This is a genomic window from Pseudomonas sp. URMO17WK12:I11, from assembly GCF_007677725.1.
Taxonomy (GTDB): domain Bacteria; phylum Pseudomonadota; class Gammaproteobacteria; order Pseudomonadales; family Pseudomonadaceae; genus Aquipseudomonas.
Map to the genome: position 1 here is coordinate 568825 of NZ_VEDF01000002.1, position 55775 is coordinate 624599.

Here is a 55775-nt window from a genome sequence, read left to right on the forward strand (position 1 = left end):
ACCTCCATGGTCTACGCCACCGGCGCAATCGCCTTTCTTTCATTCATCGTCTGGGCCCACCACATGTTCGTGGTCGGCATACCCGTGGTCGGTGAGCTGTTCTTCATGTACGCCACCATGCTGATCGCTGTGCCTACCGGGGTGAAGGTGTTCAACTGGGTCAGCACCATGTGGGAAGGCTCGCTGACCTTCGAGACACCGATGTTGTTCGCCATCGCCTTCGTCATTCTGTTCACCATCGGTGGTTTCTCCGGGCTGATGCTGGCGATCGCGCCGGCAGACTTCCAGTACCACGACACCTACTTCGTGGTGGCGCACTTTCACTACGTGCTGGTGCCTGGGGCAATCTTCGGCATCTTCGCATCGGCCTATTACTGGCTGCCGAAATGGACCGGGCACATGTACGACGAAACCCTTGGCAAGCTGCACTTCTGGCTGTCGTTCGTGGGCATGAACCTGGCCTTCTTCCCGATGCATTTCGTCGGCCTGGCCGGGATGCCACGGCGCATCCCTGACTACAACCTGCAGTTTGCCGACTTCAACATGGTGTCCTCGATCGGCGCGTTTCTGTTCGGCGCAACGCAGATCTTCTTCCTGTTCATCGTCATCAAGTGCATCCGCGGTGGCGATCCTGCGCCCGCCAAACCCTGGGACGGTGCCGAGGGGCTGGAGTGGTCGGTGCCATCGCCCGCGCCTTATCACACCTTCCAGACGCCACCGGATGTGAAATAGGAGGCTGGCCCATGAACGGCTCGTCGCTGCATCGCCTGGTCACCCGCCTGCTGCTGTTGACGGTGGTGATGTTCGCCTTCGGCTTCGCCCTGGTGCCGCTGTATGACGTGATGTGCAAAGCCTTCGGCATCAACGGCAAGACCGGCGGGCCGTACCTGGGCAGTCAGGTCAGTGACCCTGCCCGTTCGGTGCGGGTGCAGTTCATGTCGACCAATGCCAGCGACATGGTCTGGGAGTTCCATTCCGTCGCCGACCAGCTTGAGGTCAATCCAGGGGCCGTGAACCAGATGCTGTTCATTGCCCACAACCCCACCGACCGGGCGATGAGCGCCCAGGCGGTTCCCAGTATCACCCCGGCCGAGGCGGCGGCGTACTTCCACAAGACCGAGTGCTTCTGTTTCACCCAGCAGGTGCTGCAGCCGGGCGAACGCATCGAAATGCCGGTGCGCTTCATCGTCGACCGCGACCTGCCAGCCAGTGTGAAGCACCTGACGCTGGCCTACACCTTGTTCGACATCACTGCGCGTCACCCGCCGATCGCCCACGCCGCGCTACAGGACGTTCAAGGCGCCCGTTGAGGGAAGGAGAACAGCAATGGCACGTCATGAGCATTACTACGTACCGGCACAGAGCAAATGGCCGATCATCGCCACCCTCGGCATGTTCATCACGGTCTACGGCCTGGGCACCTGGTTCAATGACATGAAGGCCGGCCATCCGGGGTCTCATGGGCCGTTGATCTTCTTCATCGGCGCCCTGCTGCTGGCCTACATGCTGTTTGGCTGGTTCGGCGCGGTGATCAAGGAGAGCCATGCCGGTTTGTACAGCTCACAGATGGACCGCTCGTTCCGTTGGGGCATGGGCTGGTTCATCTTTTCCGAGGTGATGTTCTTTTTGGCCTTCTTCGGTGCGCTGTTCTATGTACGCGTGCTCGCCGGACCCTGGCTGGCCGGTGACGGCGCCAAGGGGGTGGCGCACATGCTGTGGCCCAGCTTCGAATTCGCCTGGCCGCTGCTGCACACGCCTGATCCCAAGCTGTTCCCGCCGCCTAGGGAAGTCATCGACCCTTGGCACCTGCCGTTGATCAACACGGTTCTGCTGGTGAGCTCGAGCGTGACCATCACCCTCGCCCACCACGCCTTGCGCCGTGATCACCGCCAATCCTTGAAGCTGTGGATGGCGCTGACGATCGCCCTGGGCATCAGTTTCATCGCATTGCAGGCGTATGAGTACTTCGAGGCCTACACCAAGCTGGGGCTGACCTTGGGCTCAGGCATCTATGGCGCGACGTTCTTCATGCTCACCGGTTTTCACGGCGCCCATGTCACCTTGGGCACGATCATTCTGATGGTGATGTTCGCGCGCATCCTGCGCGGGCACTTCAGCCCGGACAAGCATTTCGGTTTCGAGGCGGCGAGCTGGTATTGGCACTTCGTCGACGTGGTGTGGGTGGGGTTGTTCATCTTTGTCTATGTGCTGTGAAGGCCGCCGGACAACCCCGTGCGGACTTCAGAAAGGCGCGTGCGACACCAGCTGACCGCTGATCAAGCCCCAGGCAACCAGGCCGACGGTCAGCGCGGCCAGGGTCACGCGCACGGTCAGGGCCTTGAGCAGGCGGGTGGAGTGTTCATCGTCCTTGATCAGAAACACCAGCCCACTGAACAGGCTGGCAATCGTGGCCAACAGCATCAGGACAATCGCGGCCTTGAGCATGGCGATACTCCAAGGGGGTAGTGATGCAAACCAGTATAGCGATCCACGTGGCGAGGCCTCGATGAGGACGTTCCGCCCAGGCTGGCTACCGACCCTGCTGGTCCTGGCGATGCTGCCAGGGTTGATCGCCCTGGGCTGCTGGCAACTTGGCCGCGCCGAACAAAAGCGCCTGTTGCTGGCGACCTATGCCGAGCGACGGATCGCGGCGCCCCTGGACGCCACGCAATTGTCGAGCGAGCAAGACCAGGCCTACCGGCGGGTACGCCTCTACGGGCGTTTCGATGCCGAGCACAGTGTGCTGCTGGACAACCGCATGCGCGATGGCCAGGCCGGGGTCGAGCTGCTGCAGGCCTTCCATGACCAGGCCAGTGACGTGTGGTTGCTGATCAATCGAGGCTGGTTGGCGTGGCCCGATCGGCGCATACCGGTGCAATTCGAAACGCCCGTCGAGGCCCTGGAGCTGGACGCCTCGGTGTACGTAACGCCTGGTCGCGCATTCGTGCTGCGCCCAGACGCGGCGGGGGCGCAATGGCCGCATGTGCTCAATGCCCTTGAGCCCGGGGCGCTATGGCAACAGCTCGAGCGTCACGGTTTTGCCCATGAACTGCGTCTGGAACCAGGCCCTGCCGCCTACCGAGTGGACTGGCCCTTGGTTGCCATGGGTCCGGAAAAGCACCTTGGCTACGCCGTGCAGTGGTTCGCCCTGGCCATCACCTTGCTGTTGCTCTACCTCTACTTCGGCTGGCATCACAAGAAGGAGAAAGCGCATGGCCACCGCCACTCGACTGGACCTGCCTGAACGTAGCAACCCCAGGGCCCGCGGGCGTTTGCAGCTGATTCTGATACTCCTGGTGGTGCTCGGCCCGATGATCCTGGCCACCTGCATGTACAAGCTCAAGTTCTGGGTGCCGGAGGGTCGCAGCTACCACGGCACGATGATCGGCAATGGTCAAAGCCGCGCCGACCTGGGCGTGGCCGGCGACGACCGGCGCTGGCAGTTGCTGGTTAGCGCCCCGCGAGCCTGCGCTGCCGATTGCCAACGGCTGGTGTACCTGGTGCGGCAGATCCAGGTCGGCCTGGGCCGGGATGCCAGCCGCGCCAGCCATGCGCTGGCGGCGGCGCAACCGCTGCCGCAGGCCTTCCAAGCGCTGCTGGGGCGTGAATACCCGCAATTGCAGCGCTATGCGCTGGATGTCCAGCGCTACCAGGAGCAGGTCGGTGAAGCCGGTCCGCAACTGTGGATCGTCGATCCGCACGGCAACCTGGTGCTGCGCTACGACGCCAAGGTCAACGGCAAGCACGTGCTCGACGACCTGCGCCACCTGCTCAAGCTCTCCAACATCGGCTAGGAGCCTGCCATGGCCAGACCCGGTTTTCGCCTTGCCGTGTTCGCCACCCTGCTCGCGCTGCTGGTGGTCATGCTCGGCGCCTACACCCGTCTGACCCATGCCGGGCTGGGCTGCCCGGACTGGCCTGGTTGCTATGGCTTCATCGGCGTACCCAAGAGCGAAGCGCAACTGGCCCATGCCGAGCAGCATTTTCCAGAGCACCCGGTGGAAGCGGCCAAGGGCTGGGCCGAGATGGTGCATCGCTATTTTGCCGGCACCCTGGCGCTGGTCATTGCCGCGCTGGCAGTGCAGGCGGTACGCCGCCACGGCCGCGACGGGCAACCCTATCGCTTGCCGCTTCTGTTGCTGGGCGTAGTACTGGCGCAGGCAGCATTCGGCATGTGGACAGTGACGCTCAAACTATGGCCGCAGGTGGTCACTGCGCACCTGCTTGGCGGTTTCACCACCCTCAGCCTGCTTCTGCTGCTGGCGCTGCGCCTGTCCCGGGCCTTCGCGCCGCTGCCGAAGCTACCGTTGAGCCTGCGCCGCCTGGCGGCGCTGGGGTTTTTGCTGGTGATCGGTCAGATCGCCCTGGGCGGCTGGGTCAGTGCCAACTACGCAGCGGTGGCTTGCATCGACCTGCCTACCTGCCATGGCCAGTGGTGGCCGGCAGCCGACTTCAGTAACGGCTTTCACCTGACTCAGCACGTCGGCCCCAACTACCTGGGCGGACAGCTCGACAGCGACGCCCGCACGGCGATCCACATGAGTCACCGCTTGGGTGCGCTGCTGGTGACAGCGGTGCTGCTGCTACTTTCGTGGAAACTGTACCGCTGCGGCCTGGCCGGGCTCTCGCGCCTGGTGCTGCTGGCATTGCTGGTACAGGTCGGCCTGGGCATCAGCAATATCCTGTTCCACTTGCCGCTGCCGGTGGCGGTCGCACACAACGCCGGTGGCGCGCTGCTGCTGCTGTGCATGGTGCTGGTGAACTACCGGATTCGGGTGATCGACAAAGTGCGGGTCGGCGTGGGCCGAGGCTGGCGTCTGCGCCCAGTCGCCGCTGTGGGCATCACCCATCACATGAGGAAGGATTCGTGGCGACGATTCTGAAGGCACAGCAGGCAAGCTGGCGCGACTACCTGGAGCTGACCAAGCCAAAGGTGGTCGTGCTGATGCTGATCACCTCGCTGGTGGGGATGTTCCTGGCGACGCGCGCGGGAGTCGGCTGGGGCGTGCTGCTCTTCGGCAATCTGGGTATCGGGCTGTGCGCGGGCAGCGCGGCGGTGGTCAATCATGTGCTCGACCGGCGCATCGATGCGCTGATGGCGCGCACCTACAAGCGGCCGCTGGCCCAAGGGCGGGTCGAGCCGTTACCCGCGTTGCTGTTCGCCCTGGCCTTGGGCGTGCTGGGCATGACCCTGTTGCTGCGCTTCACCAACGCCTTGACTGCCTGGCTGACCCTCGCCTCGCTATTGGGTTATGCGCTGCTTTACACCGGCTTGCTCAAGCGTGCCACGCCGCAGAACATCGTCATAGGCGGTGTGGCTGGCGCCGCGCCGCCGTTGCTGGGCTGGGTCGCGGTCAGCGGGCAGGTCAGTGCCGAGCCGCTGCTGTTGATGCTGATCATCTTCGCCTGGACCCCGCCGCACTTCTGGGCCTTGGCCATCCATCGCAAGCAGGAGTACGCCAAGGCCGACATCCCCATGCTGCCGGTCACCCATGGCGAGCACTACACCAAGCTGCATATCCTGCTCTACAGCCTGATCCTGCTGGCAGTGAGCCTGTTGCCGTTCGTCATTCACATGAGCGGCCCGCTTTACCTGGCCTGCGCCCTCGCCCTCGGCCTGCGCTTCCTGCAGTGGGCCTGGGTGTTGTACCGTGGCAGCCGGCCGCACGCGGCAATCGGTACGTTCAAGTACTCCATCGTCTACCTGTTCGCACTGTTCATCGCGTTGCTCGTTGACCATTACCTGTTGCTGAATCTATGACCCGAACCCAGAAAACCGTCTTCATCCTCGTTGCCCTGGTCGCGCTGATCCTGGGCCTGACCGTGAACAAGGTGCTCAATGGCAAGGACCAGCCCAACCCCACCGAGCTGATCGATGCAGGCATCATTCTGTTGCCGCAAAGCCGTGCGGTAGCGGATGTCACCATGACCGACCAGAACGGCCAGCCGCTGCACCTGGCCGACCTCAAGGGCAAATGGTCGCTGCTGTTCTTCGGCTACACCTATTGCCCGGACATCTGCCCTACCACCCTGGCCCAGCTGCGCCAGGTCAAGAGCGAGCTGCCCAAGGTTGCGCTGGAACGGCTGCAGGTGGTGCTGGTGAGTGTCGACCCCAACCGCGATACGCCGAACCAGCTCAAGCAGTACCTGGGTTACTTCGACAAGGATTTCGTGGGGGTCACAGGCTCGATCGAGGACACCCAGAAACTGGCCAACGCCTTGAGCATTCCGTTCATTCCGGCCGATACCAGCAAGCCGGGGTACACCGTCGATCACAGCGGCAACCTGGCCATCGTCGGGCCAGACGGACGTCAGCGTGGGTTCATCCGCGCGCCGTTCAACAATCAGAAGCTGGTGGCGCAATTGCCCGGCCTGGTGAAGCGGGACTGAGCCGACGCGCAAAAAAGCAGCGCGGGCAAACCGCCGATCCGGTCTGCCCGCGCTGCTTTTTGAGCGAGCGTGGTGCGGCTTAGAAGGCCGGTACCACGGCGCCTTTGTATTTCTCGGTGATGAACTGCTTCACTTCAGGCGAATGCAGCGCCGCCGCGAGTTTTTTCATCGCGTCCGCGTCCTTGTTGTCCGGACGGGCCACCAGGATATTCACGTACGGCGAATCGCTGCCCTCGATGGCCAAGGCGTCCTTCTCAGGGTTCAGCTTGGCTTCCAAGGCGTAGTTGGTGTTGATCAAGGCGGCATCGACCTGGGTCAGCACGCGCGGGATGGTCGCCGCTTCCAGCTCACGGAACTTGACGTTCTTGGGGTTCTCGGCAATGTCCTTGACGGTGGACAGGATGTTGCTGCTGTCCTTGAGCTTGATGACCCCGGCCTTGTCCAGCAGCAGCAGGGCACGGCCGCCGTTGGTGGCATCGTTGGGGATGACCACGGTGGCACCCGATGGCAGCTCATCGAGCTTCTTGAGCTTGGTCGAATACACGCCCAGCGGTTCGATGTGCACACCGGTGACGCTGACCAGGTCGGTGCCCTTGGCCTTGTTGAACTCATCCAGGTAAGGCTGGTGCTGGAAGAAGTTGGCATCCAGGCGCTTCTCCGCCACCTGCACGTTCGGCTGCACGTAGTCGGTGAATTCCTTGACCTTGAGCTCCACGCCCTGTTTCGCCAGCTGCGGTTTGACGAAATTGAGAATCTCGGCGTGTGGCACCGGCGTGGCGGCGACCGTCAGGGACTCGGCATTGGCCGAGAAGGCCGCGACAGCGGCGACAACAGCAAGCAGCTTCTTCATGAATCACTCCTTGTGAGGGCCGCGACGGCCCCCGAACGGGTCGGCCAGGCCGACCCCATTGGGGTTACTTACGGGAAAAATGCACGACCAGTTTGTCGCCCACGCTCTGCAGAATCTGCACCAGCACCAGCAACAGCACCACGGTCACTACCATCACGTCGGTCTGGAAGCGCTGGTAGCCGAAGCGGATCGCCAGATCGCCAAGACCGCCTGCACCGACCACACCGGCCATTGCGGTGTAGGACACCAGGGTAATGGCGGTGACGGTGATGGCCGCGAAGATACCCGGACGGGCCTCGGGCAACAGCGCGCTGGTGATGATCTGCCGGGTGGTGGCGCCCATCGACTGGGTAGCCTCGATGATGCCGCGGTCCACTTCCCGCAATGCGGTTTCCACCAGGCGTGCGAAGAACGGCGTGGCGCCGACGACCAGCGGCGGGATGGCCCCGGCGACGCCCAGCGAAGTGCCGGTGATCAGTACGGTGATCGGGATCATCACGATCAGCAGGATGATGAACGGCAGCGACCGCAGGATATTGACCACCAGCGACAGCAAGGCGTACACGCCCTTCTGCTCGAACATCTGCTTCGGCCCGCAGAGAAACAGCAGCACGCCCAGCGGCAAGCCCAGCAGCACGGTGAAGAACAGCGAGCCGAACAACATGATCATGGTATCGACGCTGGCCAGCCAGATTTCGGACCAGTCGACGTTGGCGAAGAAATTCAGAGCGTCCATCAACGCAGTACCTCCATATGTACATCAGCTGCCGTGAAGCGGGCGAAGGCCGCTTCCATGTCCCCGCCGATCAAGGCAAGGGTGAGCTGGCCATAGGGAACATCCTTGATGCGGTCGATACGCCCGGCCAGGATGCTGTAGTCGACGCCGGTCTCGCGCGCCACGGTGCCCAGCAGCGGTGCATAGGTAGCATCGCCCTGGAACGTCAGGCGCACGATGCGCCCTGGCACGTGGGCGAAGTCGTCGCGCTGCTCGCCTTCATCGACCTGTTCGTCTTCCTGGACGAAGCGTTTGGTGGTCGGATGCTGCGGGTGCAGGAACACATCGGCCACCGAGCCTTGCTCGACGATCTGGCCGGCGTCCATCACCGCCACGCGGTCACAGACACGGCGGATCACGTCCATTTCATGGGTGATCAGCACGATGGTCAGTTTCAGTTCGCGGTTGATCTCGGCCAGCAGCTGCAGCACCGAAGCCGTGGTCTGCGGGTCGAGGGCGCTGGTGGCCTCGTCGCACAGCAGGATCTTCGGGTTGGTCGACAGCGCGCGGGCAATGCCGACCCGCTGCTTCTGCCCGCCGGACAGCTGCGCCGGGTACTTGCGCGCGTGGTCCTGCAGGCCGACCCGGGCCAGCAGTTCGGTGACGCGCTGGTCGATCTCGCTGCGCGACAATTCACCGGCCAGGGTCAATGGCAGGGCGACGTTGTCGGCCACGGTTTTCGACGCCAGCAGGTTGAAGTGCTGGAAGATCATCCCGACTTGCTGGCGCAAGCCGCGCAGTTGGCTGGCGTTGAACGCGGTGACGTCTTCGCCGTCGACGATGATCGTGCCGCCGGAAGGTTCTTCAAGGCGGTTGATCAGGCGCAGCAAGGTGCTCTTGCCGGCACCGGAATGGCCGATCAGGCCGAACACCTGGCCGTTATCGATGGTCAGGCTGGTCGGGTGCAGTGCGGGGATTTCCCTACCGGCGACGCGGTAGGTCTTGTGTACTCGTTGGAACTCGATCACGTAGCGAACCTTGTGGGGCGCATGGAATTGGGGTCAGCGGTTGGCTGGGTCGCGCATTTTAGCCTTTTCCACTGGCTGTTCTTAGCATTTATTTCGTCATCCACCAATCCTTAGGGCATATCACGACAACCGGTAATCCCGATTGAACGCTCAGCGGGGCGCCCCAGTCATTAGTAGAACGAGCCCGACGAGGGCACGCCTGATGACTGATAAGGAGAGCCGAGATGCCCAGCAAGAACCCGGATTCGCCGAAACAGAGCCAGCTCGCCGGCACCGACACCCCAGACCGCGCCAATACCAACGCCAAGCTGCAGGCGCTGGAGAAAGCCCGTAGCGATGCCACCGGCCAAGCGCTGCGCACCAACCAGGGCGTGCGCATCGCCGACAACCAGAACACGCTCAAGGTCGGCCCCCGCGGCCCCTCGCTGCTTGAAGACTTCATCATGCGCGAGAAGATCACGCACTTCGACCACGAGCGCATCCCTGAGCGTATCGTGCATGCCCGTGGTACGGGTGCTCACGGTTACTTCCAGAGCTATGGCAAGCATGCCGAGCTGACCAAGGCTGGCTTCCTCCAGGACCCGGAAAAACAGACTCCGGTGTTCGTGCGCTTCTCCACCGTGCAAGGCCCGCGCGGCTCGGGCGATACGGTGCGTGACGTCCGCGGCTTCGCGGTGAAGTTCTTTACCGACGAAGGTAACTTCGACCTGGTCGGCAACAACATGCCGGTGTTCTTCATTCAGGACGCGATCAAATTCCCCGATTTCGTGCACGCGGTAAAACCTGAGCCGCACAATGAGATCCCCACTGGCGGTTCGGCCCATGACACCTTCTGGGACTTCGTCTCACTGGTGCCCGAGTCGGCGCACATGGTGGTCTGGGCCATGTCCGACCGGGCGATTCCGCGCAGCCTGCGGATGATGGAAGGCTTTGGCGTGCACACCTTCCGCCTGATCAACGCCGAAGGCGTGGCCAGCTTCGTCAAATTCCATTGGAAACCCCGTCAGGGCGTGCATTCACTGCTGTGGGACGAGGCGCAGAAACTGGCGGGCAAGGACACCGACTTCCAGCGCCGTGACCTCTGGGAAGCCATCGAAACCGGCGACTATCCCGAATGGGAGCTGGGCGTGCAGATCGTTGCCGAAGCCGACGAGCACAAGTTCGACTTCGACCTGCTGGACCCGACCAAGATCATCCCGGAAGAGCTGGTGCCGGTGACGCCGCTGGGCAAGATGGTGCTCAACCGCAACCCGGACAACTTCTTCGCTGAAGTCGAGCAGGTCGCCTTCTGCCCTGGCCACATCGTGCCAGGCATCGACTTCACCAACGACCCGTTGCTGCAGGGTCGCCTGTTCTCCTACACCGACACGCAGATCAGCCGTCTGGGCGGGCCTAATTTCCACCAGATCCCGATCAACCAGCCGGTGGCGCCGAACCACAACAACCAGCGCGATGCGATGCATCAGCACATCGTGCACAAGGGGCGTGCTTCCTACGAGCCCAACTCGATCGATGGCGGCTGGCCCAAGGAGACGCCGCCAGCGGCGCAGGATGGTGGTTTCGAGAGCTACCAGGAACGCATCGACGCGCACAAGATCCGCCAGCGCAGCGATTCGTTCAGCGATCACTTCTCCCAGGCGCGCCTGTTCTTCCAGAGCATGAGCCCGACCGAGCAGCAGCACATCATCAAGGCCTACAGCTTCGAGCTGGGCAAGGTCGAGCGCGAGCACATCCGCGCGCGTCAGGTTAATGAGATTCTGGCCAACATCGACCTCAAGCTGGCCGCTGCGGTGGCGGAGAACCTCGGCCTGCCAGCACCCACGGCCGGTACTGTGCAGGTCAAGGGCAGCCAACTGGCGAAATCACCAGCCTTGAGCCAGATGAATCATCTCGGTGTGGTCGGCATCAAGGGGCGCAAGATCGCGGTATTGGTCGCCAACGGCGTGGATGGCACGGCGGTCGATCGCCTGGTCAAGGCGCTGGAGGCGCACAGCGCGCGTATCCTGCTGCTCGGCCCGACCTCGGCACCAGTGAAAACAGCCGATGGCAAGCAACTGCCGGTCGACGCCTCGATGGAAGGCATGCCTTCGATCATGTTCGACGGTGTCGTGGTGCCGGGAGGCAAGGCGTCGCTAGATGCCATGGCCGCCAGTGGCCTGGCCAAGCACTTCCTGCTCGAAGCCTACAAGCACCTCAAGGCGATCGGCTTTGCCAAGGAGGCCAAGTCCCTGGTCGATGCTCTGGGCCTGAAGGAAGACAAGGGGCTGTTGCTCGGCGACGACCAGAAGACCGTCGACGCCTTCGTCAAGGCCGTCGAGGGTCACCGTGTGTGGGAGCGTGAGGCAGCGGCTGAAGCCATTCCTGCCTGATGCCAGCCAAGCGCGGGGCAAGCCAGCTTGCCCCGCCTCGGCCTTATTGCTGGTGCGGCACCAGCACCACCTGCGCCGGCAGCGAACGCTGGATCTGGTGCTTCTGTTTCAGCGCGAACTCACTGTCGAGCTTGTGCACGCGTTTTTCCAACAGGGTCTTGAGCCACGGCGCGTCTTGCGTACGCGGGACCTGGAACACCACCTCACATTGATAATTGACGACATCCTTGGCGATTTCGTCGAGCTGTCGGCGCATGGCTGGCAGGTCGGTGGTTTTCAAGGCGATGACGGTGCTCGGCGCGGTGGGGTCGATGACACGGGCCTGGGGCTTGGATTCGGCCGCCTTGAGCGCTGCCTCGGCTTTCTCGAGCTCTGCCTTGCGCGCCTCGTGCATGGCGTTGCCGCCGGTAACCGCTGGCGCCTGGGGCATCAGTGCGCGGGCCCGGGCCAGGGCGGTGGCTGCGGCATTGACGTCGCCTTTCTGCAGCACGATCTGGCTGCGCTTCAGATAGGCCTCGGCCAGCTGTCGTTGATACTGCTCAAGTCGCGCATCGGCGGGCGCTTGCGCTTGCAGGCCGGCGAGCTGGTCTTCAGCGGTGGCCAATTCATTGCTGGCGATGCTTTGCTGCAACTGCTGCCAGGGGTCCGCTTGCGCGGGCGCAGCGGCCTGCTCGACCGGGGCGTGCGAACACGCGGCCAGGAACAGTGAAAACGCGGCAACAAGCAGATAACGGGATGCGAACAGCTTCATTCCTGCGGCTCTCTATTTGCGCAAAAAGCGAGCAAGTCTACACCCAGGTGCGCACGCTCGAAAACAAGTCTTACAGACCCTTTACCCGGTAAAAGGTTGCAGGGTGCAGCACAGGGCACCCGCCTTGTCAGCGTTTGGGCAGGGCCAGGCTCAGCAAGAATAGCACTGCTGCACAGACCACGATCGACGGCCCGGCCGGGGTGTCCTTGAACCAGGACAGCGCCAGGCCGCCGCAGACCGCCGTCACCCCGAGCAGGCTGGCGCCCAGGGCCATCTGTTCCGGTGAGCGGGCGTGACGCTGCGCCGCAGCGGCGGGAATGATCAACAGCGAGGTGATCAACAGCACGCCGACGATTTTCATGGCCACGGCGATCACCACGGCAATCAACAGCATCAGGGCCATGCGCAAACCGGCGACCGGCAGCCCCTCGACCGTGGCCAGTTCCTCATGCACGGTGACCGCAAGCAATGGCCGCCACAGTGCCGCCAACAGCAGCAGCACCAAGGCACTACCCCCGAGGATCCAGGCCAGGTCGGTGGGGCTGATCGCCAGCAGGTCGCCGAACAGGTACGCCATCAGGTCGATGCGTACGTCGTGCATGAAGCTCAGCACAACCAGCCCCAGCGACAGGGTACTGGGGGCGAGAATGCCCAGCAGCGTGTCGGAGGCCAGGGGCTGGCGTTGCTGCAAGGTCACCAGCAGGATCGCCAGGAGCAGGCAGCCCACGGTCACCGCGAGGGCCGGGCTGACGTCCAGCACGAAGCCCATGGCCACCCCAAGCAGCGCCGCGTGGGACAGGGTGTCGCCAAAATACGCCATGCGCCGCCAGACCACGAACGAGCCGAGCGGACCTGCTACAACGGCCAAGGACAAACCAGCGAGCAGGGCGTAAAGAAGAAAATCAGCCATGCTTGCAATGTTCTCCGTGGACATGGGGGGCGGGGGTGACCACCGAGCCGTGCAGGTCATGGCTGTGGTCATGATGGTGGTGATAAACGGCCAGGCTTGGCGCATTCTGGCCAAACAGTTCGACGAAGGCTGGGTCGTTGCTGACCTGCTCGGGGTGACCGGAGCAGCAGATATGACGGTTCAGGCATACCACCTGGTCGGTCGCGCTCATCACCAGATGCAGGTCGTGGGAGACCATCAGCACGCCGCAGCCGTGGCGATCACGCAGACGGGTGATAAGGTTGTAGAGCTCGGTCTGGCCAACCACGTCGACGCCTTGCACCGGCTCGTCCAGCACCAGGAGCTGCGGCGCGCGCAGCAGCGCTCGGGCCAGCAGCACCCGCTGCATCTCGCCGCCGGAGACAGTCTGGATCGGGCTGTCGATGACCTGCTCGGCGCCCACCTCTTGCAGTGCCGCCACCGCCGCTGCGCGGTCAACCCCGGGCACCAGGCGCAGGAAGCGCAACACCGATAACGGCAAGGTGGCATCGACCTGGATCTTCTGCGGCATGTAGCCCACACGCAGCTTGGGCTTGCGCCAGACCTTGCCGCGATGGGGTTTGAGCAGGCCGAGCACGGCACGCACCAAGGTGGTTTTGCCGGCACCGTTGGGGCCGATCAGGGTGACGATCTGGCCGGGCGACACCGCCAGGTCGATGCTGTCGAGCACGGCCTCGCCTGCAAAGCTGACGCCGACCTGCTCAAGGCGGATCAGGGCATCACTCATGCTGCGCTCCGGCAGTTGGCACACAGGCCGACGATTTCAACCGTCTGCGTCTCGACGCTGAAGCCGACATCCTTGGCACTGGCGATGATCGCGCCGCTGATGCTGTCCTGTTCCAGCTCGATGGCCACGTGGCATTCCCGGCAGATCAGGAATTGGCCTTGGTGCACATGCTCCGGGTGGCTGCAGCCGATGAAGGCGTTGAGCGAGGCGATGCGGTGAACCAGGCCGTTTTCCAGCAGGAAGTCCAGCGCGCGGTACACCGTGGGCGGGGCTGCCCGGCGGCCGTCCTGCTCGCTGAGCACGGCAAGGATGTCGTAGGCGCCCAGCGGCTTGTGGCTCTGCCACACCAGCTCCAGCACCCGCCGGCGCAACGCGGTCAGGCGCAAGCCTTGGCGGGTGCACAGCGCATCGGCTTCAGCCAGCGCGCTGTGGACGCAGTGGGAATGGTCATGGGGACGGTGGGCCAGCGGCGTGATGGACATGGGCAGCGACGGTTCTGGATAGAGACGTTATTATGTTACCTGTTTCTGACGAGTCGAGTATTCCACGTGTCCCGATTCCTTGTACTTTTTGTCGCTTTTATCGCCTGCTCTGCCCATGCAGAGGTCAAGGTATTGACCAGCATCAAACCGCTGCAGCAGATCGCCGCCGCTGTGCAGGACGGCCTTGGCAGCCCGGACGTGCTATTGCCACCCGGCGCCTCGCCGCACCATTACGCGCTGCGTCCCTCGGACGTGCGGCGCGTTGGCAGCGCCGATCTGCTGTACTGGATCGGGCCGGATATGGAGGGCTTCCTGCCACGTGTGCTGGGCAGCCGCAGCAAGCCGACGGTCGCGGTGCAGTCGCTTGAGGGCATGCATTTGCGCCATTTCGGCGAAGACAGCCATTCTCATGACGAAGCTGGCGGCGATGACCACGACCATGACCATCGCCCGGGCAGCCTCGATGCCCACCTTTGGCTGTCGTCGCTCAACGCCCGCGTGATCGCAGGCAAGATGGCTGCCGACCTGGCGGCAATCGATCCGGCCAACGCTGCGCGTTATCAAGGCAACCTGAAGGCGTTCAATGACCGACTGGACGCTTTGGACGCGCGGATCAAGACGCGCGTGGCTGGCATTGCCGGCAAGCCGTATTTCGTCTTCCATGAAGCCTTCGATTATTTCGAGTCCGCTTATGGCCTGCAGCACACGGGTGTCTTCAGCGTGGCGTCGGAGGTCCAGCCCGGTGCCCAGCACGTGGCCGCGATGCGCAAGCGTCTGCAGGAAGTGGGCAAGACCTGCGTGTTCAGCGAGCCACCGTTGCGGCCGCGTCTGGCCGAGACGCTGACGGCCGGGCTGCCAGTGCGCCTGGCCGAGCTGGATGCCCTGGGCGGCACCGATCCGGTCGATGCCAAAGGCTACGAGCGCCTGCTCGAGAAACTCAGTAGTGACCTCGCAGGCTGCCTCGAACAGCTGTGAAGCAGCGGCAAACTGCCGCTAGAGCGCGAAGGGCAGGCGCAGCGCCACCTGCTGGCGCTGCGCCAGGCGGACTTCGAACTCGCTCGGGTCGTGAATCATCACGTCCATTCCGGCGAACGATTGCGCCGCAATCAGGCGCGACAGCCAGAAGCGCACGCAACCTACCCGCAGCATTTGCGGCCACAGCTCGGCTTCTGCGGCGGTGAATGGGCGCAAGGCGGCGTAGGCCGCCAGCAGCGCCTGGGCGCGCGGCAGGTCGATGGCGCCGTGCTCATCCAGGCACCAGTCGTTGACGGTGATGGCGATGTCATACAGCATCGGGCCGGAACAGGCGTTGTAGAAATCGATCACACCCGTCAGGTGGGTACCTTCGAACATCACATTGTCGCGGAACAGGTCGGCATGCAGGTTGGCCCGCGGCAGCGCCAGGATCTGCGCCTTGTGCGCGACGATCTCGTCGAGCGCCGGCTGCAGCAAGGTGGCTTGTTCAGCGCTCAGGCGCGGCAGCAGCTCGGCACCGGCTGCCAGCATCCAGTCCAGTCCACGGTCGGTGCGGCGCTCGATGATGCGCTGGCGGGTTGCCAGGTGGATGTGCGCCAGCAATTCACCCACCTGCGCGCAGTGCTGGGCGTTTGGCGCCTTGATGTGCTTGCCGAGCAACCGCGGCTGCAGCAGGGCCGGCTTGCCGCACAACTCGCGCAGGGCGTTGCCGTCGCGATCACGCAGTGCATAGGGAACGGGCATCTCGGCCTCATGCAGCACGTCCAGCAGTTCGATGAAGAACGGCATGTCTTCGACCGGACCGCGCTCGACCAGCGTCAGGACGAACTCCCCCTGTTCGAGGCTGACGAAGAAATTGCTGTTCTCGGTGCCGGCGGCAATGCCCTGGAAGTCGAGCAAACGGCCCAGCTCGTACGGCGCCAGAAAGGTTTCCAGCTCAGGCCGGGTCACGGGGGTGAAGACTGACATGATGAAAAAAAGCCCATACGGGCACTCCGCTGGGAAGTGCCGGGTTGATGTGAACGGTGCGCGCGTCAGATTACCACTCGAAGATCTTCCAGGACGGAATCAGCATGTCCGGTTGGTCGGAACGAATGAAATTGCCGTCGGAGCCATCGGCGCGGACCAGGAAATACGGCTTGCCGTTTTTCGGCGTGATCTTGATCGCATACAGGAAGCCGTTTTGTCGGTATTCCTGGATGGTTTTATCGCCTTCCGTGCGAATGGTTACCTCGGGATCGGCCGAGGGGGCGTCGTCCGCCGCCAGGGTGACGACCGGCAGCGTTGCCAACAGGCCGAGCAGTAACAGGCGATTGAGTGAACGCATGATAACCTAGTCCCTTTGTCGTCATTGATCCGGCTATTCTAGCTCCGGACCCGCCGAAAAGGTTGATTCTGCTCATGAGCCAAGCGCCCCTCGTCCTGGTGGACGGTTCCTCCTACCTCTACCGCGCCTTTCATGCGCTGCCGCCGCTGACTACGTCCAGGGGCATGCCCACCGGTGCGGTCAAAGGTGTGTTGAACATGCTCAAGAGCCTGCGCAAGCAATACCCCGACAGCCTGTTCGCCGTGGTCTTCGACGCCAAGGGCGGGACCTTCCGCGATGCCATGTTCGCCGATTACAAGGCCAACCGCCCCAGCATGCCCGATGACTTGCGCGTACAGGTCGAGCCGCTGCACGCCAGTGTCAAGGCGCTGGGTTATCCGCTTTTGTGCGTCGAAGGCGTCGAGGCGGACGACGTGATCGGCACCCTCGCCCGCAGCAGCGCAGCGCAGCAGCGGCCAGTGATCATTTCGACCGGCGACAAGGACATGGCCCAGTTGGTGGACGGACACATCACCTTGGTCAACACCATGACCGGCAGCGTGCTGGACGTGGCCGGGGTGCATGAAAAGTTTGGCGTGGGCCCTGAGCACATCATCGACTTCCTCGCCCTGATGGGCGACAAGGTCGACAACATTCCCGGCGTTCCTGGCGTTGGCGAAAAGACCGCGGTGGGTTTGCTGACTGGCATCGGCGGCGGCTTGAGCGACTTGTACGCGAACCTGGACAAGGTCCCGACGCTGGCGATCCGTGGCGCCAAGTCGCTGCCGGCCAAACTCGAGGAGCATCGCCAAGCGGCGTTCCTGTCCTACGAGCTGGCCACCATCAAGTGCGATGTGCCCCTGGACGTCGAAGTCGAAGCGCTGGTCTGCACCGAGCCCGACCGCGAAGCGCTGTTGGCGTTGTACACCGAGATGGAATTCAAGACCTGGATCGCCGATGTGCAGCGCGACGCAGCGCAGGTCGGTGATGACATAGGGCCTGTGGCCGAGCCGGCCGCCAACGTCGAACCGAAGTACGAAACCGTTCTCGACCAGACGCGTTTCGACACCTGGCTGCAGAAACTGCGCGAGGCGCCGCTGTTCGCCTTCGACACCGAGACCACCAGCCTGGATGCGCAACAGGCGCAGCTGGTTGGCGTGTCGTTCGCCGTCGAGCCGCATGAAGCCGCCTACGTTCCCCTGGCCCACGACTATGACGGCGCTCCGGCCCAGCTCGACCGCGAAGCGGTGCTCCTGGCGCTCAAGCCCTTGCTCGAGGATCCGGCAAAGGCCAAGGTCGGGCAAAACGCCAAGTACGATATCAACATCCTGGCCAACGGCTCGCCTGCCATCAATATGCGCGGCGTGGCCTACGACACCATGCTCGAATCGTACGTGTTCAATTCCACCGCCACGCGTCACGACATGGACAGCCTGGCGCAGAAATACCTGAGCCACAGCACCATCGCCTTCGAAGACATTGCCGGGCGTGGCGCCAAGCAGCTGACCTTCAACCAGATCCACCTGGACAAGGCTGGCCCTTATGCCGCCGAAGACGCGGACATTACACTGCGCCTGCACCAGGCCTTGCAGGCGCGTCTGGCGCAAACCCCCAGCGTGCAGACCGTGTTGATGGACATTGAAATGCCACTGGTGCCGGTGCTGGCCAAGATCGAGCGCCAGGGCGCGCTGGTCGATGCCGCCTTGTTGCAGGTGCAAAGTGGCGAGCTGGGCGTGAAGATGGCCGAGCTCGAGCAGCGCGCCTACTCCCTGGCAGGCGAGCAATTCAACCTCGGATCGCCCAAGCAGCTGGGCGCGATCCTGTACGACAAGCTGGGCATGCCGGTGCTGAGCAAGACCGCCAAGGGTCAGCCGTCTACCGCCGAGGCCGTGCTCGACGAGCTGGCCGAGCAGGGTTATCCGCTGCCTGAAGTGCTGATGCAGTACCGCAGCCTGAGCAAGCTGAAAAGCACCTACACCGACAAACTGCCGCTGCAGATAAACCCGCGCACCGGGCGTATTCACACTTCCTATCAGCAGGCGGTGGCCGCCACTGGCCGTCTGTCTTCGAGCGATCCGAACCTGCAGAACATCCCGATCCGTACGGCCGAAGGTCGACGCATCCGTCAGGCGTTCATCGCCAGTCCCGGCTACAAGCTGCTGGCGGCTGACTATTCGCAGATCGAGCTGCGCATCATGGCGCATCTGGCCAAGGACGAAGGCTTGCTGCATGCGTTCCGCAACGACCTGGACGTGCACCGGGCGACCGCTGCCGAGGTCTTCAACGTGGCCCTGGAGGAGGTCAGCAATGACCAACGGCGCAGTGCCAAGGCCATCAACTTCGGCCTGATCTACGGCATGAGCGCCTTTGGCCTGGCCAAGCAGATCGGGGTCGACCGCAAGCAGTCCCAGGACTACATCGACCGCTACTTCGCCCGTTATCCAGGCGTGCTCGCCTACATGGAGCGCACCCGTGCCCAGGCCGCCGAGCAAGGCTTTGTCGAAACCTTGTTCGGGCGCCGTTTGTACCTGCCGGATATCAACGCTAAGAACCCAGCCCTGCGCCGGGGCGCCGAGCGCACCGCGATCAACGCGCCGATGCAGGGCACTGCGGCCGACATCATCAAGCGCGCCATGGTCAACGTCGATAACTGGCTGAGCGAGAGTGGCCTGGATGCCCGGGTGATCCTGCAGGTGCACGACGAACTGGTGCTGGAGGTCCGCGAGGACCTGCTCGAGCAGGTCAATGCCGAGATCCGTGCGCACATGAGCAACGCCGCGCAGTTGGACGTGCCGCTGGTGGTTGAGGCAGGTATCGGCGCGAATTGGGACGAAGCTCACTGATTGAAGCGGCGAAGGTGTGTAGGATCTGCGGCGCGCTAACGTGGATCCTGCATGGCTTGATGCCATTAGTTCGGGCGGTTCATGAAACTATCGCAAATAGTTTTCAGGGCTCAGGAACTAAACCGGTGAAGCGGGACTCAGAAGTACTGAATGGCTGGTGAAGCCTTTCGATGCTCCTATGTTGTGTTAAGTGTTGGCAGATACCTGGACCCCGCCCTAGCGGTCCAGACTTGAACCCCGAACTTCCCCCTCCCCATACGAAGTCCGGGGTTTTTTTTGCCTGCGATTCGAGCAGGCGCCCGCCCCGATGTCAGGCTGCCGGCTTGTCCTCGAGCTCCATCCAATCTGCCAGCACGCGGTAGGCTTCTTCCAGGCCCAGGCGCTTGGGCGCCGAGAACAGCTGGATGGTCACGCCATCGCCCCAGCCCTTGCGGATTTCGGCCTGGACCTTGAGCAAGGTGTTCTTGCCGGCACCGTGGGTCAGCTTGTCTGCCTTGGTCAGCAAGATGTGCATGGGCATGCCACTGGCCTTGGCCCAATCGAGCATCATCATGTCGAAGTCGGTCATCGGGTGCCGGGTGTCCATCATCAGGATCACGCCGCGCAGGCACTCGCGGCTGCCCAGGTAGGCCTCCAGGTGCTTCTGCCAGTGCTGCTTGAGCGGGATCGGGACTTTCGCATAGCCATAGCCCGGCAGGTCGACCAAACGCCGTTCATCGTCCAGACTGAAGAAATTCAACAGCTGGGTACGCCCTGGGGTTTTTGAGGTGCGCGCCAGGCTGGCATGCGTCAGGGTGTTGAGGGCGCTGGATTTACCGGCATTGGAGCGGCCGGCGAATGCCACCTCATAGCCCTGGTCGTCCGGGCATTGTTCGACCTTGGCAGCGCTCAAGGCGAATTTGGCTTTCTGGCAGAGGCCGAGGATGGGGTTCTTGACTTGCATGGGATATCCGATGTGGGTGTTGCCAAAGCCTAGGCTGGCAAGCGGTGTCGTTTCCGTTTGGCTGGCGGAAGTATATAATGCCCCAGTTTTTGTGTGCTCATTCATCTTGCATGGACGAATGAGCATGGGGAGTCGAACCAGAGCTCGCGCATCAGAACGCAGCGCGTTCCCCAACCCTGTCAGGTCGTTGCGCATCGCGAAACGCCTGCTAGCTGTCGGTGTGTTCCTGCCGGTTTTCAGCGCACAGGCTACACAGGATCCCGAGGTGTTGTACAACCGCACGTGTGCGGCCTGTCACGCCGGACAGCTGCCCCAGGCACCCATGAAGGGTGATGCGGCAGCCTGGGAGCCGAGACTGGCGCAAGGCATGGAGCGACTCGTTACGCACGTCACCCAGGGTTTCAAGGCTATGCCGCCGCGTGGATTGTGCATGGACTGCAGTGCCGAGGACTACCGTTTGGTCATCCTTTGGATGAGCGGCAGTCCCGATACATAACATTTCACCCTTAGCCGTGTTGGATTAGCTGATGAACAAACTTGTCGTGAGTCTGCTGTTGACCCTGGGTGTCGCGGGTGCGGCCACTGCTGCGCAACCCATTGTAGGCGATGCCGCTGCCGGCCAGGCCAAGACTGCCGTTTGTGGCGCCTGCCACAACCCCGACGGCAACAGCCTGGCACCCAACTTCCCGAAACTCGCAGGCCAAGGCCCGCGCTACCTGGAAAAACAACTGCTCGACATCAAGTCGGGCAAACGAACCGTGCTGGAAATGACCGGCATGCTCGATGCCTACAGCGAGCAGGACCTGGCCGATATCGCCGCCTACTTCGCCAGCCAGAAACCCAGCGTCGGCGCCGCCGACCCCAAGCTGGTGGAGCGTGGTCGCGCCCTGTTCAACGGCGGCGACCTGGACAAGGGCATGCCAGCCTGCATCGGCTGTCATTCGCCGAACGGCGCCGGCATCGCCCTGGCAGGTTTTCCTCACCTCAGCGGCCAGCATGCGCAGTACACCAGCAAGCAGCTGACCGACTTCCGCGAGGGCAACCGCAGCAACGATGGCGATGCGATGATCATGCGGACCATCGCCAGCAAGCTCAGCAACCACGACATCGAAGCGCTCTCCAGCTACATCCAGGGCCTGCATTAACATTGAGTTAATGCAGCAGCGCTAATGATGAAAGGGCGGTGCGGACCGCCCTTTTTTCTGTCCGCAGCCGTTACACTACAGAACTCGGGCCCTTCGCCGCCGTCTCAGCACGGTCGCGTCGAGGCGACCAATCAATGCTCAGGAGTAAAGCATGCGTAAACTGATTCTCAGCGCCGCGCTGGTCGCTGCCAGCGTCTTCGGGATGACGGCCGTCCAGGCTGCCGAGCCGGCCACCGCCGGCAAGGAATACATCGAGCTGAGCAACCCTGTTCCGGTATCCCAGCCAGGCAAGATCGAGGTCGTCGAGCTGTTCTGGTATGGCTGCCCCCATTGCTATCACTTCGAGCCGACCATCAACCCTTGGGCCGAAAAACTGCCACAGGATGTCAATTTCAAGCGCGTACCGGCCATGTTCGGCGGCCCATGGGACGCCCACGGCCAGATGTTCCTGACCCTCGAAGCCATGGGCGTGGAGCACAAGGTGCATGCTGCGGTCTTCGATGCCATCCAGAACCAGCGCAAGCGCCTGACTGACCCGCAGGACATGGCCGACTTCCTCGCCACTCAGGGCGTCGACAAGGACAAGTTCCTCGCCACCTTCAACTCGTTCGCCATCAAGGGCCAGGTCAACCAGGCCAAAGAGCTGGCGAAGAAGTACGAAATCACCGGCGTTCCAAGCATGGTGGTCAATGGCAAGTACCGCTTCGACCTGGGTACTGCCGGTGGGCCGGAAGGCGTGCTGAACGTCGCCGACCAACTGATCGCCAAGGAGCGCGCCGCTAAGTAAGCGGCGAACCCATGCGCCGCTTCCGCACCGCGCGTGGCATTGGCCTGCATCAGCCGCAGGTCAACGAGCATCACGTGCAGGCCGCCAGCCTGCCGGAAGATGGTCGGCTGCGGCTGCTCAGCTTCAACATCCAGGTCGGTATCAGCACCGAGCGCTATCGGCACTACCTGACGCGCAGCTGGCAGCACCTGCTGCCGCACCACGGCCGGGCGGGTAACCTGCAGAAGATTGGTCAGTTGCTGCACGACTTCGACCTGGTGGCACTGCAGGAAGCAGATGGCGGCAGCCTGCGCTCCGGCTACGTGAATCAGGTCGAGCACTTGGCCCAGCTAGGCGCGTTTCCCTATTGGTACCAGCAGCTCAACCGCAACCTCGGGCGTTTTGCCCAACACAGCAATGGCGTGCTCAGCCGTCTGAAGCCGCAACACATCGAAGACCATCCGCTGCCGGGGCCTGCCGGCCGCGGGGCGATTCTGGTGCGCTTCGGCGAAGGTGAAGATGCGCTGATCGTGGTCGTCATGCACCTGGCCCTGGGGGCCAAGACCCGCGCCTTGCAACTTGCCTACATCCGCGACCTGATCAGTGGCTATCGCCATCAGGTGCTGATGGGCGACATGAACACCCACGCCACCGACCTGCTCGACCATTCGCCCCTGCGCGATCTGGGCCTGATCGCCCCCCAGGTCGAGGCCACCTTTCCCAGCTGGCGTCCGCAGCGCTGTCTGGATCATATTCTGCTCAGCCCGAGCTTGACCCTGGAGCGGGTCGAGGTACTGGCGCAGCCGATCTCCGACCATCTTCCGGTGGCCGTGGAGATCCGATTGCCTGACGCACTGACTGTGGATACGCTGCCGGTCTTGAGCTAGATCAGCGAAATCGCAGCCCCTGCTCAAGTGTTTGCCGGGCACGCCGACAGCGTGTAATCACACCCCAGTTGCATTACCCGTTGCGGATGCAGGCATGACCGAAGAAGCCGAGCGCTGGAAAGAAAAATACCTCAAAAGCATCGAACAACAAGAAAAGCTCGAGCGTCGCTGGAATGCACGTCTCGACCTGCTGCGCCGTGGCCTGGTGCGCAGCACCCTGGCGGCCGAAGGTAGCGACAAGATCGTCGACCAGTGCATGAAGGAAATGCGCGAGGTCATTCGCAGCGACAATATGGACGCGGGCCTGGCCGGGCTGATCCCGCGCCTGGAAAAAGCCGTGCTGGACTCCGAACAGCGTCGCGAAACCCGCATGAACCAGGTCAGCGATGCGCTCAATGCCCTGGTGACGCAGCTGCAGGGGTTGCCGTTGCCCGGTGAAGTGGCCCGTCCGCTGAAAAAACTGGCCAAAAAGCTCGACGGCGGTGTGGCGCAGTCGCGGGAATTGCCGCCCTTGCTGGGAGAACTGAGCGGTCTGCAAGGCCGGGCGCTCTCAGCCCTGAGCAGACCTGACGACGAGACCCGCCCAGGTTTCCTGCAGCGTCTGTTCGGTGCGCGTGACAGCGAGCAGCCGGGCGAGGCAGGTGAGCCCGCGCCCGTTGTCCCGGAGTCAGCTGAGGAGAATCAGACGCAACCTGCCGGGCCAGTGCTGGTCGATCTGCCCCCAGCAGATGCCGACGAGCTGCAGCCGTTGCCGGGTACGGCCGGCGAGCCGCCGCAGGCGACGGACGTCGGCCCTGTGTCGGCGAGGAACGAGCCTGAGTCCGCTAGCGATGCCGATGCTGTGCAGTTCGAGGTGCCTGGCGATGCTGAAATGCCGGTCACGCACGCTGGGGAGCTGCTCTCTACGCAAGCGCCTGCGGCCATGCCGGCGCCGCTGGCCCCCGAGCAGGCCATCGAAGAAGATGGCCCCTACGCCCTCCCCGACGCCGTCGAGCCGCCCTACAGCCAAGTCGCCGCGCATATCGAACACACCCTGATCGGCCTGCTGGACGATCTCAGCCTGCCCGAGCGGCACAAGGCTCAAGCGTTGCAGATGCGCGAGCGGGTAGCGCGCGGGCTGAACTGGTATGAGCTGATCCCGGTGCTCGATGACCTGGCGGTGTTGATGCTGGCCATAACCGACAGCGGGCAGCACGAATTCGAAACCTACTTGCAGCAACTCAACGAGCGTCTTGAGGGCTTTCAGAGCCACTTGCACGAAGCCAGCGCCGGTCATGCCGACAACAGCTCTGCCGCACGCGAGCTGGACAGCCAGTTGCGCGAACAGGTCGATGGCTTGCACAGCAGCGTTCAGGGCGCCGCCGATGTCGACAGCCTCAAGTCCATCCTGGAAAGCCGCCTGGAAGGTTTGCTGGGCACCATGGATGATCACCAGCACGAGCGTGATCGTCGCGAGCAGGAACTGGCCGGGCGTCTGCAGGGGCTGGCCGAGCGAGTGGCGAGCATGGAACAGGAGGCCCTGGGCTACCGCGAACACTTGGAAGAGCAGCGGCAAAAGGCCTTGATCGATCCGCTGACTGGGTTGCCCAACCGCGCGGCCTGGGCGGAGCAGGTCGAGCGCGAGATTCACGACTGGCAAGAGAACGGCGGGCACCTGGCCATGGCCATCCTCGATCTCGATCATTTCAAGCGCATCAACGACAGCTACGGGCACCTGGCCGGAGACAAAGTGCTGAAGATCGTTGCCGACCAGTTGCGCAAACGGCTGCGCCCACGGGACTTCATCGCCCGCTTTGGTGGCGAGGAATTCGTCCTGTTGCTGCCGCAGACGCCGCCCGCAGCCGCCGCCCAGGTCGGTGAGGTATTGCGCAGCGCCATTGAAGCGTGTCCCTTTCATTTCAAAGGCGAGCGGGTAGTCATCACCACCTCGATCGGTGTCAGCGTGTTCCGCTCGGGCGAGCGCGGCGACCAGGTGCTCAAGCGCGCCGATGAAGCGCTTTACCGCGCCAAGGAGCAGGGCCGCAATCGAGTGGAACAAAGCTGAGCGAGTCGCTCGGTGATGCATACGTTATGCTGTCGGATCATTGTCCGACCCGACTGGCTCTCCCCATGAAAGCGCTCGTTTCCGTACTGCTGATGCTTGCCCTGGCCGGTTGCTCGACCGGCCTGCGCATCGACCGCAACCACCCCTCGGCAAACCACGACAACCGGATTCAGTTCGTCGTCCTGCACTATACCAACGCCTCGTTGGAGCGCTCTTTGGCGCTGCTGACCCATGGCGAGGTCAGCGCCCACTACCTGATTGGCGACGGGCCAGCCACGGTGTACCAGTTGGTCGACGAAAACCGTCGGGCCTGGCATGCCGGCGACAGCCAGTGGCAAGGTCGCACCTGGCTCAATTCCAGCTCGATCGGCATTGAAATCGTCAATCCCGGGTTCGATGACACCGCCAACGGCCGAGTGTGGTATCCGTACAGTGAAGCGCAGATCCAGTCGTTGATCGCCTTGCTCAAGGACATCGTCAAGCGCAACGGCATCGAGCCGCGGCACATCGTCGGCCATAGCGACATCGCGCCATTGCGCAAGCTCGACCCAGGCCCACTGTTCCCGTGGAAACGTCTGGCCGATGCGGGCTTGGGGATCTGGCCGGACGCCAGCGCGGTGGCCCGTGAGCAAGCCTACTTCAGCGCCAACCCGCCCACGATCGGCTGGTATCAGCAGGAACTGGCGCGGTTCGGCTACGCCCTGGAACAGACCGGCGAGCTGGATGTGGCCACCCGTCATGTCATCGCCGCGTTCCAGATGCGTTTTCGTCCGCAGCGCTTCGACGGCACGCCGGATGCACAGACGGCAGCCATGTTGCAGGTGCTGAACCGCATGCGCTGATCGCAACACCAGCGGAGCGCCAAACGGCAGAGCGTTTCTCATTTCAGTTGCTATACCTTAGTTATCAACTGGATGCTGCCCATGTCTGCCCTGATTTCTGCGTTGCGCCAATTTTTTTACCGTCCCTGGATGCTGGCCACCTTGGCAGCCTTGGCCAGCGCTGCCGTATTGCTCACGGCCAGCATCGGTATTGCCCTGCAGCAGATGAAAGAAAGCGAAAGCGCGCAGATGAACGCCCAGGGCGAGCGCTTCCTCGAGCGCCTGGAGCAGGTGTTCGGCCAACTGCGCGAGGGCGTCGACGAGCTTCAGGCGCAACCGGTACGCGGCTGCAACCCGGCGATGTTCGCGGTGCTGCAGCAAGTGGGGCTTAGTTCGCGGTTCATTTATGAGGCCGCTTATGTCGACGCGACGGTCGCCTGCTCCAACCGAGGCGGGGCGCGAGCGTTCGTGCCCACCCGCGCGCCTGACCTGCAAGGCCCGACCTACAGCTACTGGCTCAACACAACGACCGAACCCAACGAAAACCTGGCGGCGTTGATGCTGGCGCGCGGCAACTTTCTGGTATCCACCTCCCGTGGTCATCTCACGGATGTGGTCGACCTGCCGCCGGGCGGTAGCTTGTTGGTGGTGCTGGATAACGGCGCACGGGCGATCCCGGTGCTCGGCCCTCCGCAGGCCTGGCCACCGACCAGCGATTGGTCCGCAACCAGCCAGAAGTCGCTGTTCGAGCTGCGCGATCGTCTGGTCTATCGCATGCCGACCAAATCGCCGGACTACCAGCTGGTGTTGATCGCGCCACGGGCTAGCCTGCCGCTGCGCATGAATGGCACCTTGTGGCTGTTGTTTCCCGGCAGCGTGCTGGCATCCTGCTTGATTGGCTGGTTGGTGTTTCAACTGATTCAGCAACGCCGCTCGATGAGTTCCGAGCTGCAAAGTGCGCTGCGTCGCGGCGAGTTGCAGGTGTTGTACCAACCCATCATCGAACTGGACAGCCGCCGTTGTGTCGGCGCCGAGGCCCTGGTCCGTTGGCGTCGCCCCGACGGCACCCTGACCAGCCCCGAGCTGTTCATCCCGCTGGCAGAGAACACCGGGCAGATCCGCCAGATCACCGATTTCGTTCTGCAACGGGTGCTGGAGCAGCTCGGCCAGTTGCTGCGCTCGCACCGCAACCTGTACATCTCGGTGAACCTGGCAGCGTGCGACGTCATGGTGCCGCGCATCGGCAGCGTGGCGGCACGCCTGCTGGCACTGCACCGGGTCTCGGCCAACCAGATTGCCTTCGAGGTCACCGAGCGGGGGCTGATCGACGTCGTGGTGGCACGGGACAACCTCGAGGCGCTCAGGGCTGTGGGGCATCAGGTGCTGATCGATGACTTCGGTACCGGCTATTGCAGCCTGGCTTACTTGCAGACCCTGCCTGTGGACTGTCTGAAGATCGACAAGGCGTTCATCGACGCCCTGGGTCACGACGCTGCCAGCAGTGGCGTCGCGCCACACATCATCCGCATGGCCCATGACCTGCACTTGCGCGTGATCGCTGAAGGCATCGAATGCGAAGAGCAGGCCGAACTGCTCAGCAGTGAGGGCGTCAACTATGGCCAGGGCTGGCTGTTCGCTCGGCCACTCAATGCCCGGCAGTTTGCCGAGCTCGTCACCCGCGGGCGTTGGCCGCGGCGGGCACGCATCGATGATGAACCGTGAGCCGCCCGCGCGACATCCTCAGACCGGCAGCGCCATGTAGAACTGCGTACCCTGCCCCGGACGCGAGAACACCCCCATGCGCCCGCCATGTAACTGCACGATCTCCTTGCACAGCGCCAGCCCTAGCCCGGCACCACCCTTCTTGCGGCCAACCTGGACGAACGGTTCGAAAATCCGCCCCTGTTGGCCATAGGCGATGCCCTCGCCATCATCTTCGACGCTGATGATCACTCGTTCGGCATGACGACGGGCGTGCAAACGGATGTGACCGCCATCGGGGGTATGGCGAATGGCATTGTGCAGCAGGTTGTCCAGCACCCGGTCCAGTTGCGCGACATCCGCCTGAATGCGCGGCAATGGCGGCTCCACCGCCTTGACCAGCTCGATGTGCTTGTTCATGGCCTGCTCGCTGAAACGCGCCTGTGCCCGGTCAAGCAGTTCGTCAAGGCTGCAAGGCGCCAGCTCGAGCTTTTGCAGGCCGCTCTGGTAGCGCGAGAAGTTGAGCAAGTCGTTGATCAGCTGGGTCAGGCGCTGCATTTCCTCGCCGATGGTTTCCAGCAGGTCGTTTTCGCGCGCTTGCGGCGGGAACTTCAGGCGCTCGCGCAGCAGGCCGAAGGCCATGTGCATGCCTGTGACCGGCGTGCGCAGTTCATGAGAGGCGCGCAGCACGAACTCGCTGCGCACACGCTCGAAGGCGCGTTGCTCGGTAACGTCATGCAGCACCATCACCGCGCCCAGGATTGGGCCCTGAGGGTGGCTCACCGGGGTCAGGCTGTAGGTCAGCAGGCGCGCTTCTTCATCCACTTCGATGCTCAGGTCGTCCGGGGGACGGTCCAGGCTGCCGCCACGCAGCACCTGGCGCAGTTGCTGCTCAAGTTCAGGGCGTTGAAGCGCCTCAGCCAGGGGGCTGCCTACGCGGCTGCTGGTCCAGCCCAACTGCCGCTGGGCCACCGGGTTGAGGTGTTCCAGGTGACCTTGGCGATCGATGATCAACAAACCATCGTCGATACTGTCGAGCACAGCTTGCAGGCGCTGCTGGCCGGCCAGCAGTTCATCGACGTTGGTCGCCTGATGCTTGCGCAGGGCTTCAGCCATCATGCCGAAGCGGCGGGTCAACTGGCCCAGCTCGGCGGCGTGGGTGACCGGCAGGGTGATTTCGAAATCCCCCTGGCCAAGCTGGTCCGCCGCCTTGGCCAGCGCTTCGATCGGTTGGCCGAAGCGGCGGGCGATGTTGTGCGCGGTGACGAAGCCCAACACCAGCACCACCAGCCCCATCACTCCCAACAGGCCGCTGACCAGCAGAGCACGGTCACGGGTGTGTTGTTCGGTATCGGTGATGTGCTCGAGCGCTTGTTTGTGTGAATCGAGCAGGTCGGTGCGCACCTGGTTGAAGGCTGCGCCCAAGGGCTGTTCCACGCCCATGCTCCTGGCAGCATCGGGCGTTTCGCGATAAGCCTGCAAGAAGGCCTGGTAGTTGCGGCTGGCTTTCTTGAAGCCGGTGCGGTCGCCGTCCTGTTCCAGCCCCTGGTCGAGCAACGCCTGGAAGTTGTCTTGCAGCACGCGCAGGCTGTCTGGCGTAGTGTCGGTATCCAGCAACAAAACCAGCTGATCGCCGAGGTTCTGCCGTAATTTCAGGCCGATTTCCAGCGAATGAGTGGCCTCTTGCACCGAGCGCTGCTGCACTGCGCTCATTTGCAGGACGCTCACAAGCCCCAGCAGCAAGCCCATCAGCGCCACGGTAACCAGTGCAGAGATGCTCAGGAAGAGCCGTGTGCGCAGCTTCATCTGCAACTTCATAGGTTGTACTGCTTACGCTTGCGATAAAGGGTCGACGCATCGATGCCCAGGGTTTTCGCGGCCTGGTCGAGTGTGTCGCTGGCAGCCAGCACCGCCCCGATGTGCGCGCGCTCCAGTTCATCCAGGCTGAGAGCCGCCCCAACCCGCGGGGCGTTGCCGGTCGGCTGCTCGCCCATGCCCAGGTGGGTGATCTCCACGCGCTCTTGCGGGCAGATGATGCTGGCCCGTTCGATGACGTTGCGCAGTTCGCGAATGTTGCCTGGCCAGCGATAGTTGAGCAGCGCGCTGCGCGCCTCTTCGCTGAAGCCGCGGGCCGGACGCGAGTATTCCTTGACGAAACGGGCCAGGAAGCGGTCCGCCAGGGTGAGGATGTCTTCGCTGCGTTCACGCAACGGAGGCAGGTGCAAGGTAATGACGTTGATTCGATACAGCAGGTCTTCACGGAAACGGTTTTCGCGCACCATGTCGTCCAGGTTCAGGTTGGTGGCGGCCAGAATCCGTACGTCGGCGCGGCGGGTCACCGGGTCGCCGACTCGCTCGTATTCCTTGTCCTGAATGAAACGCAGCAGCTTGGGCTGCAGGGTCAGCGGGAAATCGCCGATTTCATCGAGGAACAGGGTGCCGCCGTCGGCCTGATTGACGCGCCCGAGGGTGCTTTCGCTGGCGCCGGTGAAGGCGCCTCGGGTATGGCCGAACAGCTCGCTCTCCATCAATTCTGCATTGAGCGAAGGGCAGTTGATGGTCACGCATGATTTGCGCGCCCGCTTGCTCCAGCCATGAATGGCGCGGGCCAGCTCGCCCTTGCCGGTGCCCGACTCACCCAGAATGAGTATGTTGGCGTCGGTGGTGGCCACCTGCCGGGCGGTTTCCAGTACCGCCATCATCGCCGGGCTGTGGGAGTCCAGACCGTCCTTGGGCTTGCGCACTTCGCCTTCGAGCGCTTCCAGGCGTGCCGAGAGTTGGCGAACTTCCAGTTGCTTGGCGGTGGCCAGGCGCAGTTGGTCCGGGCTGCAGGGTTTGACCAGGTAATCGGCGGCGCCCGCTTGGATGGCATCGACAGCGGTGTCGATCGCCGAGTGCGCGGTGACGATGACGACCCGCATCCACGGCGCCTGGATACGCATTTGCGCCAGCACGTCGAGGCCGTTGTCCTCGCCCAGGCGCAAGTCGAGGAAGCACAGATCGAAGACTTGGCGTTGCAGCAGGGCTTCAGCCTGGGCAGCGCTGTTCGCCGTGGCCACGCTGTAGCCCTCGTCTTCCAGGCAGTAACGGAAGGTGCGCAGGATCGCGGACTCGTCATCCACCAGCAGAATGCGGCCTTTGTTTTCCTGGGCTGATTCCATTTCCTCTGCTCCTCCGAGATAGATCTTTATTTAGTGTGGGAAAAATCGGGCAAGTTGCACGGTCAATTGTGAAGGATTCTGTCCTTTGCATGCTAGCCAATGGCTGAACAGTGGCTAAAAAGGCCCGCGACGCCGGATATCTCGATGATTCGGTTAGAGCACCGGCCTGGCACATTGGTTGCGAGGATTTTCAGCTTTTGCCTATTGAAAGGAGGTACTCCGTGTCCGCCATCACTCGATCGGTCGTATTGGCAACCACTCTGCTGTCCATTTGCGCGCCTGCATTTGCCGATTCGGTACAGGACGCCCGCCTGCAAGGCTCCGTGCAGACGGCACTGTCACTCAACCGAATGCTCAACCCGTTCCGCATCACCGTGCAGGTCCAGGATCACCGTGCGCAGTTGAGCGGTGCGGTGGAAAACCAGATCGAGCGTGACCTGGCCGAGCACGTGGCGCTGGCTACGCGCGGTATCGAGCAGGTCGACAACCAGCTAGAGGTAAACGCCGAGCTGAGCGAGCGCCCACTTGAACTGCGCGCGTATGCCCAGCGCGTTGAGGATGCGACGCTGGCGGCGGTCGTTCGCGCCCGACTGCTGTGGAGCCGCACCACCGCAAACGCGCCTATCGAGGTGCAGAGCAGCGAGGGTGTGGTGACGCTGCGCGGCAAAGTCGACAGCGCCGAGGCCAAGGAGCAGGCCGGCGTGCTGGCACGCACCACCGAAGGCGTGTACCTGGTCAACAACCTGGTGAGCCTGGACACCGCAGCGATGGCCAAGGCCCGCCAGACCCCGGTGGGTGCGCCGGTCGGTCCGCAACCCAAGGACAGTTGGATCATCGACAAGATCCAGACCAGCCTGCGCTTCAGCCGCAACCTGGATGGGCTGAACATCAAGGTAGCGAGCCAGGAAGGTATGGTTCGGCTAAGCGGCGAGGTGGTCAGTAACGAGCAAAAAACCATTGCGGTGGCCGTCGCCCAACAGATTACCGGGGTGCGTGGTGTCGATGCCGATCTTTTAAAGGTAGCAACCAAGGTTGAAGGCTGATTCGTGCAATTCGCACGACGCAGGAGGGGTCATCGTGCAGGATACGCCCTTGATGACCCCGGGCAGTTTTCATAAGTAACTGATTTATAAGGATTTTTTAGGATTTAAAAGTCTGGCATGCAGGCTGCAATTACCTGTTCAAGTTCGATAGAAAAATTACAGCAGGAGAAGCCGGCATGAACCGCCCAACCGTCAAACACTCGCTGAATGCCGCACTGCCAGTGCGTCAACTGTTGTTCGTCGGAATCGCGGTAATGCTGAGCCTGGCCGCTGGTCTTTTCTATTACAGCTGGCAGACCTCGCGGCTGGCCGATCAAGTGGCAGCGCAGACCGCGCTCCTTGCGCAAATGCAGGCGTCGCGTGCCACCACACTGGTCAAGGCCGCCGAACCTGTCGAGCAACGTCCTACTGCGAACGTTTCGCCAGCCACGGTGGATAACGTAGTACCCCAGCAGCGTTGGGTGTTCTGAAAAACGCCTGTTGGATCATTTAAAAAGTGAAAGGAGACGCATCATGCTGAGTTGGGCTATCACATTCCTCATCATCGCCATTGTCGCTGCCGTTCTGGGCTTCGGTGGTATCGCTGGCGCTGCTACGGGTATCGCGAAGATCCTGTTCATTGTCTTCCTGGTCCTGTTCGTAGCCTCCTTCTTCTTCGGTCGTGGTCGAGGTTGACGACAATGGGCAGGAAGCTTGCGACTGCTGTCGCTGCGGCCGCGCTGATGTTGGGCGGCTCCGCAGCGGCACTGGCGGCCAACGATGGCCAGGTCCGGGTCGAGCAGTTGCTCGGCTCTGACCCCGAATATCGCGAAACCTGGCAAGACACGATCAAAGGCGAGGAGCGTCTTCCTGATTGGGTCATCAACCTCAGTGGCACGGGCCAACAGCAGATGTCGGCTGTGACCGAGGACGGTGACAAGTACCTGGTAGGCCCGCTGTGCGAATCCGCGGACAAGTGCACCTACAAGCGCCTGATCGTTGCATTCAGCTGGGACAAGGACGATGCCTACGGCATGTTGGTCGAGGTGCCTGAAGGCTTGCCCAAGGACAAGTCGCCCACGCGTCACGCCCAGTACCGTTGGTTGGGCAAGCCTGACGACGGCATGAAGGCACTGTTGCAGGAGCAACTCAAGCGTGATCCTAACTGGTACTGACCGGTGGTCGCGCACTGTCACGAAATAGAAGCGGAACCGCTTTATCGTTTTCGTTTCTATCCGTGCGCTGCCTCGAGGAGAGGCGACGCATGACCAGGGGGTCGGGCTGTTCTGATTGCTACAGGATCGGAGTGGCCTAGGGGTACAGGGAGTACCTCCAGCATTGGGCCGGGTCAGGAAAGGCAGAATCGGAAGCATCAGGTCAGGGGTTTCTGACAACCGTCGGAACCCGACCTGACTTCCGAGGCGCCACACTCGCTTTACCCTCGCGCTTTCCAGAATTTCCCTTCAAGACACATTTTGTGATGACCGCACATCTTTTTTTTGTGGTCGCTCCCTTCCTGGATCAGACGCCATTTCGGCCATTCGGATTGTCGAACAGGCCGCTATCACGCTCCCCTGTTCGCCTCTAAAATTGCCTAAATCTGGCGGTAGGGCCCTGTTCGGGATTCCGAACGTTATAAATCAATGACTTACGGAGGGCTAAAAACGCCGGTTATTGGTATGCAGTTCCGGCATGGGCTATGCGTTTCCGGCATTAGATTTCAGCCTTTACGGTGGCAATAGTTGCGGCCTTTTCGCTGGCCCGAGCGCTCTGCCGCTCGCTCGCGGTGTCCTTGCACGAGGAACCCGGACGGAAGCCATAAGCTCCCCGTGACGTTGCCAACGGCTGTGTTACGCGCTTTTCCGGTCGGCACCCGTGACCACTAGAACAAAGGGTAAAGACATGAAGAAGGCAAAACTGAGCCTCGCCTGGCAGATCGTCATCGGTCTGGTACTGGGTGTCGCAGTCGGCGCGCTACTGAACCACTTCAGTGCGGAAAAGGCCTGGTGGATCAGCAATGTGCTCCAGCCTGCCGGTGACATCTTCATTCGCCTGATCAAGATGATCGTGGTCCCGATCGTGATTTCGTCGCTGATCGTGGGTATTGCCGGAGTTGGCGATGCGAAGAAACTCGGCAGCATTGGCCTGAAGACCATTCTTTATTTCGAGGTGGTGACCACCATCGCCATCGTCGTTGGCCTGGTGCTCGCGAACCTCTTCCATCCAGGTGCCGGCATCGACATGAGCACCCTAGGCACCGTCGACATTTCCAAATACCAGGCCACGGCGGCCGAGGTGCAGCATGAGCATGCGTTCATCGAAACCTTGCTCAACCTGATCCCATCGAACATTTTCGCGGCGCTGATGCGCGGCGAGATGCTGCCGATCATCTTCTTCTCGGTGCTGTTCGGCCTCGGTCTGTCGAGCTTGCAGGCTGACCTGCGCGAGCCGTTGGTGCGCACCTTCCAGGCCGTGTCGGAAACCATGTTCAAGGTCACTCACATGATCATGAACTACGCCCCGATCGGTGTGTTCGCCCTGATTGCGGTGACTGTCGCCAACTTCGGTTTCAGTTCGCTGCTGCCGCTGGCCAAGTTGGTGCTGCTGGTGTACTTCGCCATCGCCTTCTTCGCTTTCATGGTCTTGGGCCTGGTGGCTCGACTGTTCGGCTTCTCGGTGATCAAGATCATGCGCATCATGAAGGATGAGCTGATCCTGGCGTATTCGACCTCCAGCTCCGAAACCGTGCTGCCACGTGTGATCGAGAAGATGGAGAAGTACGGCGCGCCGAAGTCGATCTGCTCGTTCGTGGTGCCGACCGGCTATTCGTTCAACCTCGACGGCTCGACCCTGTACCAGAGCATTGCCGCGATCTTCATCGCTCAGCTGTACGGCATCGATTTGTCCTGGAGCCAGCAGCTGCTGCTGGTGCTGACCTTGATGGTCACCTCCAAGGGCATCGCCGGTGTACCTGGCGTCTCCTTCGTGGTGCTGCTGGCGACCCTGGGCAGCGTAGGCATTCCGTTGGAAGGCCTGGCCTTCATCGCAGGCGTCGACCGCATCATGGATATGGCTCGCACTGCCCTCAACGTGATCGGCAATGCCTTGGCCGCCCTGGTGATTTCGCGCTGGGAAGGCATGTACGACGCCGCCAAAGGCGAGCAGTACTACGCTTCGCTGATCGCCGAAAAGCCCCAGGCTTCGGCGATCGGTGAAGCGGCCAAACGCTAAGCCCCTAGCTGCATAAAAAAGCCCCGACTCGTCGGGGCTTTTTGTTGTCTGAGGGGTTCGTGCCGCAGCAGCCGCGCTGCGCCGGGCATCGATACGCTATCATTCGGGCATTTTTCAGGGGGAACACGCGGATGCTCAACGGCCTTTGGCTCGGCTTTTTTCTGGTGGCAGCCGTGTCTGCGCTGGCCCAATGGTTACTCGCCGGCAATGCAGGCATCTTTGCCGCGATGGTCGAGAGCATCTTTGCCATGGCCAAGTTGTCGGTCGACGTCATGGTGCTGCTGTTCGGTACGCTGACGCTGTGGCTGGGGTTTCTCAAGATCGCCGAAAAGGCCGGGATCGTCGAATGGCTGGCCAAAGTGCTAGGACCGCTGTTTGCACGGCTGATGCCCGAGGTGCCGCCGGGACATCCGGCGCTGGGCCTGATCACCATGAACTTCGCAGCCAATGGCCTGGGCCTGGACAACGCCGCCACACCGATCGGCCTGAAAGCCATGCGCGCCTTGCAGGAACTCAACCCCAGCAGCACCACCGCCAGCAACGCGCAGATCCTGTTCCTGGTGCTCAATGCCTCGTCGTTGACCCTGTTGCCGGTGACCATCTTCATGTACCGCGCCCAGCAAGGCGCGCCTGATCCGACATTGGTATTCCTGCCGATCCTGCTGGCGACCAGTGTGTCGACCCTGGTCGGGCTGTTGTCGGTAGCGGTGATGCAACGCTTGCGCCTATGGGACCCGGTGGTGCTGGCCTATCTGATTCCAGGGGCGCTGCTGCTGGGTGGCTTCATGGCCTTTCTCGGCACCCTGTCGGCCGCGGCGCTGGCCAGCCTGTCGTCGATTCTCGGCAACCTCACCCTGTTTGGCGTGATCATCCTGTTCCTGGTGATCGGGGCCTTGCGGCGGGTACAGGTTTACGAAGCCTTCGTCGAAGGCGCCAAGGAAGGCTTCGACGTGGCCAAGAGCCTGTTGCCTTATTTGGTGGCGATGCTGGTCGCGGTCGGCGTGCTGCGCGCATCCGGTGCGTTGGAACTGGCCTTGGATGGCATTCGCCACGCAGTCAGCTGGTTGGGCATGGATACCCGCTTCGTCGAAGGCCTGCCCACCGCCCTGGTCAAGCCGTTCTCCGGCAGCGCGGCGCGTGCCATGTTGATCGAAACCATGCAGACCCACGGGGTCGACAGCTTCCCTGCCCTGGTCGCGGCCACCATCCAAGGCAGCACGGAAACGACCTTCTACGTGCTGGCCGTGTATTTCGGTGCCGTGGGCATCCAACGTGTGCGTCATGCTGTCGGTTGCGCGCTGTTGGCCGAGCTGTGCGGGGTGATTGCAGCGATCTGCGTGAGTTATTGGTTCTTCGCCTGAGTCTGAGCCTGATTGCCATGCGCCACGGTCCAATCCACGACCTGTGCGCTGAGTCGATCGGCGGCCGCGCCAAAGCCTGTCACCACCGCTGATACCTGGGTATCGGCCAAGGGCTGACGCACCTCGAAGCGTTGGCTGTCGAGGATGCGCTGGCTGCGGCCTTGCACCAGGCGTGCGTCATAGCGGATGACGACGGCGACCTTGCCGTCAGGCTGGTATTCGCTTTGAAAGCCCTGCAGCTCGCCGGTCAACTCATAGTCGGCCTGCAGGTTGCTGTCATCGGCGCTCAGGCGTTGCACCCGCCCATCACGTTGAAAACCATCGAGCAGTCGGTTGCGCACCAGCAGCGGCACCGGGTCGCTCCAGCGTGCGCCCTTGTAGCTGCTGAGCACGTTGCCCTGCGGTATCACGGCGATGCGCGGCCCGGCCAGGGTTTCGCTGGCCAGCGGCTTGTTCAGACGCAGCGACCACTGCACCAGGGTAGCGGACCGGGTCGTCTGCTCGACCGGCAGGCGGTAGATATCCACAGGTTCGCTCTGCGGCAGGATCGAACAGGCACTGACGACGCCCAGGCTGCCCGCCAGGGCCAGCCAGCGCAGCGATGGGGTCATGGCTGGAACTCCTTGTTGTTGTCGCGGCCAAGCAGATAGCCGCTCGGGTCAGCCTCCAGGCGTCGGGAAATGCCGCGCAGCGAGTTGAGGGTCTCGCGCAATTCGCGAATGGCCGGGGACAGCTGGTTGAGGCCCTGGGCGCCATCATCGATGGACTGGCGATTGTCCTGCAGTAATTCATCGAGGGTGGCGGCGCTCTGGGCCAACGACTGCATGGCCTGTTCTGCACTGTCGATGACCTGCTTGCCTTGCGTGCCGATCAGGCCATTGGCGTTGCGCATCAACGCCTGGGTATCGGCCAGCGTGGCATTGGCTTGCTTGCCGGCCTCGGCCAGCTGGTTGATCGCCTCGCCTATGCCGCCCTTCTGGTTGGCGAACACGCCCGTGGTCTGCTCCAGATTGGCCAGGGTGTTGCTCAAGCGCTCGATGTTGGTGTCCGAGAACATCTGATTGGCGTTGTGCAGCAGCAGGTTTACGTTGGTGACCAGGTCGCTGCTGTCATTGAGCAGGCGCGAAATAGGTGACGGCGAGGCGATGATCACTGGCAGCTTGCCGTCCTTGCCCGTGAGCTCGGGGCTGTGCGGCGTACCGCCGCTGAGCTGGATGAACGAGTTACCGGTGACGCCGGCCAGGGTCAGCTTGGCCTGGGTGTCTTCCTTGACCGGGGTGTCACCGCTCAGGCGCACGCGGGCCAGGACCCGGCGCGGATCCTTGGGGTCCAGGCGCAAGGTGGATACATCGCCGACCTTGATGCCGTTGTACTGCACCGGGCTGCCGCGCGACAGGCCCGAAACGGCTTCGTTGAAGATCACTTCGTAGTCCTTGAAGGCATCGTCGACGCTGGACTTGGCTAGCCACAGACCGAACAGCATGGCGCCCGCCACCACCAGCACGGTGACCAGGCCGATCAGGACATGATGAGCTCGAGTTTCCATCGTTCAGCGCTCCTGGCGTGCGCTGGCGGCGGCCTGTTCGGCGGCGCGCCCGCGTGGGCCGTGAAAGTATTGGTGAATCCATGGGTCGTCGGTTTGCTCGACCTCGGCCAGGGGGCCCGCGACCAGCACCCGCTTCTGGGACAGCACGGCGATGCGGTCGGTAATGGTGTAGAGGGTATCCAGGTCATGGGTGATCAGGAACACGCTCAGCCCCAGCGCATCGCGCAGGGTCAGGATGAGCTGATCGAAGGCCGCAGCGCCGATGGGATCCAGGCCGGCAGTGGGCTCGTCGAGAAACAGGATGTCCGGGTCCAGGGCCAAGGCGCGGGCCAGCGCGGCACGCTTGATCATGCCGCCGGAAAGCGACGCGGGGTATTTGTCTGCCGCCGAGATCGGCAGCCCCGCCAGGGCCAGCTTGACGCCCGCCAGGTGCTCGGCATCGGCCCGCGACAGGCCGGCATGCTCGATCAGCGGCAGCGCGACATTTTCGGTCACGGTCAGCGACGAGAACAGCGCGCCTTTCTGGAACAACACGCCGAAGCGGCGTTCGACCAGCGAACGCTGTTGTTCGCGCAAACCGGCCAGGTCTTGGCCAAAGACGTTGATCTGGCCAGCATTGGGGCGTCGTAAGCCAATGATGCTGCGCAGCAACACCGACTTGCCACTGCCTGAACCGCCGACCACGGCCAGGATTTCGCCGCGATACACATCCAGATCGAGGTCCAGATGCACCACCTGGCTGCCAAAGCGGTTGCACAGACCCCGCGCCTGGATTACAGCTTCCTGGCCGCTCACCAGCCCATCTCCATGCAGAACAGCGCCGCCACGGCATCCAGCACGATCACCACGAAAATCGACTGCACCACGCTGGAGGTAGTGTGGGCGCCGACCGATTCGGCGCTGCCGCTGACCTTGAACCCTTCCAGGCAGCCGATGGCGGCAATCAGAAAGGCAAAGATCGGTGCCTTGGCCAGACCCACCAGAAAATGCTGCACACCGATATCGCTGTGCAGCAGCGACAGGAACATGGCCGGCGAAATGTCCAGTGATAACGCACAGACCACAGCGCCGCCGACGATGCCGCAGATCATCGCCAGAAAAGTCAGCAATGGCAGCGAGATCAGCAGCGCCAGTACCCGTGGCACGACCAGCAACTCGATCGGGTTCAGGCCGAGGGTGCGAATGGCGTCGATTTCTTCGTTGGCCTTCATCGACCCGAGTTGCGCGGTGAAGGCGCTGGCGGTGCGCCCGGCCATCAGAATGGCGGTCAATAGCACCGCGAACTCGCGCAAAAAGGAAAACGCGACCAGATCGACGGTGAACACCGTGGCGCCAAAGTCCGCCAGCACCGTGGCGCCGAGAAAAGCCACCACTGCGCCGACCAGGAAGGTCAGCAAGGCAACGATCGGTGCGGCGTCCAGGCCGGTCTGCTCGATGTGCGAAACCACCGGCGTGACGCGCCAGCGCTGCGGCTGCAACAGGCGTGTGAGCAAGGTCTGGATGATCAGCCCGATGAAGCCGAGCAGCTGGAGGGTGTCCTGCCACAGTGTGCCGACAGCGCAGCCGATACGCTCGAGCAGCACCAGCAGGACGTTACGCTCCGGCGCCTTGAGTGGAATGCAGTAGTCCTGCACAGACTGATAGACCGTGCAGAGCAAGGCGCGGTTGGCTTCGGGCAGCTCGTCGGTGCACTGCGACAGACGTTCGGCGCCGAGCAGCTCGGCCAGTAGCGAGGCACCGGCAGTGTCCAGGCGACCCAATTGACTGAGATCGGCGACCGTGTCGCCATCGCAGCGCGAGCGCAGTTGCTCGCTGTCGCGCTTGAGGCTGCTGTAGTGAGCCAAGGTCCAGTCCCCGGCAATGCGCAGGCACGCAGGCTGGCAGCGGGTGTCCAGGGTGGCGCTGGGGGTGGTCATAGGCTCCATGCATCCTCTTGCTCAGACGCTGATCATAGCGCAGCGGGCATGCAGCGGTTTGGTGAATATGTGCTGTCTTGCCGCGGCTACTGGGCAGGCTTGTCGCCGACCACCTTGAAGCGCAGCACGCCGATCACCTGGCCGTCTTCGGTCAGTACCCGGACCTGCCACTTGCCCACCGGGTTGGGCGGGAAGTTCTGTTTGTGGGTCCAGGCGCGGTAGCCTTCTTTGCGCCCGCCGTGAATATCCAGGGCAATGCGGTCGACTTCCTGGCCGTCCTTCTGCCACACGTGGTAGATCCGCTCATCCAGCCCGCGCGGTGCATTGATCGCGGTGTACGCGTACAACCCGCCGCTGCGAATGCGGCTGGCGGGCACCTCCTTGAGCGAATCGCCGGGTTGGCGGTCGATCACTTCGGTACTGACCGCCACATCGGTCATCCATAGCGTGGCCGGCGGCACCCACGAACGCAGCAGCCAGCCACCGGCACCGACCGCCAAGGTCAGCATGACCATCGCCATGCCGCGACGCCAGCCGTTGATCGGGAAGCTGCTGATCAAGCTGGGGAACGACAGCGCCATGGCGATGATCAACGCCAGCTTGAAGCTCTGTGCGGTGGTCAGGTGCAGGATGATCGGCAGTGCGGTGAGCAGCGCCGCGAACAGCGTCAGGGTATGCAGGGCGAGAAACAGCCAGCGCCGTGGTGCCAGCCAGCGGTAGTACAGCGGGTCGACGATGGAGATCAGCCCGGCAGCGCCGAGCAGGCCGGTGAACACCAGCTGCCCGCTGTTCCAGGTGGTGGTGATGAAAAAGAAGGGCAGGACGAAGAACAGGCTTTCCTGGTGGATCATCTGCGTCGCATAGCGCAGCAGCGGTTGGGGTATCTCGCGTTTGAAGGTGCGGGTGAACAGGCGAGTGAGGGTGTTTTCCAGCATCAGCCAGACCCAGCTGACCAGCAATAAGATGGCGATCCAACTGGCCAGGCCGGCCTGGCGGTCGACCAGGATGAAACTGCCGATCCCAGAGAGAAAACCCCCGAGCGCGATGACGCCTGGGTAGCGTTTGAGCAATTCGATGACGCGCTGGACGATCTGGGATAATGGGGGCATGGGTATCAGGCGCAGGTTGGAATGGCTGTACCGGTCCGCCGCAATTGCACCCGCCCCTCCCGGCATTGCCGTGGAAGCGGGTTCACCTGCGACGGGCCGGCACAGGCGAAGGATACCGTTGAATCACTGTTGCCGTGTAGCACCGCTAGGCCGTTCGGGCTTGTGCCGACGCCAGCGCAGCAGTCCGAGGGCCAGGATCAGCCCCAGCAACACGGCCAGCAGCCCGTACAGCTCGTCGTAGCCAAGAAACGGTTTTTCGATCCGCAGGTAGCCTTGGTCCTTGAGCAGGTCCTTGAGCGCCTCGTTGGCCTGCTCCAGCGTGACCTTGCGCAGCTTGCGTGCAGGGTCGGTGAAGCGCCCGTTGTCGTAGTCGTTGAGCGCCCCCCAGTAATAATCGGCCAGTGCGCTGTTGCCTTGGGTGCTCCAGCTTTCCTTGGCAATCGCGGCGTCCTTGATCCGGGCGAAGGTGTCGGGGTCCAGGCCGTGTTCGCGCAGGTGGTCGAACAGCTGCTCCATGACGTTGACCGCCGCATCGACATCGTCGCGTTCCAGGTCAGCGTTGAGGCTGATCATGCCGCTGTCGCCGAAGCTTTCTCGTTGCACCGAGGGGCCGTAGGACAGACCGTGGCGCAGACGCAGCTGGTCGTACAATGCCCATTCCAGGTAGCGCGACAGCAGGTCGAGGGTCTGCTGATGGTCGTTGTCCAACACTGGCTCGATGAACAACCAGTGCAGCTTGACGCTGTCGCCCAGTACTCCCCGGGTCAAGTCGCGGCGCTGCTCGGCCTGCTGGCTGATGCTGTCGAGATTGCGCCGCTCCTCAGGCTCGGTAGCCGGCAGCTCGCCGAAGGTGCGCTCCAGATAGGCCGGCAGCAGGCGGTCGAGTCCGCCGACCACGATCAATGTCATGTTGTTGGCCGCATACCAGCGCTCGCGCAGGGCCTGCACCTGTTCCAGGGTCATATCGCCGACGTCGGAGCGTTCGGCGCACTTGAGCCCCAGTTCGGTGGCCAACTGATCGCTGGCTGGATGACCGATATCCTGGCGGTCCAGCCAACGCTGCAAGTGACCGTAGTGACCGCCATCCTCACGCTCGATGATGCGCTTGGCGGTGGTCAGGGCCTTGGCGTCGATACGGGTGTCGCGGATGATCGCCAGCAGCAGGTCGAGGACCTTGCGCTGGTTGCGCGCCGGCGCCTCGATGACGAACGTGGTGTCGGCGCTGCTGGTGTAGGCATTCCACTCCCCGCCCAAACTTTGCAGGCGCTCTTCCAGCCCGCCTTCGCCGGTATCGTCGATTCCGGTGAACAGCAAGTGTTCGAGCAAGTGCGGGAGTTCTTTCTGCTCGCAGCCAAAGTCATCCAGGCCAACCCCAACCACCAGGCGAATGGAGACATGATCGCGTTCGTAGCCGGATTTGAGGATGACCTGCAGGCCGTTGGGCAACAGGTAACCTTCGACCCGCGAGCGATCCAGGGCAATGGAGGGAAGGCTGCACAGCAGCAGGCAAACGAACATCAGGCAACGCATGGGCGAGCGAAAGTCTCCAGGTGCGAGGTCAGGACAGGCGCGCGTCGTCCGGCACGCTGTCGAGCAACAGCCCGCCGGTGTCCGAGCCACCCAGTACCACATAGGCACTGCTGCAGAACAAAGAGTTCAACCGCTTCATGTCTGCGATCAGTTCCAGGTGCAGGGAGCTGGTCTCGATGCTCTGCACCACCTTGCGCTGCAAGCGGCTCACGTGGGCGTGCGCCAGGCGTCGCTCCAAGGCGCGGAAACGGCGCTTTTCGCGCAGCAGCAGGCGAGCGCTTTCCGGGTCGGCACTGAGGAACACCGACAGGCCCAGACGCAGGTTCGCCGACAGCTGCTCCTGCAACCCGGTCAGCTCCTCCAGCCCGACCTGGGAAAACTCCCGGCGTTGGCTGGTTTTCTGCTGCTGGACCTTGCGCAGCATGCGCTCGATCAGGTCGCAGGCCAGCTTCAGGTTGATCGCCAGTTCGATGATTTCTGCCCAGCGTCGGTTGTCCTGATCACTGAGGTCTTCGCGTGGCATCTGCGCCAGGTACAGTTTGATGGCGCTGTACAACGCATCGGCATCCTCGCCGAGGGCGCGGACCTGCTGCGGCATGGCCGTCTGCGTGCCGCGCAGCGCGCCGAGCATGGCTTCGAGCAGGCTGTCGACGATATCGCCCAGGCGCAAGGTTTCCCGGGCGGCATTGGCCAGTGCCAGGCTCGGCGTGGCCAGTGCCGACGGGTCGAGATGACGCGCCTTGATCTGGCCATTGTTGTGCTCGCGCTCGGGCAGTAACGCGTTGCACAGGCGTGCCATGGGTTTGACCGTCGGCAGCATGATCAGGCAGCGCAAGGTGTTGTAGAGCAGGTGAAAACCGATCACCAACTCCTGCGGACTGAAACTCAAGCTGTCCATCCAGTCCACCAGCGGGTGTAACGCTGGAATGATCAACAACAGGCCGATCAGCTTGTACAGCAAACTGCCCAGTGCCACGCGACGCCCCGCAGCGTTCTGCATGCTGGTGCTGATGAAGGCCAGCAAGCCACTGCCGATGTTGGCGCCGACCACAAGGCCAATGGCGACCGGCAGACTGATCACTTCGGCTCCGGCCAGGGTGGCGGTCAGCAGCACCGCCGCCAGGCTCGAATACGAGACCATGGCGAACAATGCCCCGACCAGGGCGTCGAGCAGGATGTCCCCGGTCAGCGAGGCAAACAGCACCTTCACCCCCTGGGCATGAGTGATCGGCGTCGCCGCCTGCACGATCAGCTCCAGGGCCAGGATGATCAGGCCCAGGCCGATCGCCACGCGCCCGAGTTGGCCAGCGCGGGTCTGCTTGCGCGACAGGAAGAAGATCACCCCAAGGAATACCAGCAGCGGCGACAGCCACGAAAGGTCCAGGGTCAACACCCGCGCCATCAGGGCGGTACCGACATCGGCGCCGAGCATGATGGCCAAGGCCGGCGTCATGGCCATCAAGCCTTGCCCGACGAACGAGGTCACCAGCATCGCCGTGGCGTTGCTGCTTTGCACCACAGCGGTGACGACGATGCCGGCAATGAAGGCCAGCGGTCGACGGTCCATGTTCTGCCCTAGCACGCGGCGCAGGTTGGAGCCGAACACCCTCAGGATGCCGGTGCGGACGATGTGCGTGCCCCAGACCAGCAAGGCCACGGCAGAAAGCAGGTTGAGCAGGGTCAGCATGGTCGAACCCCCCTTGATTGACGAGCGCCAAGGCGGCGCCTACAGGAATGAAGCCGTAAGCCTGGCCCGGGGGTGGGTAATTTTATTCCAGTGCTTACTCAAGCTTTAGTTGTTTTGCGGACCTCGCGCCAGCTTGGCATGCTCGGCAAAGATTTGAAATATTTCTGTCATGAAGCTGGGTCGCATCGATTGACCCACGAAAAAAGGCCCCGCAGGGCCTTTAGTCGAGTGCTGGGCGGTGTTACTGCCCGGGGATGTCCTTGCGCAGCTTGACCGGCTCGTGCTCCTGGCCCTTCTTGCGAGCCATGGCGGTACGCATGCGGATGTTGATGGCCTCGACTGCCAGCGAGAACGCCATCGCGAAGTACACGTAGCCCTTGGGCACGTGCACATCGAACGATTCGGCGATCAGCACGGTACCCACGACGATCAGGAACGACAGTGCGAGCATCTTCAGCGATGGGTGCTTGTCGATGAAGTCGCTGATGGCCCCGGCGCACAGCATCATCACCAGCACGGCCACGACGATTGCCGCGATCATCACCGGCACATGGGACACCATGCCCACCGCAGTGATCACCGAGTCCAGGGAAAACACGATATCGATGATCGCGATCTGAATGATGGTGTAAAAGAACTTGCCGCCAGCGCCTTTCGGTTCGTCGCTGCTCTCCTCTTCGCCCTCCAGGCCGTGATAGATCTCCTGCGAGCTTTTCCACAGCAGGAACAAGCCACCGCAGAACAGAATCAGGTCACGCCCTGATATACCCTGGCCCAGCACCACGAACAGGTCGGCGGTCAGGCGCATGACCCAGGTGATCGACAGCAGCAGCATGATGCGCGTGACCATGGCCAGCGCCAGGCCGAAGATCCGGGTGCGCGGCTGCATGTGCTTGGGCATGCGGCTGACCAGGATCGAGATCATGATGATGTTGTCGATCCCGAGCACGATCTCGAGCGCCGTGAGCGTGAAAAAGGCGACCCAGATTTCTGGGCTGGTCAGCCATTCCATGTGTATTCCTTCGAACGTAAGGGTGATGCGTGTTAATTAGAGACTACTGAACAGTGGGAAAATGCCCATCAGCAGCGCGGCCAGCATTATGCACAGGCACACCAGCACTGCCCACTTGAGCGTGAAGCGCTGGTGGTCACCGAATTCGATGCCAGCCAGGGCTACCAGCAGATAGGTCGAGGGCACCAGAGGGCTGAGCAGGTGAACCGGTTGGCCGACGATCGATGCGCGCGCCATTTCCACGGGGGTGATGCCGTAGTGACTGGCCGCTTCCGACAGCACCGGCAGCACGCCGTAGTAGAAGGCGTCGTTGGACATGAAGAAGGTGAACGGCATGCTCACGATCGCGGTGATGACCGCAAGGTACGGGCCCAGTGCATCGGGGATGACGGCCAGCAGGCTCTTGGACATGGCATCGACCATGCCGGTGCCGGAAAGAATGCCGGTGAAGATGCCAGCGGCGAAAATCAACCCGGTCACCGCCAGTACGCTGCCGGCATGGGCGGCGATGCGGTCCTTCTGCTGTTGCAAGCACGGGTAATTGACGATCATGGCGATGCTGAAGGCGATCATGAACAGCACCGGCAACGGCAGTACCCCGGCGATCAACGCGACCATCAGGCCTGCGGTCAGCGCTGCGTTGAAATAGATCAGTTTCGGGCGGCGTGCCTCAGGGAACTGCGACACGCTGATCTCGCTGTGGTCGATGTCGTCGGTGGGCAGGTGCAGCTCACCCAGGCGAGCGCGTTCGCGCTTGCCGTACATATAAGCAATGGCCAGGATCGCGATCACACCGAAGGCCATGGCCGGGATCATCGGCACGAAGATATCCGAGGGGTCGACGTGCAACGCGCTGGCAGCGCGGGCTGTAGGGCCTCCCCATGGCGTCATGTTCATCACCCCACCGGCCAGGATGATCAAGCCGGCCATGATCCGCGGGCTCATGCCCAGGCGACTGTACATCGGCAGCATGGCGGCGCAGCAGATCATGTAGGTGGTGGCACCGTCACCGTCGAGCGAAACCACCAGGGCCAGCACCGCGGTACCGACCGAGACTTTCAACGGATCGCCTTTGACCAGCTTGAGGATCTTGCGCACAGCCGGGTCGAACAGACCGGAGTCGATCATCAGGGCGAAATACAGGATAGCGAACATCAGCATGACCCCGGTGGGGGCCAGCTTGCTGATGCCTTCGAGCATCATGGGGCCGATCTTGGCCGAAAAACCGCCGAACAGGGCGAACAGGATCGGTACCAGGATCAAAGCGATCAAGGCCGACAGGCGCTTGGTCATGATCAGGTACATGAAGGTGATGACCATGGCAAAGCCGAGGAAGGTCAGCATGGCAGTACTCCAGGCGTGGCGCGGCGAAAAGGGCTATTCGGGCGGATCAGCGCAGTGGGCGCTGTAACGGGAGCATGCAGGAGGGAATGCGGCTAGGGCGGGCGCAGGAAGACATCGGAATCACCATTGTTGTTGTTGATGGGCCAGGCGCGAAAGCATCCGCTGTCCTGGCTGACCGGTCTTGTGCCGGTAGTGGGGGCTATCCTAGGGGGACAAGCTTTCAGCCAGCTTTCGCCAGCAAAACAACGACGGGAGGTAGATGATGGAGAATGTAAGCGAGGGGGGTTGCCACTGCGGCGCCTTACGTTATCGGCTTGAGGGCGAACTGGCGGATGTCGCCCATTGCCACTGTTCGATCTGTCGACGCGTCAGCGGTGGCCTGGTGGTGACATGGGTGACCGTGCCACGCGCACGTTTCCGTTGGCTGGCCGGAAGGCCGCAGTGCTATGTAGCCCCTGCCAGCTGCAAACGGTACTTCTGTGGCGAGTGCGGTGCACACCTGGCGCTGGTGACTGAACACAGCCCTAGCAGCATCGATGTCACCGTGGCGACACTGGATCACCCCGAGCGAGTGCCGGCCAAGCGGCATATCTGGACGACCAGCCGCTTGCCCTGGTTACACCTTGACGAAACCTTGCCCGGCGAGCCGCACGAACACTGCTAGGTGCCAGTGCTACAGGCCTGCGCAGGTCGCGATCAAGGTAGCTGCAACCCCCCTGCGGCCTTGTGCAGCGCCCGCAGATGCTCGCCAATCTGCTTGACGTTGGCCTCCACGGCCTTGATTTCCCTGGCTCGGGCAGGCTCAAGCAGCGCCCTCACCTCCTGATCGAGACTGGTGCTCAAGCGCAACAGCTGTGCTTGCCGCTCGCCGCTGACTTGCTCCAGGTGCTGACGCTCCTCGGGCTGCGGCAGGCCATAGCCCTGGGTGTCGAGCAATTCGGCGGGGCGACTGAGGAAGCCACTGTTGGCAAGCATCTGCTTGAGCGCCGCATCGGCCTTGTTGAGGCTGGCATCCTTGAGCGCTGCGGCGTTCAGGTAGCGTTGCTTGACCTCGTCCTGGGCCAACAGCAACTGCCGGCGCAGGCTGGCTTGCTCAAGCAACAGCAGCGCTGCGCTGGTGCGCAGATCAGCCCTGGCGAACCACGGCTGTCGCTGTTCGGCACCCAGCGACAGCCAGTCTTCGACCTCAGTCTGCTTGATCGGCAGCTGCTTCCTGAGGACGTCGAACATGACCTGATAACGGTCGCGGTAAGAGTCGAAGCGATAACCCAGGCGCAAGGCCTCGCGCGGATCGTCCAGGACGCTGGTATCGGCCAGTCCCCTGCCCTTGAGCACTGCCAGCAGCCCATTGGGCATGATGCTATCGAGGTCGTTGAGGTCTGGGTTGGCCGTACCGCTGCGCAGCAACTTCAACGACTCGACCGCACAATTGTTGGACAGGAACCAGTAGTTGCCGTCGTAGCTCCAGTGCATTTCGGCGGCCTGGCGCACCAGGTTTTCGATTTCCTCGCGGTTGAGCTTGAGCGGCACCGAGGCCAGGCTGCGCAGTTCGGTCTTGGTGTATTCGTCGATCACCTGGCCGAGCGGCAGCACGAACAGCCGCGAGGGATAGACCCCGACCAAGCCGTCCCAGCTCGACAGCTGAACATCGTTGACGAACGCGCGATACGACAGCACCAGGCTCTGGTCCAGGTCCAGGCGGCAGTCTGGCCCACGCGGGCGCCCTGGCTTGCAGATGACCAGGCGCAGCATGCTGTGGCCCCAGCGGCTGACCAGGTTCTGATTGGCTTCGGCGAGCAGGAAGTCGACTTGATAGACGCGCTCAGGGTCGACTTCGGCCAGGGGCTGGCGGGCAAAGTCGTTGCCGGCGTTGATGAACGGCAAGCCTTTGGCGCAGGTGTCCTGCTGCGGCGCCCAGGCGAAGTGCTCACGCAGGTACTGGTTGAGTGCCGGGCGCCGGCAACCGTAGCTTGGGTCGAGAAGGAAATACTCCATGTTGACCGCAAGGTATTCCTTGGGGCTGCTCAGCTCATAGCTGTCGGGGCTGCGCATGAACTGGGCATTGTGTTGCTCGCGCTCGCCGCGCCGCCCGACATATTGCGGCCAGCCGGCCAGGTCGAGCAGGCGCGGATCATCGCTGAGGGTGAAGCGACGCTCGCCTTGGCCGCGACAGGCTTGCAGCTGGCCGACTCGCCCCAGGGTGTCTTGCTGGCGCTTGCAGCGGGCGATCAGCGAGCGTTCGGCGCTGGGCCACAGGCGCGCGCGATCATAAATATGGGTGAGTTCGTGCAGCACGGTGGCCAGCAACTCTTCGCGCACCGTGCCGTGGGCCCGACCAGTGCGCTCGGTGGCAGCACTGCCGTCGCTCAAGCCGGGTAGCAAGCGGCGGTTCAGTTGCAGGGTAGAAACCAGTGACGCCTGGCCATAGGCATCGGCTGGCATGTCTTCGCTCCAGCTGACCTGGACTCGGCGATCCAGCTGCTGTTTGAAGCGCGGCGGTAACTTGGCCATCGCTTCATCGAGCAGGGCCTGGCTGGCCTGGATTTGTTGCCGATCGAGACCAGCGGCCTGCAGATCAAGCTGCAGGCCGGCCAGTGCGGGCGCGCCCAGCAGCGTCAGGGTGCAGCCAAGCAGCCAGGCACGCACGCGCTTCACAGTGCGAGAATGGCTTCGGCCAGAACCTGATCACTGGCATCGCGTGCTTGCGGCACGCGCTCGCGCAGGGTAGTGAATGCAGCTTCGAGCTGGGCGCCACGAATGTCGCCATTGCTGGCAACGAAACTGGCAGCGTCGTCATGGGCTTCACGCACGACTTTCGAATCACGGATCGAGGTGGTGGTGTCGGACGTGAAGTCGATCGAACGGCCGAAAGCGCGCACGATGATGTTGCTGGTGGCCACCAGGGTCTGAGCATGGGCCAGGTCGGCCAGTAGCAGCATGCCGAGGGAAGCGGCAATCAGCGGTTTACGCATGGAGCATCTCCGAATGTATACAGGACGTCAGGTTTGACTATTGGACGAGAATTGCCTGCGCCAGTTCAAGGTCTGCCACCGAACGTTGAGCCAGGCTATGGCGCAGGGAATCGAATGCTGCCTCGAGGCGTGCGCCGCGCACCTGCCCATCGCTGGCGACGAACAACGCGGCATCGTCGCGGGCCTGGCTGACCAGCTTGCGGTCGAAGGGTGCGGTGGTCACCTGACTGGTGACATAACCACTGATGACCAGACCCTGAGTGGTGGCATCCATGGCATGGGCGCTGACTATGAATGGGGCACTGAACAGCAAGGGCAATAGGTAACGCATAAGCTTTATGGACGGCTTGGCAAGATGAAGGTCAAGAGCTGCAGGTGCGCAGGCCGAGGCCATCGCACCTGTCACACAGGCGGGGATCAGATTGCCAGGATCGCTTGCGCCAATTGGGCGTCGCTGGCCTGCAAGGCCGGCATGGTCGAGCGAATGTGGACTAGCGCGCTTTCGAGCCGGGCGCCACGGATTGCACCTTGAGTGCCGACGAAACTGGCAGCGTCATCGCGTGCGGCCTGGACGATCTTGTCATCACGCAGCGACGAGGTCAGGTCGGAGGTGGCATCGGTGGAAGCGGCGACACCCCGCACCACGGTGTCGGTGGTGACCACGAAGCTGCTGGCGTGGACGGCCCCGGACAAGCCAAGCATGAGTGCGGCGCCAAACAGGTATTTACGGGACATGATCGTGAACTCCTGGGTAGGGTCGAAACAGGTTCTGCGTAATCGGACGCTTGCACAGCTCGTCGCGGCACGTATCGACAGGTGGTTCTACCAGACTGTCTAGCGAAGCGTATCACGCGATGTTATTTCAGGATGTTATCAACGGACTTACAGTCTAACTGTAATGGTTCTTTTAATATTTTGGTAAACTGTATTGGTTTCCAGGCTGCATGCCTTTTTGGCCCGCGCACAAAAAACCCGCTGCAGTACTCTGCAGCGGGTTCGGAAATTCAGGCGCCAGCGAGAGCCGGCGAGCCAGCCCTTAGCGCCAGAAAGGCTTGCTCAGCTCTTCGTAACGCTGCGACTCGCTGATACCGGCGTCGGCCAGCAGGCGGGCATCCAGACGGGCCAATTGACGGCGGCTGGACATGCGGCGCTGCCACAGCAGCAGAGTAGAGACGGCACGCAGTGGCATGGAAGCCTTGGACTGCTGGGCGTTGTTTTCGAAAACCAGACCGGAACTGAGGGTACGTTCCATGATGCTTCATCCTTCCGCTTATGGCGGGATTAGGTAGTGATTTAACTGATGCCAATGATCCTCCTCTGTTGTCCAGAACAGTAGATACAGTTGCACAGTGAAGCGCTGTGCCAGTTAAGTGTTTAGGCCGACTGTTGCACTCGAAATAGGCTTAACTGTACTGGTCTGCCCTATAAAGGTGCATTTTAGTCCCAATCGTAAGGATTTAACCGGCGAGAGGCATGGAGATAACGGTACAGTAGTACAGTTTTAGAGGGTGACCCGCGTAGGTCTGTTCTGCTGAGGGCGCGTGTCGAAGACCAGGCCCGCCCTATTGCAGGGCGGGAGGTTGAACCGATGGTCAGCTGGCGATCATCCGACCTGTATCTTCCAGGTTTTCATGCCAGCTCAAGGCCTCGCGCAAGATATGCGGGGTATGGCCACCGCGCTGGCAGGCGCGTTCGAAGTAATCGTTCAGCGCCGCGCGGTAATCTGGGTGAACGCAGTTGTCGATGATCGCCCGCGCACGCTCGCGTGGGGCCAAGCCGCGCAGATCGGCCAAGCCCTGTTCGGTGACGAGAATGTCGACATCATGCTCGGTGTGGTCGACGTGACTGACCATCGGTACCACGCTTGAGATCGCCCCGCCTTTAGCGATCGATTTGGTGACGAACACCGCCAAGTGGGCATTGCGCGCGAAGTCACCCGAGCCGCCGATACCGTTCATCATTCGCGTGCCACACACGTGCGTGGAGTTGACGTTGCCGTAGATGTCGAACTCCAGCGCGGTGTTGATGCCGATGATGCCCAGCCGGCGCACCACCTCCGGATGGTTGGAAATCTCCTGCGGGCGCAGGACCAGCTTGTCCTTGTAACGCTCCAAGTTGCCGAACACGTCGGCATTGCGCCGCGCCGACAAGGTGATGGAGCTGCCCGAGGCGAAGCTGAGCTTGCCGGCGTCGATCAAGTCGAAGGTCGAGTCTTGCAACACTTCGGAGTACATGGTCAGGTCTTCGAAGGGCGACTCGATCAACCCGCACATGACCGCGTTGGCGATGCTGCCGATACCGGCCTGCAGCGGGCCGAGCTTGTTGGTCAGGCGGCCAGCCTGTACTTCTTTCTTGAAGAAGTTGATCAGGTGGTCGGCGATCCCCTGGGTTTCGTCATCCGGTGGCAGTACCGTCGACGGCGAGTCGGGTTGGTCGCTGATGACGATGCCGACGATCTTGGCCGGGTCGATCGCGATCGCGGTGCTGCCGATACGATCATCGACCTTGACCAGCGGGATCGGTGTACGGGTCGGGCGGTAGGTCGGGATATAGATGTCGTGCAACCCTTCGAGATTAGGATTGTGCGACAGGTTGATCTCGACGATCACCTGCTTGGCGAAGATGGCGAAGCTGGCCGAGTTGCCCACCGATGTGGTCGGCACGATGTGCCCTTGCTCGGTGATGGCCACGGCTTCGATGACCGCGATATCCGGCAGCTTGAGCTGCTGGTTGCGCAGCTGCTCGACGGTTTCCGACAGGTGCTGGTCGATGAACATCACCTTGCCGTCGTTGATCGCCTTGCGCAAGGTACTGTCGACCTGGAATGGCATGCGTCGGGCGAGCACGCCGGCTTCGGTAAGTTGCTTGTCGAGGTCGTTGCCAAGGCTGGCGCCAGTCATCAGGCTGATTTTAAGCGGCGACAGCTTGGCCCGTTCTGCCAAGGCATGCGGCACCGCTTTGGCCTCGCCGGCGCGGGTGAAACCACTCATGCCGACGGTCATGCCGTCTTCGATCAGGCCAGCGGCATCAGCCGCACTCATTACCTTGCTGTGCAGGGAGGACAAGCGGATACGATCACGGTACATGGATTGTTATCTCGGGCTACTAAGCTACTGCAGCGCAGTCTAGAGATTTCGCCCGGCGCCGTCCCACGACCATGGTCGAATGGGAACCCGGCGCGGTCAGCCGTTGATCTGGATCAGCAAATGAAAAGCCCCGGGCGGGTGCGCGCCGGGGCTGGGGTCTTGAACACGCATAGCGTGCAGGCTTATTCGACCGCCTTGACCATGTCCTCGATGACCTTCTTGGCGTCACCGAACACCATCATGGTCTTGTCCAGGTAGAACAGCTCGTTATCCAGACCGGCATAGCCGCTGGCCATGGAGCGCTTGTTGACGATGATGGTCTTGGCCTTGAACGCTTCGAGGATCGGCATGCCGGCAATCGGCGACTTCGGATCGTTCTTGGCGGCCGGATTGACCACGTCGTTGGCGCCCAGTACCAGCACCACGTCCGCCTGGCCGAACTCGGCGTTGATGTCTTCCATCTCGAATACCTGGTCGTAAGGCACTTCGGCCTCCGCCAGCAGCACGTTCATATGCCCCGGCATGCGCCCGGCTACCGGGTGAATCGCATATTTGACCGTGACACCGTTGTGGGTCAGTTTTTCGGTCAGCTCCTTGAGCGCGTGCTGAGCGCGAGCCACCGCCAGGCCGTAGCCCGGCACGATGATCACGCTGTCGGCGTTGCTTAGCAGGAACGTGGCGTCGTCGGCCGAACCCGATTTGACCGGGCGCTGCTCCTGCGAGCCCTGCGCCGCACCGGCATCGGCATCACCACCGAAGCCCCCGAGGATGACGTTGAAGAACGAGCGGTTCATCGCTTTGCACATGATGTACGAAAGGATGGCGCCGCTTGATCCGACCAGCGAACCTGCAATGATCAGCATCGAGTTGTTCAGCGAGAAGCCGATGCCAGCCGCGGCCCAGCCGGAGTAGCTGTTGAGCATCGACACCACCACCGGCATGTCGGCGCCGCCGATGGGGATGATGATCAGCACGCCCATGATGAAGGCGAGGATGAGCATCAGGGTGAACGCGCTGTAATGGCCGGTGAAGGTGAACAGCAGACCGAGGGCGATGGTGGTCAGGCCCAGAATCAGATTCAGCTTGTGCTGCCCGGCGAACTGGACGGGTGCGCCTTGGAACAGGCGGAACTTGTATTTGCCCGACAGCTTGCCGAAGGCGATCACCGAGCCTGAGAAGGTGATGGCACCGATGGCCGCGCCAAGGAACAGCTCGAGCCGATTGCCGGTGGGGATCGGGTCGCTGATCAACGCGACGATCCCCATCGATTGTGGCTCGAGCACCGCGGCAATGGCGATGAACACCGCAGCCAGGCCGATCATGCTGTGCATGAAGGCGACCAGTTCCGGCATCTTGGTCATTTCCACGCGCTTGGCCATGATCGAGCCTGCGCTACCGCCGACCAGCAGACCGACGATCACGTAGCCGATGCCGGCGGTGGCCCCGCCGTTGCCAACCGAGAGCGCGGCAAGCTTATAAATGAGGCCAACCGTCGTCAGGATCGCGATGCCCATGCCGATCATGCCGAACAGGTTACCGCGCCGCGAGGTGGTGGGGTGTGAAAGACCTTTGAGCGCCTGGATGAAGCAGACCGAGGCGACGAGGTAAAGGAGCGTTACCATATTCATGCTCATGCTTACTTCTGCGCCTCGTTCTTGGTTTTCTTCTTGAACATCTCAAGCATGCGACGGGTGACCAGGAAGCCACCGAACACGTTGACTGCGGCCAGCGCCACGGCCAGGGTGCCCATCAGCTTGCCAGCCGGCGTCACGGTCAGCGCAGCAGCCAGCATGGCGCCGACGATGACGATTGCGGAGATCGCGTTGGTCACCGCCATCAGAGGAGTATGCAGCGCTGGGGTGACGTTCCAGACCACGTGGTAGCCCACATAGATGGCCAGCACGAAGATGATCAGGTTATAGATGCCATGGGAAATCAGCATGTCTTCCATTATTCGTGCTCCTTAGCCGTTCTTGCGCACGACCTGTCCGTCGCGGCACATCAGGCAGGCCGCGACGATGTCGTCTTCGAGGTTGATGACCAGCGCGCCGTCCTTGTCGAACAGCAGCTTCATGAAGTCCAGCAGGTTGCGGGCATACAGCGCCGAGGCATCGGCGCCCAGCTGCGCCGGCAGGTTGGTCGGGCCAACGAGGGTGACGCCATTGTGCTGCACGACCTGATCAGCGACGGTCAGCGGGCAGTTGCCGCCCTGCGCGGCGGCCAGGTCGATGACCACCGAGCCAGGCTTCATCTGCGCGACGGTCTCGGCGCTGAGCAGGGTCGGTGCCTTGCGGCCAGGGATCAGCGCGGTGGTGATGACGATATCGGCTTGCCTGGCACGCTCATGCACCGCCTGCGCCTGACGCTGCATCCAGCTGGCGGGCATGGGCCGGGCGTAACCGCCGACACCTTCGGCGCACTCGCGCTCTTCGTCGGTCTGGTACGGGACGTCGATGAACTTGGCGCCTAGCGACTCGATCTGCTCTTTCACCGCCGGGCGCACATCAGAGGCTTCGATGACCGCGCCAAGTCGTTTGGCTGTGGCGATTGCCTGCAAGCCAGCAACCCCTGCCCCGAGAATCAGCACCCGCGCAGCCTTCACCGTACCGGCAGCGGTCATCAGCATGGGCATGAAGCGTGGATAGTGGTGCGCCGCCAACAGCACGGCTTTGTAACCGGCGATGTTGGCCTGCGACGACAGCACATCCAGGCTCTGGGCCCGTGAAGTGCGCGGCGCAGCTTCCAAGGCGAAGGCAGTGATGCCGCGCTCGGCCATCTTGCCAATCAGCTCGTTGTTGAAGGGATTGAGCATGCCCACCAGCAGGCTGCCTCGGTTGATCAGGGACAATTCCTGGTCAGTGGGTGCGACCACTTTGAGCACCAACTGAGCACCGAAGGCATCGGCGGCGCTACCCAGCGAGGCGCCCACGGCCTCATAGGCACTGTCTGGAACGCTGGCATTGAGGCCTGCCCCCCGCTGAACAGTGACCTGATGACCTTGGCCAATCAGTTTCTTGATGGTTTCGGGGGTCGCAGCAACCCTTGTCTCACCGGTCTGCGTCTCGAGAGGAACACCAATATGCACGACTATTTCTCCTGCGGTGAC

Annotated in this window: 56 protein-coding genes (1 of these 56 running past the window's edge); 25 read left to right on the forward strand and 31 right to left on the reverse strand. The window is 62.5% G+C overall.

Features of this window, described 5'->3' with window-relative positions; all coding sequences use genetic code 11:
- The 3 genes in view from ctaD to FS665_RS05925 are tightly spaced (at most 16 nt apart) and all read left to right on the forward strand, a layout consistent with a single transcriptional unit that may run on beyond the window.
- Window positions 1–732, forward strand: partial view of a cytochrome c oxidase subunit I gene (gene ctaD / locus FS665_RS05915; RefSeq protein WP_145184801.1) — the 3' end only. It extends 852 nt beyond the left edge of the window; only the last 732 of its 1584 coding nucleotides appear in the window; its start codon lies beyond the left edge, outside the window; it ends in the stop codon at window positions 730–732.
- 11 nt (window positions 733–743) lie between these two features.
- The gene (locus FS665_RS05920; protein ID WP_145184804.1) at window positions 744–1310 is read left to right on the forward strand and encodes a cytochrome c oxidase assembly protein; all 567 of its coding nucleotides are present in this window, start codon (window positions 744–746) and stop codon (window positions 1308–1310) included.
- 16 nt (window positions 1311–1326) lie between these two features.
- A complete protein-coding gene (locus FS665_RS05925) occupies window positions 1327–2214 on the forward strand; it encodes a cytochrome c oxidase subunit 3 (RefSeq protein ID WP_145184807.1) in 888 nt (295 codons plus the stop codon).
- A 27-nt stretch (window positions 2215–2241) separates the two neighbouring features.
- Here the strand turns inward: FS665_RS05925 and FS665_RS05930 are convergent, their stop codons facing one another.
- A complete protein-coding gene (locus FS665_RS05930) occupies window positions 2242–2445 on the reverse strand; it encodes a twin transmembrane helix small protein (protein WP_145184810.1) in 204 nt (67 codons plus the stop codon).
- 61 nt (window positions 2446–2506) lie between these two features.
- Here FS665_RS05930 and FS665_RS05935 point away from each other — a divergent pair, with 61 nt between their 5' ends.
- The 5 genes from FS665_RS05935 to FS665_RS05955 are packed head-to-tail and all read left to right on the forward strand — an operon-like array spanning window position 2507 to window position 6390.
- Complete coding sequence (locus FS665_RS05935) at window positions 2507–3244, forward strand: SURF1 family protein (protein ID WP_145184813.1); 738 nt, start codon at window positions 2507–2509, stop codon at window positions 3242–3244.
- Window positions 3213–3794 (forward strand): hypothetical protein, encoded by a 582-nt coding sequence (locus FS665_RS05940; protein WP_145184816.1) that lies wholly within the window; start codon window positions 3213–3215, stop codon window positions 3792–3794. The genes FS665_RS05935 and FS665_RS05940 overlap by 32 nt, the downstream gene beginning before the upstream one ends.
- Before the next feature lie 9 nt (window positions 3795–3803).
- On the forward strand, window positions 3804–4883 hold the full coding sequence (locus FS665_RS05945; RefSeq protein ID WP_145184819.1) for a heme A synthase: 1080 nt from the start codon (window positions 3804–3806) through the stop codon (window positions 4881–4883).
- Window positions 4868–5761: a heme o synthase gene (gene cyoE / locus FS665_RS05950; protein ID WP_145184822.1), complete on the forward strand. Its 894-nt coding sequence runs from the start codon at window positions 4868–4870 to the stop codon at window positions 5759–5761. Before FS665_RS05945 ends, cyoE begins: the two co-directional genes overlap by 16 nt.
- Entirely contained in the window at window positions 5758–6390 is a 633-nt protein-coding gene (locus tag FS665_RS05955; protein WP_145184825.1) for an SCO family protein, read from the forward strand. The genes cyoE and FS665_RS05955 overlap by 4 nt, the downstream gene beginning before the upstream one ends.
- A gap of 79 nt (window positions 6391–6469) precedes the next feature.
- Here FS665_RS05955 and FS665_RS05960 read toward each other — a convergent pair whose 3' ends face one another.
- The 3 genes from FS665_RS05960 to FS665_RS05970 all read right to left on the reverse strand — a co-directional run bounded on the left by FS665_RS05960 (window position 6470) and on the right by FS665_RS05970 (window position 8983).
- Entirely contained in the window at window positions 6470–7240 is a 771-nt protein-coding gene (locus FS665_RS05960; RefSeq protein WP_145184828.1) for a MetQ/NlpA family ABC transporter substrate-binding protein, read from the reverse strand.
- 64 nt (window positions 7241–7304) lie between these two features.
- Window positions 7305–7976: a methionine ABC transporter permease gene (locus FS665_RS05965; RefSeq protein WP_145184831.1), complete on the reverse strand. Its 672-nt coding sequence runs from the start codon at window positions 7974–7976 to the stop codon at window positions 7305–7307.
- Complete coding sequence (locus tag FS665_RS05970; RefSeq protein ID WP_145184834.1) at window positions 7976–8983, reverse strand: methionine ABC transporter ATP-binding protein; 1008 nt, start codon at window positions 8981–8983, stop codon at window positions 7976–7978. Before FS665_RS05970 ends, FS665_RS05965 begins: the two co-directional genes overlap by 1 nt.
- 224 nt (window positions 8984–9207) lie before the next feature.
- Between FS665_RS05970 and katE the strand changes: the two genes are divergently transcribed.
- The gene (gene katE, locus FS665_RS05975) at window positions 9208–11352 is read left to right on the forward strand and encodes a catalase HPII (protein ID WP_145184837.1); all 2145 of its coding nucleotides are present in this window, start codon (window positions 9208–9210) and stop codon (window positions 11350–11352) included.
- Between the two features lie 43 nt (window positions 11353–11395).
- On the opposite strand, the gene FS665_RS05980 is transcribed toward katE, so the two are convergent.
- From FS665_RS05980 to zur, 4 genes are all read right to left on the reverse strand, one after another.
- Window positions 11396–12103 carry a PA5502 family lipoprotein gene (locus FS665_RS05980; protein ID WP_145184840.1) on the reverse strand — a complete coding sequence of 236 codons (708 nt, stop codon included), beginning with the start codon at window positions 12101–12103 and terminating at the stop codon, window positions 11396–11398.
- 127 nt (window positions 12104–12230) lie between these two features.
- Window positions 12231–13013: a zinc ABC transporter permease subunit ZnuB gene (gene znuB, locus FS665_RS05985; protein WP_145184843.1), complete on the reverse strand. Its 783-nt coding sequence runs from the start codon at window positions 13011–13013 to the stop codon at window positions 12231–12233.
- Window positions 13006–13779 carry a zinc ABC transporter ATP-binding protein ZnuC gene (gene znuC, locus FS665_RS05990; protein WP_145184846.1) on the reverse strand — a complete coding sequence of 258 codons (774 nt, stop codon included), beginning with the start codon at window positions 13777–13779 and terminating at the stop codon, window positions 13006–13008. Before znuC ends, znuB begins: the two co-directional genes overlap by 8 nt.
- Window positions 13776–14261, reverse strand: coding sequence for a zinc uptake transcriptional repressor Zur (gene zur / locus FS665_RS05995; RefSeq protein WP_145184849.1), 486 nt, complete (start codon window positions 14259–14261; stop codon window positions 13776–13778). The genes znuC and zur overlap by 4 nt, the downstream gene beginning before the upstream one ends.
- A 66-nt stretch (window positions 14262–14327) precedes the next feature.
- Between zur and FS665_RS06000 the strand changes: the two genes are divergently transcribed.
- A complete protein-coding gene (locus FS665_RS06000) occupies window positions 14328–15236 on the forward strand; it encodes a zinc ABC transporter substrate-binding protein (protein ID WP_256675013.1) in 909 nt (302 codons plus the stop codon).
- An 18-nt stretch (window positions 15237–15254) separates the two neighbouring features.
- On the opposite strand, the gene FS665_RS06005 is transcribed toward FS665_RS06000, so the two are convergent.
- Window positions 15255–16205 (reverse strand): homoserine kinase, encoded by a 951-nt coding sequence (locus tag FS665_RS06005; protein ID WP_145184855.1) that lies wholly within the window; start codon window positions 16203–16205, stop codon window positions 15255–15257.
- 70 nt (window positions 16206–16275) lie between these two features.
- On the reverse strand, window positions 16276–16563 hold the full coding sequence (locus FS665_RS06010) for a DUF2782 domain-containing protein (RefSeq protein WP_145184858.1): 288 nt from the start codon (window positions 16561–16563) through the stop codon (window positions 16276–16278).
- A 74-nt stretch (window positions 16564–16637) separates the two neighbouring features.
- Here FS665_RS06010 and polA point away from each other — a divergent pair, with 74 nt between their 5' ends.
- Window positions 16638–19385, forward strand: coding sequence for a DNA polymerase I (gene polA, locus FS665_RS06015; protein ID WP_145184861.1), 2748 nt, complete (start codon window positions 16638–16640; stop codon window positions 19383–19385).
- A gap of 310 nt (window positions 19386–19695) precedes the next feature.
- Here polA and yihA read toward each other — a convergent pair whose 3' ends face one another.
- Window positions 19696–20328: a ribosome biogenesis GTP-binding protein YihA/YsxC gene (yihA, locus tag FS665_RS06020; RefSeq protein ID WP_145184864.1), complete on the reverse strand. Its 633-nt coding sequence runs from the start codon at window positions 20326–20328 to the stop codon at window positions 19696–19698.
- 193 nt (window positions 20329–20521) lie between these two features.
- Between yihA and FS665_RS06025 the strand changes: the two genes are divergently transcribed.
- From FS665_RS06025 to FS665_RS06055, 7 genes are all read left to right on the forward strand, one after another.
- A complete protein-coding gene (locus FS665_RS06025) occupies window positions 20522–20824 on the forward strand; it encodes a cytochrome c5 family protein (RefSeq protein ID WP_145184997.1) in 303 nt (100 codons plus the stop codon).
- Between the two features lie 31 nt (window positions 20825–20855).
- Window positions 20856–21473: a cytochrome c gene (locus FS665_RS06030; protein WP_145184867.1), complete on the forward strand. Its 618-nt coding sequence runs from the start codon at window positions 20856–20858 to the stop codon at window positions 21471–21473.
- A 151-nt stretch (window positions 21474–21624) separates the two neighbouring features.
- Complete coding sequence (gene dsbA / locus FS665_RS06035) at window positions 21625–22260, forward strand: thiol:disulfide interchange protein DsbA (RefSeq protein WP_145184870.1); 636 nt, start codon at window positions 21625–21627, stop codon at window positions 22258–22260.
- Window positions 22261–22271: 11 nt separating this feature from the next.
- On the forward strand, window positions 22272–23126 hold the full coding sequence (locus tag FS665_RS06040) for an endonuclease/exonuclease/phosphatase family protein (RefSeq protein ID WP_145184873.1): 855 nt from the start codon (window positions 22272–22274) through the stop codon (window positions 23124–23126).
- 94 nt (window positions 23127–23220) lie between these two features.
- The gene (locus tag FS665_RS06045; RefSeq protein ID WP_145184876.1) at window positions 23221–25170 is read left to right on the forward strand and encodes a GGDEF domain-containing protein; all 1950 of its coding nucleotides are present in this window, start codon (window positions 23221–23223) and stop codon (window positions 25168–25170) included.
- Between the two features lie 65 nt (window positions 25171–25235).
- Window positions 25236–26012: an N-acetylmuramoyl-L-alanine amidase gene (locus FS665_RS06050; protein WP_145184879.1), complete on the forward strand. Its 777-nt coding sequence runs from the start codon at window positions 25236–25238 to the stop codon at window positions 26010–26012.
- An 81-nt stretch (window positions 26013–26093) separates the two neighbouring features.
- Window positions 26094–27713, forward strand: a complete 1620-nt coding sequence (locus FS665_RS06055) for an EAL domain-containing protein (protein WP_145184882.1) — start codon at window positions 26094–26096, stop codon at window positions 27711–27713.
- A gap of 18 nt (window positions 27714–27731) precedes the next feature.
- Here FS665_RS06055 and FS665_RS06060 read toward each other — a convergent pair whose 3' ends face one another.
- The gene (locus FS665_RS06060) at window positions 27732–29510 is read right to left on the reverse strand and encodes a KinB sensor domain-containing domain (protein WP_145184885.1); all 1779 of its coding nucleotides are present in this window, start codon (window positions 29508–29510) and stop codon (window positions 27732–27734) included.
- Window positions 29507–30853: a sigma-54-dependent response regulator transcription factor AlgB gene (gene algB / locus FS665_RS06065; protein ID WP_145184888.1), complete on the reverse strand. Its 1347-nt coding sequence runs from the start codon at window positions 30851–30853 to the stop codon at window positions 29507–29509. The genes FS665_RS06060 and algB overlap by 4 nt, the downstream gene beginning before the upstream one ends.
- Before the next feature lie 221 nt (window positions 30854–31074).
- Here algB and FS665_RS06070 point away from each other — a divergent pair, with 221 nt between their 5' ends.
- The 6 genes from FS665_RS06070 (at window position 31075) to FS665_RS06095 (ending at window position 36467) form a co-directional block, all read left to right on the forward strand.
- The gene (locus FS665_RS06070; protein ID WP_145184890.1) at window positions 31075–31896 is read left to right on the forward strand and encodes a BON domain-containing protein; all 822 of its coding nucleotides are present in this window, start codon (window positions 31075–31077) and stop codon (window positions 31894–31896) included.
- 176 nt (window positions 31897–32072) lie between these two features.
- Entirely contained in the window at window positions 32073–32366 is a 294-nt protein-coding gene (locus FS665_RS06075; RefSeq protein ID WP_145184893.1) for a hypothetical protein, read from the forward strand.
- A 43-nt stretch (window positions 32367–32409) separates the two neighbouring features.
- Window positions 32410–32571: a DUF1328 domain-containing protein gene (locus tag FS665_RS06080; RefSeq protein ID WP_003252966.1), complete on the forward strand. Its 162-nt coding sequence runs from the start codon at window positions 32410–32412 to the stop codon at window positions 32569–32571.
- A gap of 5 nt (window positions 32572–32576) precedes the next feature.
- Window positions 32577–33050 carry an inhibitor of vertebrate lysozyme family protein gene (locus FS665_RS06085; protein WP_145184896.1) on the forward strand — a complete coding sequence of 158 codons (474 nt, stop codon included), beginning with the start codon at window positions 32577–32579 and terminating at the stop codon, window positions 33048–33050.
- 727 nt (window positions 33051–33777) lie between these two features.
- Window positions 33778–35106 carry a glutamate/aspartate:proton symporter GltP gene (gene gltP / locus FS665_RS06090; RefSeq protein WP_145184899.1) on the forward strand — a complete coding sequence of 443 codons (1329 nt, stop codon included), beginning with the start codon at window positions 33778–33780 and terminating at the stop codon, window positions 35104–35106.
- Between the two features lie 131 nt (window positions 35107–35237).
- On the forward strand, window positions 35238–36467 hold the full coding sequence (locus tag FS665_RS06095; protein ID WP_145184902.1) for a nucleoside recognition domain-containing protein: 1230 nt from the start codon (window positions 35238–35240) through the stop codon (window positions 36465–36467).
- On the opposite strand, the gene FS665_RS06100 is transcribed toward FS665_RS06095, so the two are convergent.
- The 9 genes from FS665_RS06100 to FS665_RS06140 all read right to left on the reverse strand — a co-directional run bounded on the left by FS665_RS06100 (window position 36449) and on the right by FS665_RS06140 (window position 46611).
- Entirely contained in the window at window positions 36449–37078 is a 630-nt protein-coding gene (locus FS665_RS06100; RefSeq protein WP_145184905.1) for an ABC-type transport auxiliary lipoprotein family protein, read from the reverse strand. The genes FS665_RS06095 and FS665_RS06100 overlap by 19 nt on opposite strands.
- Window positions 37075–38013 (reverse strand): MlaD family protein, encoded by a 939-nt coding sequence (locus FS665_RS06105; protein WP_145184908.1) that lies wholly within the window; start codon window positions 38011–38013, stop codon window positions 37075–37077. Before FS665_RS06105 ends, FS665_RS06100 begins: the two co-directional genes overlap by 4 nt.
- A gap of 3 nt (window positions 38014–38016) precedes the next feature.
- On the reverse strand, window positions 38017–38808 hold the full coding sequence (locus FS665_RS06110; RefSeq protein WP_145184911.1) for an ABC transporter ATP-binding protein: 792 nt from the start codon (window positions 38806–38808) through the stop codon (window positions 38017–38019).
- Window positions 38805–39938 (reverse strand): ABC transporter permease, encoded by a 1134-nt coding sequence (locus FS665_RS06115; RefSeq protein WP_145184914.1) that lies wholly within the window; start codon window positions 39936–39938, stop codon window positions 38805–38807. The genes FS665_RS06110 and FS665_RS06115 overlap by 4 nt, the downstream gene beginning before the upstream one ends.
- A 77-nt stretch (window positions 39939–40015) precedes the next feature.
- Window positions 40016–41038 (reverse strand): DUF5924 family protein, encoded by a 1023-nt coding sequence (locus tag FS665_RS06120; protein WP_145184917.1) that lies wholly within the window; start codon window positions 41036–41038, stop codon window positions 40016–40018.
- 123 nt (window positions 41039–41161) lie between these two features.
- Entirely contained in the window at window positions 41162–42568 is a 1407-nt protein-coding gene (locus tag FS665_RS06125; protein ID WP_145184920.1) for a pitrilysin family protein, read from the reverse strand.
- 28 nt (window positions 42569–42596) lie between these two features.
- Entirely contained in the window at window positions 42597–44255 is a 1659-nt protein-coding gene (locus FS665_RS06130; RefSeq protein ID WP_145184923.1) for a Na/Pi cotransporter family protein, read from the reverse strand.
- Window positions 44256–44496: 241 nt separating this feature from the next.
- A complete protein-coding gene (locus FS665_RS06135; RefSeq protein WP_145184926.1) occupies window positions 44497–45267 on the reverse strand; it encodes a TerC family protein in 771 nt (256 codons plus the stop codon).
- A 36-nt stretch (window positions 45268–45303) separates the two neighbouring features.
- Window positions 45304–46611 carry a CitMHS family transporter gene (locus FS665_RS06140; protein ID WP_145184929.1) on the reverse strand — a complete coding sequence of 436 codons (1308 nt, stop codon included), beginning with the start codon at window positions 46609–46611 and terminating at the stop codon, window positions 45304–45306.
- Window positions 46612–46873: 262 nt separating this feature from the next.
- Here FS665_RS06140 and FS665_RS06145 point away from each other — a divergent pair, with 262 nt between their 5' ends.
- A complete protein-coding gene (locus tag FS665_RS06145; RefSeq protein WP_145185000.1) occupies window positions 46874–47275 on the forward strand; it encodes a GFA family protein in 402 nt (133 codons plus the stop codon).
- Between the two features lie 32 nt (window positions 47276–47307).
- On the opposite strand, the gene FS665_RS06150 is transcribed toward FS665_RS06145, so the two are convergent.
- The 9 genes from FS665_RS06150 to FS665_RS06190 form a co-directional block, all read right to left on the reverse strand.
- Entirely contained in the window at window positions 47308–49266 is a 1959-nt protein-coding gene (locus FS665_RS06150) for a DUF4105 domain-containing protein (RefSeq protein ID WP_145184932.1), read from the reverse strand.
- Window positions 49263–49583 carry a DUF2388 domain-containing protein gene (locus tag FS665_RS06155; protein ID WP_145184934.1) on the reverse strand — a complete coding sequence of 107 codons (321 nt, stop codon included), beginning with the start codon at window positions 49581–49583 and terminating at the stop codon, window positions 49263–49265. The genes FS665_RS06150 and FS665_RS06155 overlap by 4 nt, the downstream gene beginning before the upstream one ends.
- Before the next feature lie 37 nt (window positions 49584–49620).
- Window positions 49621–49914 carry a DUF2388 domain-containing protein gene (locus tag FS665_RS06160; RefSeq protein ID WP_145184938.1) on the reverse strand — a complete coding sequence of 98 codons (294 nt, stop codon included), beginning with the start codon at window positions 49912–49914 and terminating at the stop codon, window positions 49621–49623.
- Between the two features lie 86 nt (window positions 49915–50000).
- Window positions 50001–50318: a DUF2388 domain-containing protein gene (locus tag FS665_RS06165; RefSeq protein ID WP_145184941.1), complete on the reverse strand. Its 318-nt coding sequence runs from the start codon at window positions 50316–50318 to the stop codon at window positions 50001–50003.
- Between the two features lie 301 nt (window positions 50319–50619).
- Window positions 50620–50772, reverse strand: a complete 153-nt coding sequence (locus tag FS665_RS06170; RefSeq protein ID WP_371921231.1) for a DUF1127 domain-containing protein — start codon at window positions 50770–50772, stop codon at window positions 50620–50622.
- A gap of 403 nt (window positions 50773–51175) precedes the next feature.
- Window positions 51176–52669: an acetyl-CoA hydrolase/transferase family protein gene (locus FS665_RS06175; RefSeq protein WP_145184947.1), complete on the reverse strand. Its 1494-nt coding sequence runs from the start codon at window positions 52667–52669 to the stop codon at window positions 51176–51178.
- A 182-nt stretch (window positions 52670–52851) separates the two neighbouring features.
- Entirely contained in the window at window positions 52852–54303 is a 1452-nt protein-coding gene (locus tag FS665_RS06180) for an NAD(P)(+) transhydrogenase (Re/Si-specific) subunit beta (RefSeq protein ID WP_145184950.1), read from the reverse strand.
- Between the two features lie 2 nt (window positions 54304–54305).
- Window positions 54306–54620, reverse strand: a complete 315-nt coding sequence (locus FS665_RS06185; protein WP_003256966.1) for an NAD(P) transhydrogenase subunit alpha — start codon at window positions 54618–54620, stop codon at window positions 54306–54308.
- A 12-nt stretch (window positions 54621–54632) separates the two neighbouring features.
- The gene (locus tag FS665_RS06190) at window positions 54633–55754 is read right to left on the reverse strand and encodes a Re/Si-specific NAD(P)(+) transhydrogenase subunit alpha (RefSeq protein WP_145184953.1); all 1122 of its coding nucleotides are present in this window, start codon (window positions 55752–55754) and stop codon (window positions 54633–54635) included.
- Window positions 55755–55775: the final 21 nt, after the last annotated feature.

Excerpts from the sequence above, each read along its gene's own strand:
- zur (WP_145184849.1), bottom strand. The coding sequence starts at position 14,261 with ATGTCCATCACGCCGCTGGCCCACCGTCCCCATGACCATTCCCACTGC.
- FS665_RS06185 (WP_003256966.1), bottom strand. The coding sequence starts at position 54,620 with ATGGAAGACATGCTGATTTCCCATGGCATCTATAACCTGATCATCTTC.
- FS665_RS05955 (WP_145184825.1), top strand. The coding sequence starts at position 5,758 with ATGACCCGAACCCAGAAAACCGTCTTCATCCTCGTTGCCCTGGTCGCG.
- FS665_RS06085 (WP_145184896.1), top strand. The coding sequence starts at position 32,577 with ATGGGCAGGAAGCTTGCGACTGCTGTCGCTGCGGCCGCGCTGATGTTG.
- FS665_RS05965 (WP_145184831.1), bottom strand. The coding sequence starts at position 7,976 with ATGGACGCTCTGAATTTCTTCGCCAACGTCGACTGGTCCGAAATCTGG.
- dsbA (WP_145184870.1), top strand. The coding sequence starts at position 21,625 with ATGCGTAAACTGATTCTCAGCGCCGCGCTGGTCGCTGCCAGCGTCTTC.
- FS665_RS06135 (WP_145184926.1), bottom strand. The coding sequence starts at position 45,267 with ATGGAATGGCTGACCAGCCCAGAAATCTGGGTCGCCTTTTTCACGCTC.
- FS665_RS05920 (WP_145184804.1), top strand. The coding sequence starts at position 744 with ATGAACGGCTCGTCGCTGCATCGCCTGGTCACCCGCCTGCTGCTGTTG.
- FS665_RS06180 (WP_145184950.1), bottom strand. The coding sequence starts at position 54,303 with ATGAGCATGAATATGGTAACGCTCCTTTACCTCGTCGCCTCGGTCTGC.
- FS665_RS05940 (WP_145184816.1), top strand. The coding sequence starts at position 3,213 with ATGGCCACCGCCACTCGACTGGACCTGCCTGAACGTAGCAACCCCAGG.
- FS665_RS06155 (WP_145184934.1), bottom strand. The coding sequence starts at position 49,583 with ATGCGTAAACCGCTGATTGCCGCTTCCCTCGGCATGCTGCTACTGGCC.
- FS665_RS06060 (WP_145184885.1), bottom strand. The coding sequence starts at position 29,510 with ATGAAGTTGCAGATGAAGCTGCGCACACGGCTCTTCCTGAGCATCTCT.
- FS665_RS05945 (WP_145184819.1), top strand. The coding sequence starts at position 3,804 with ATGGCCAGACCCGGTTTTCGCCTTGCCGTGTTCGCCACCCTGCTCGCG.
- FS665_RS06165 (WP_145184941.1), bottom strand. The coding sequence starts at position 50,318 with ATGTCCCGTAAATACCTGTTTGGCGCCGCACTCATGCTTGGCTTGTCC.
- FS665_RS06160 (WP_145184938.1), bottom strand. The coding sequence starts at position 49,914 with ATGCGTTACCTATTGCCCTTGCTGTTCAGTGCCCCATTCATAGTCAGC.
- FS665_RS05925 (WP_145184807.1), top strand. The coding sequence starts at position 1,327 with ATGGCACGTCATGAGCATTACTACGTACCGGCACAGAGCAAATGGCCG.
- znuB (WP_145184843.1), bottom strand. The coding sequence starts at position 13,013 with ATGGCTGATTTTCTTCTTTACGCCCTGCTCGCTGGTTTGTCCTTGGCC.
- FS665_RS05980 (WP_145184840.1), bottom strand. The coding sequence starts at position 12,103 with ATGAAGCTGTTCGCATCCCGTTATCTGCTTGTTGCCGCGTTTTCACTG.
- FS665_RS06030 (WP_145184867.1), top strand. The coding sequence starts at position 20,856 with ATGAACAAACTTGTCGTGAGTCTGCTGTTGACCCTGGGTGTCGCGGGT.
- FS665_RS06105 (WP_145184908.1), bottom strand. The coding sequence starts at position 38,013 with ATGGAAACTCGAGCTCATCATGTCCTGATCGGCCTGGTCACCGTGCTG.
- FS665_RS06140 (WP_145184929.1), bottom strand. The coding sequence starts at position 46,611 with ATGCTGACCTTCCTCGGCTTTGCCATGGTCATCACCTTCATGTACCTG.
- FS665_RS06125 (WP_145184920.1), bottom strand. The coding sequence starts at position 42,568 with ATGCGTTGCCTGATGTTCGTTTGCCTGCTGCTGTGCAGCCTTCCCTCC.
- polA (WP_145184861.1), top strand. The coding sequence starts at position 16,638 with ATGAGCCAAGCGCCCCTCGTCCTGGTGGACGGTTCCTCCTACCTCTAC.
- znuC (WP_145184846.1), bottom strand. The coding sequence starts at position 13,779 with ATGAGTGATGCCCTGATCCGCCTTGAGCAGGTCGGCGTCAGCTTTGCA.
- FS665_RS06010 (WP_145184858.1), bottom strand. The coding sequence starts at position 16,563 with ATGCGTTCACTCAATCGCCTGTTACTGCTCGGCCTGTTGGCAACGCTG.
- FS665_RS06100 (WP_145184905.1), bottom strand. The coding sequence starts at position 37,078 with ATGACCCCATCGCTGCGCTGGCTGGCCCTGGCGGGCAGCCTGGGCGTC.
- FS665_RS06005 (WP_145184855.1), bottom strand. The coding sequence starts at position 16,205 with ATGTCAGTCTTCACCCCCGTGACCCGGCCTGAGCTGGAAACCTTTCTG.
- FS665_RS06040 (WP_145184873.1), top strand. The coding sequence starts at position 22,272 with ATGCGCCGCTTCCGCACCGCGCGTGGCATTGGCCTGCATCAGCCGCAG.
- FS665_RS06175 (WP_145184947.1), bottom strand. The coding sequence starts at position 52,669 with ATGTACCGTGATCGTATCCGCTTGTCCTCCCTGCACAGCAAGGTAATG.
- FS665_RS06095 (WP_145184902.1), top strand. The coding sequence starts at position 35,238 with ATGCTCAACGGCCTTTGGCTCGGCTTTTTTCTGGTGGCAGCCGTGTCT.
- katE (WP_145184837.1), top strand. The coding sequence starts at position 9,208 with ATGCCCAGCAAGAACCCGGATTCGCCGAAACAGAGCCAGCTCGCCGGC.
- FS665_RS06055 (WP_145184882.1), top strand. The coding sequence starts at position 26,094 with ATGTCTGCCCTGATTTCTGCGTTGCGCCAATTTTTTTACCGTCCCTGG.
- FS665_RS06170 (WP_371921231.1), bottom strand. The coding sequence starts at position 50,772 with ATGCCACTGCGTGCCGTCTCTACTCTGCTGCTGTGGCAGCGCCGCATG.
- FS665_RS06120 (WP_145184917.1), bottom strand. The coding sequence starts at position 41,038 with ATGCCCCCATTATCCCAGATCGTCCAGCGCGTCATCGAATTGCTCAAA.
- FS665_RS05960 (WP_145184828.1), bottom strand. The coding sequence starts at position 7,240 with ATGAAGAAGCTGCTTGCTGTTGTCGCCGCTGTCGCGGCCTTCTCGGCC.
- FS665_RS06050 (WP_145184879.1), top strand. The coding sequence starts at position 25,236 with ATGAAAGCGCTCGTTTCCGTACTGCTGATGCTTGCCCTGGCCGGTTGC.
- yihA (WP_145184864.1), bottom strand. The coding sequence starts at position 20,328 with ATGCAAGTCAAGAACCCCATCCTCGGCCTCTGCCAGAAAGCCAAATTC.
- FS665_RS05930 (WP_145184810.1), bottom strand. The coding sequence starts at position 2,445 with ATGCTCAAGGCCGCGATTGTCCTGATGCTGTTGGCCACGATTGCCAGC.
- FS665_RS06075 (WP_145184893.1), top strand. The coding sequence starts at position 32,073 with ATGAACCGCCCAACCGTCAAACACTCGCTGAATGCCGCACTGCCAGTG.
- FS665_RS06130 (WP_145184923.1), bottom strand. The coding sequence starts at position 44,255 with ATGCTGACCCTGCTCAACCTGCTTTCTGCCGTGGCCTTGCTGGTCTGG.
- algB (WP_145184888.1), bottom strand. The coding sequence starts at position 30,853 with ATGGAATCAGCCCAGGAAAACAAAGGCCGCATTCTGCTGGTGGATGAC.
- FS665_RS06145 (WP_145185000.1), top strand. The coding sequence starts at position 46,874 with ATGGAGAATGTAAGCGAGGGGGGTTGCCACTGCGGCGCCTTACGTTAT.
- FS665_RS06115 (WP_145184914.1), bottom strand. The coding sequence starts at position 39,938 with ATGGAGCCTATGACCACCCCCAGCGCCACCCTGGACACCCGCTGCCAG.
- FS665_RS06045 (WP_145184876.1), top strand. The coding sequence starts at position 23,221 with ATGACCGAAGAAGCCGAGCGCTGGAAAGAAAAATACCTCAAAAGCATC.
- gltP (WP_145184899.1), top strand. The coding sequence starts at position 33,778 with ATGAAGAAGGCAAAACTGAGCCTCGCCTGGCAGATCGTCATCGGTCTG.
- FS665_RS06080 (WP_003252966.1), top strand. The coding sequence starts at position 32,410 with ATGCTGAGTTGGGCTATCACATTCCTCATCATCGCCATTGTCGCTGCC.
- FS665_RS05935 (WP_145184813.1), top strand. The coding sequence starts at position 2,507 with ATGAGGACGTTCCGCCCAGGCTGGCTACCGACCCTGCTGGTCCTGGCG.